Origin of the sequence: Serratia sp. CC22-02, assembly GCF_900182895.1 — a bacterium.
Lineage (GTDB): Bacteria > Pseudomonadota > Gammaproteobacteria > Enterobacterales > Enterobacteriaceae > Serratia > Serratia nevei.
Genome location: NZ_FXUD01000001.1, coordinates 112,745 through 170,415, shown reverse-complemented (window position 1 = coordinate 170,415; position 57,671 = coordinate 112,745). Strand labels below are relative to the sequence as shown.

Genomic DNA, 57,671 nt, shown 5'->3' with positions numbered 1-57,671 from the left:
GCGCAGATCGTCGCCGATGAAATTTGCGTGCCGTTCGAGCAAGTCACGATGATCCTTGGCGATACGCAACGCACGCCGGATCAGGGGCCGACCATCGCCAGCGCCACCCTTCAGGTGACGTCGGTGCCGCTGCGACAGGCGGCGGCGCAGGTGCGGCACCTGCTGACGGCGCTGGCGGCCAAAGCCTTCGAACTGCCGGCCGAACAGCTGACGGCGGCGGCGGGGCAGGTATTTGTGACCGGGAACCCAGGGCGATCGCTGAGCTATGCGCAGCTGGCGAGTGGGCAAAATCTGCACGTGATGCTGGATAAAAACGTGCAGCTGAACAGTGAACGGCAGAACCAGTATGTGGGCCGCGCCGTGCCCCGGGTCGATATTCCGGCCAAGGTCAGTGGTGGGCTGACCTACGTACACGACCTGCGCTTGCCCGGCATGCTGCATGGCCGCGTGGTGCGCCCGCCATACGTAGGCGCCGACAGCAGCGCGCCGTTGGGCAGTGGCCTGCTGTCGGTGGATGAAAGCTCGATCGCGCACCTGCCGGGCATCGTGAAACTGGTGGTGATCAACGATTTCATCGGCATCGTGGCCGAGCGCGAGGAGCAGGCAATCGCCGCCATGCGCCAACTGAAAACCACCTGGCAACCCTGGGCCGGATTGCCGGATCTGTCGCCGGAAGCGCTGCCCGCCGCACTGGAGGCCAATCCGAAGACCGACCGCGTGCTGCGCGACGACGCGGGCACGGATGCCGCGTTGGCATTGCTGCATACCGAAGTGCAGGCCGACTATGTCTGGCCTTACCATCAGCACGCCTCGATCGGCCCTTCCTGCGCGGTGGCGGAGGTCAAAGACGGGCGGGCGCAGGTGTGGTCCGGCACGCAAAACCCACACGATCTGCGCAAAGATATCGCCAGGCTGCTCGAGCTGCCGCCTGGGCAGGTGCACATCACCCGCATGGAGGCTTCCGGCTGCTATGGCCGCAACTGCGCCGACGACGTCTCGGCGGACGCGGCGCTGCTGGCACGGGCCACCGGCCGACCGGTGCGCGTGCAGCTGATGCGCGAACAGGAATCCGGTTGGGAGCCGAAGGGCACCGGCCAGCTGATTCGGGTGCGCGGCGGCCTCGATGCGCAAAACCGGGTGGCGGCCTACGAATTGAAAACCAGCTATCCCTCCAACAATGCCGTGACCTTGCCGCTGGTGTTGACCGGCAAAGTGGCCAACCGGGCCGACGTGCAGCAGATGGGCGATCGCACCGCCATTCCGCAATACGAGTATCCGCACATGCGGGTCGTCTGCCAGGACGCCGCGCCGATCGTGCGGGCTTCGTGGATGCGCGGCGTTTCGGCGCTGCCCAACGTGTTCGCCCATGAGTCCTGGATCGACGAGCTGGCCTGGCGCGCCGGTGAGGATCCGATCGCGTTTCGTTTGCGCTATCTGAACGATCCGCGTGCGGTGGCCTTGATTGAAGCCCTGAAACGGCAGGCGAACTGGCAAGACGGCCCGGCGCACCGGGCGCGCGCCGCCGGCGCCGAAGTGGTGAGCGGCCGAGGCTTCGCCTACGCGCGCTATTTCCACAGCAAGTTCCCTGGCTTCGGCGCCGCCTGGGCGGCCTGGGTGTGCGATCTCAGCGTCAACCGCCGCTCCGGGCAGATCACGCTCGATAAAATCTTCGTGGCGCATGACTGCGGCCGCATGATCAACCCGGCCGGGGTGCGCCATCAGGTGCACGGCAACATTATCCAGTCCGCCAGCCGGGTGCTGAAAGAGTTTGTGACCTTCAACGAGACGGGGGTGACGTCATTGGACTGGGGCGGCTACCCGATCCTGCGCTTCGACGAACTGCCGCAGATCGATATCCAGCTGATCGACCGTCCGGAGGAAGCGCCGATGGGCGCCGGAGAATCCGCCTCGGTGCCGAGTGCCGCGGCGATCGGCAACGCGCTGTTTGACGCGCTCGGCGTGCGGCTGCGCGAGGTGCCGTTTACGCCGGAGCGGGTGCTCGCCGCACTGCGCGCTCAGGCCGGCCATTAACCCCCCGTAACGAACAAGGACAGCAAAGATGAGTAAGATGAAAAAAATCGTCGGGTGGGGTGGCTTCACGGCGATCGCCGTTGTGGTGGCCGGCGTTGTCGCCAGCTGGCAACCGGAAATCGCGCCGCTCGCCGCCGATGCGACGCACAGTTTCAGCGAGGCGCAGATCGCGCGCGGCAAAACGCTGGCCGATCTCGGCGATTGCGCGGTGTGCCACACCCGTTCGGGCGGTGAGCGCAACGCCGGCGGGTTGGCGATGGAGATCCCCTTCGGCACCATTTACACCACCAACATCACGCCGGACGTGGAAACCGGCATCGGCAGCTGGAGCTATGCGGCGTTTGAACGCGCCATGCGCCACGGCGTCGATCGCCAGGGCCGCTACCTTTACCCGGCGTTTCCCTATACCGCCTTTACCCGCACGAGTGACGACGATCTGCAGGCGCTGTACGCCTACCTGATGTCGCAGCCGCCGATCAACTCCCGGCCGCCGGCCACCGATCTGCACTTTCCGTTCAATATCCGCCAGGGCATCTTCGCCTGGAACCTGCTGTTCCTGACGCCGGGCGCGATGCAGGAAGACCCGGCCCAAAGCGCCGCCTGGAACCGCGGCGCTTATCTGGCCGAAGGGCTGGGGCACTGCAGCGCCTGCCACTCGCCGCGCAACGTGCTGTTCGGCGAAAAAACCGGTAGCGACCACCTGGCCGGCGGCGTGGCGGAAGGCTGGACGGCGCCGGCGTTGACCGGCCGCTCGCCTGCGCCGCTCAATTGGACGCAGCAGGATCTGGTCGATTTTATGCGTACCGGCTACTCGGCCAACCACGGCGTGGCCGCCGGCCCGATGGCACCGGTGATCGAAGAAGGGTTGTCCCGCTTGCCGCAGGCCGATCTGCAGGCGATCGCCGTCTATCTGCGCAGCTATCATCCTGAAACGGCGGCGGGCGCGACGGCGGCCGCGTTGAACGCTCAGGCGGAACGGCAGGTGGAGCCCCTGAGCTCGCAAGGCGCGCGGCTGTTTTCCGGCGCCTGCATGGCTTGCCATGCGCAGGAAAAAGGCGCACAGATGGCAGGAGTACGGCCGTCTCTGGCGCTGAACACCAACCTGTTTGCCGAGGCGCCGGACAATGCCATTCGCGTGGTGCTGGATGGCATACAGCGGCCGGCGAACGCCGAGCTGGGCTATATGCCGGGCTTCCGCCATAACCTGGATGACGCGCAGATCGCCATCCTGCTCAACTACCTGCGGCAGCACTACGCCGGTCAGGCGCCGTGGCCCGAGTTGGCGGCGCAGGTCGGCCGCCTGCGCGCCGAAACCGCGCAGAAATAGCCGCCGAGGGCTGGACAGGCGCGCTGCGTTGGCGACAATAGGGCCTTTCACATGGACAGAGGCAGTAAAATGAATACGTTAGACGCAATCCGCCAGCGCCGCGCCACCAAGCAGTTCGATACGCAGCACGTGATGACGCTCGAAGAGAAAAAAGCGTTGCTGACTATCGCGCTGCAGGGCGCGCCCAGCGCTTTTAACCTGCAGCACTGGCGCCCGCTGCTGATCGAAGATCGCGCCCAGCGCGAGAAAATTCGCGAGGCGGCGTGGGGGCAGGCGCAGGTGACCGACGCATCGATGCTGGTCGTGCTGTGCGGCGATCTGTCGAGCTGGGAGTCACAGGTAAAAAACGTTTGGGCCGAGGCGGCGGAGCCGGTACAGCAGTTCATGATCCCGGCCGTCGATCAGTATTATCGCGGTAAGCCGCAGGTGCAGCGCGACGAAGTGATGCGCAGCAGCGGCATCTTCGCCCAGACGCTGATGCTGGCGGCCAAGGCGCAGGGCTACGACTCTTGCCCGATGGACGGGTTTGATTTCGACGCCGTGGGCGAAATCATCAACAGACCGGCGCACTATCAGATCGCGCTGATGGTCGCCATCGGCAAGGCGGCGGGGCAACCTTATCCGCGCATCGGCAAACTGCCGTTCGACGACGTGGTAAAAACCGACCGTTTCTGATCTGAACGGTGAATGACAAAAGGGAAGGCTTGCGCCTTCCCTTATTTTTTTGCGACGCACAGTTCGTTCCAGTAGCTGAAACGGATGCGCCGTTGCAGGCGGTGATGCCACATAGAACACTCCTTCTACCCTACACGGTTTAAATAAATAGCACCGCGCCGGGCGCAAGACGAATGCCTTATTGTGCATAGCTTGCCCGCCGGATGGGATTAGCGGTATTTATTGACGTTGGCCACGGCGGAATCTAAAGACGTTACCTTATATTTCCAATAGGTTATTTTATTGGCCTGCGCTGCGCCCACCGCACCGAAATAGGTTTGCCACGCCGTGGCGCTGGTCAACAAATCGCTAAACATCTGCCCCAGGTCGGTCACGCTCCAGACGGTACGGTAGCCTTTCACCGCAGAAGGCGCCGGCGGCGTATGTTGAACATAGCCGCCAACCGAATACCGGTTCTCGTAGGCCATAAATACGGTGTAAACCCGTCCGTGCGGCGCCGTATGCTGGTACCAGGGGATCACCACAAAATGGTGGACGGGCGGGCCAATCATGAAATGCCAAACGGCGGTTTCCGAGTTCGCCCCAGAGAACCCCAGCGCGATATTGATATTCTTTTGCATGTCACGGTTATTTTCGATCGTGGTTCCGGCCCCGCTATCGTCCTGCGTTTTGCCATAAACGGCCCGGCTCATTTGGGCGGGAACGCCAGGGCAATTATTTATTGCCATCAGAGAATTATTGCTGACGATGGCATTGATTAATGTCTCACCGGTATTGCTCATATTGATATTTCTCCACACGCAAGGTAAATATTCTAATTATTTTCATGCTTAATAATTAGAATAGATTAAATAGGCTGAGTGGCGGCATCGATAATAAGGTTAGACATAAAACGCCTTCGGCATTCGCTTATGCTCATTTATTTTTCTGTCTCACGACGGCAGGCTCGGCTGCTGTTGAGATTGAATGGCGTTTATAAAACATCATGCCCGCCGCGGCGCCCAGGATCGCCAGCGTGCCCAGCAGCTGCAGCAGGCTGAGGCGGTGGCCGAACACCGCCCAGTCCACCACGATCGCCACCGCCGGGTAGATGAACGACAGGGCGCCGACCAGGGCCGTGGGGATCTTCTGAATGGCGCCATATAGCAACGTGGACATCAAACCGGTATGCACCAGGCCGAGGGTCGCCAGCAGCAGCCAGTCGAGGGGGGCCGCAGGCGGCGTAGCCAGGCCGGCGAACGGTGCCAGCGCCAACGCGCCGACGGTCAGCTGAATCAACACGATCAGCTGCGGCGGCAGCGCGGCCAGCTGTTTGACGATCGCCGCCGCAATGGCGTACATCAGGGCTGCGCCCAGCGCCAGCGCCACGCCGAGCAGGTAGCCATCGCCGCTGCCGCCGTTTTGCCGGCCGGCGACGATCAACACCATCCCCGCGAACGCCAGCAGAAGCCAGCCCAGCCGATCGGCCGTCAGTTTTTCGCCGAACAGCAGCGCCCCCAGCGCCACCAACATGAACGGCTGAACGTGGTAGGTGACGGTGGCGACAGCGATCGAAGCATGCTGATAGGCGGCAAACAGCAGCGTCCAGTTGAGCACCAGGGCGATCCCCCCCAGAATGGCGAAGGCCAGCTGGCGGCGGTTGATCGCGCCTTGTTTCAACTGACCGAGTGCGGCGCAGGTCGCCAGCATGGCCAGCGCGCCGAACGCGCAGCGCCAAAACACCACCGTCGCAGGCGGCTGCCCCAAAACGAGCACCGGCCACCCCACGGTGCCGGAGATGGTCATGGCGAGGATCATTTGCACTGCACCGCGCGTTTTCGTTTTCATGTTGTTTCCTTCGTTGCCTGGCCGTACTTGTGGTGAAGCGGCTTAATCATTAAAATGAACAATCGAACATTATGATGAACACGAACACGAGTGTTCGTCAAGCCGAACAAATGGATGGCATAGCGAACAATGAGTGACGATCGGATGCAGAACATCACGCCTATCGGCCTGCTGTCGGCGGCAATCCGCCGCGAGCGGGAGCGGTTGAACCTGTCGGTGACCGAACTGGCGAAGCGTGCGGGCATCGCCAAATCCACGCTGTCGCAGCTGGAAGCCGGCAGCGGCAATCCCAGCCTGGAAACGCTGTGGGCGCTGGCGATGGCGCTGGACGTGCCGGTCAGCCGGCTGATTTCACAGCCGAGCAGGCAGGTGCAAGTGATCCGCGCCCATGAAGGCACGCCGGCGCTGTCGGAGCAGGGCAACTACGCCGCCACGCTGCTGGCCACCAGCCCGCCGGGGGCGCAGCGCGACATTTACCGGCTGCGGGTGCAGCCCGGCGAAGCCAAACTTTCCCGGCCGCATCCCCCCGGCACCGTCGAGCATGTGATCATCAGCAGCGGGCGGGCACGCCTCGGGCCGGCGGACCAGCCGCTGGAGCTGAGCGCCGGCGATTACATCAGCTACTCCGCCGATCGCGAGCACGTTTTCGAGGCGCTGGAGCCGGAGACCACCGCCGTGATGCTGATCGAACAGGGGTAGCCCCGGCGTTGAAGGTCCGTTTATTGAAAATGATTCTCAATTATATTAGTGTGCCCGCCTGTTTTGACGCCGGGACGGGCGCGTAGCCCGGCGTCGCCGTTTATTGCCCTTCAAGGACCGAAGATGAAAATCGCTATTCCTTCCCTGCTGTTATTCGCCGGTTTGACGGCAACGCACCCGGCCACCGTGTTGGCCGTTGCACCGCCCGCCGCGGCGGATCAGGGCCAGAACGACACGGCCAACAACGATTTCAGCTTCGTACGCTATCGCGCGGATTACCGCGTCAACGCCAACGCCACCAACGTGAAAACGGAAAGCTACGAAATGCTGCTGAAGACCAAGGCGGCGGTCGAGAAATTCAGCCAGATCCGCCTGAGCTACAGCGAAAAAATGGAAACGCTGGAGGTGGTCGCCGCCTACACGCTGACCGCCGACGGCCAGCGCCACGACGTGGCGCCCGATCGCATCTATACCCAGGAAAGCTACTCCAGCGCCACGGCGCCGCTGTATGCCGACCGCAAAGTGCGCGTCATCGTGTTCTCCAACCTGGCGCCGGGATCGCGCGTGGTGTATGAGCTGCGCCGCACGCAAAACACCCCGTATTTCCCCGACTATTTCGGCCTGTGGGAGACGTTCAGCGTTTTCGATCAGTTCGACGACGCCGAAGTGACCCTGCAGGCGCCGGCCAGGCTGCCGATGCATATCTTCACGCGCGGCGTGGAAGGCGGGGACCAGCCGCAGATCCGCGACGGGCAGGCGCACTGGCGCTGGCATTATTCGCGCAGCACGCCGATGAAATCACAAAACTGGGCGGCGGACAGCTGGACCTTCAGCCCGACCATCATGGCCAGCACCTACCGCGAGTGGCCGCAGCTGGCCAAGGCCTACCAGCTGAAGGCCGGCGCGGCGGCGCAGGTGACGCCGGGCATTCAGGCGCTGGCGGACAACATCACCGCCGGCATCAGCGATCGGCGCGAGCAGGCGGAGGCCCTCTATCGCTGGGTGGCGCAAAACATTCGCTACGTGGCGGTGTACCTGGGCAACGGTGGGCTGGAGCCGAATTCGGCGCAGAGCATTCTCGACAACCACTACGGCGACTGTAAGGACCACGTGGTGATCCTGGAGGCGCTGCTCGCCGCCAAGGGCATTGCAAGCTCGCCGGTGCTGATCGGCATGGACGAAGGCCCGATACTGCCTAAGGTGCCGCTGCTCAGCCGCTTTAACCACGCCATCACCTACGTGCCGGAATTCAAACTGTACCTGGACTCCACCAATCCGTGGGCGCGGTTCGGGCAACTGCCGGAAGGCGACCTGGGGGCACCGGTGCTGCTGACGCGCGACGCCAAACTGGCGCGCACGCCGGGCAGCGACGAGCAGCCGGTCAAGAGCGCGCTGAGCGTCGATTTCGTGTTCGACAAAGCGGGCAATCTGCACGGGCAAACCGAGCGTCGGCTGAGCGAAGTGGAAGAGATTGACCTGCGGGGCTACTTCTCGCAGATCAACCGGCAGAACCGGGCGCAGGCCGAAGCGTCGATCATGTCCGCCTCCGGCATCGACGGCAGCGGCGAGGTGGCGATGAACAGCGATCCGCTGGATCTCAAAAAACAGTTCGGTTACCGCTTCCGCTTCAAGGCGGACGACTACGTCGATTTCGGCGTGGTGGGCGGCATGACCCTGCCGAATCCGCCCGGCGGCAAATCGTTTCGCACGCTGTATACCACCACGCCGGCGCCGGACAACGAAACGCCGTTCTACTGCAGCGCGCAGCGCTACGACGAAACCTACCGTCTGCAGCTGCCGGCCAACGTGCCGATCATCGCCATTCCGCAAGACAGGCAGTTCCGCAATGCGGCGGGCGACTATCGCGTGGCGTGGCGACGCGACGGGCAGCAGGTGATCGTCAATCATCAGCTGCAGGTGAACGCCATTCGCGGCAAAGAAGCGCTGTGCCAGGCGCAGGATTACCCGGCGTTCCGCGAGCTGTTCCAGCAGGTGCGGCGCGGTTTCCGCGGCCAGGTGGTGTACGGCGAATTGGCCAACGGAAAATAAGCTGCTGCCCCGTCGCGCTAAGCGGCGGGGCGCACGCCTCAGTTGAACTCGCCCGCGACCTCGGACCACAGGCTGACGCGGCAGCCGCGCGCGGCGAAAGAGTCCATCTCGCGCTTGATGCCGCCGCTCTCTTGCCAACCCGGCAAATCGAGCACGATCAACTCATCCATCGCCGCCATGAACAGGGCGTCGATCGGCGCCCACAACTTGCCGATGGCGGTTTTGTCGAGCTCTTGCAAACACAGATTGATCGGATGCGACATGCTGACCTGGCTAAAAACGGCGCTGCCGGCGCGCACGATAGCGGCGGCGACGTCGTTGCACGCCATAAAGCGCTGCTGCACGACGTTGGCGTCGGCGTGGCTGTAGGGGCAGGCCAAAAATATCTTTCTCATTACCGTTTTCTCTCTCAATAACTAGAACGTGGGGGAAAAAAGGGCGCAGCTTCCCCGTGAGGCGGCGCCCCGTTTATTTTTTATGGTGCAGGGATAAATTCAGCGAGCGGCGGCGGCGATGGCCGTCGACTGCCTTTGCGTCTGTTCTTTTTCCAGCAATTCGGCTTCCGGCACCGAGATCTTGATGGCGATCAGCACGGCAATCATGCCGCCGAGAAATTTACCCATCATGATCGGCAGCACCAGCGAAGGTTGGAAGTTAGCGGTAAACGCCAGGTGATCGCCCAACGTCGCCTGCGCACAAATACCGAAGGCGACGCACAGCACCTTATCGCGTGCCCGCATACCTTTGAACAGGTGATAAACCGCGATGATATTGGCCAGCACCATAATAAAGCCCAGCGCACCGGTATCCGACAGGCCGAGTTTTCTGCCGATGAAATGCATCGGCTTACGGCAATAGCGCTGGAACAAATAACAGATGGGGAATGTGCCCGCCAACATAATGCCGATGTAACCGGCAATCTCGATAGCGCGGAATAATTCGTCTTTGTCGGCGAATAACGGATCGAATACCCAGCCGCCGAAGACCTTTTTAAACACGCCGGTAAAATGCTCGATGATGCACAGCGCCAACACCAGTTTGATAAAGGCGTCCGCCGCCTTGCCGAAGATCAGGAACCCTTTCACCATGGCCGCCGGCCGCAGCTTCAGGCCCAGCGCCAGCAGGAAACACAGGGCAAACAGCGGCGACAGCAGCCGCAGCGCCTGCAGGAAATCCAGCTGCAGATAGTGCGCGGCGGGCGAGGTGGTGGAAATGATCTCCCTGACCGGCAGGTTGTTGAAGGTGATGGTCACCAGGGCGATCAGCACGGCGAAAGGAATGCTGATCAGGCCCGCCATCGCGCCCAGCGCCAGATATTTATGGTCGTCGCGGTTCAGCATGATAAGCCCGACGGGGATCAGGTACACGATGCTGGCGCCGGAGGTGTAACCCACCAGCATGGCGACGATCCACATGTCGCGGTTGGCGGCGATGGCGTCGGCCAGCTGATAGCCGCCCATGTCCACGGCGATCACCGCCAGCGCGGCGATCGAGGCGTCGGAGCCCAGCGCCGAGAAGAAGGGGCCGATGCTGTACATGATCAGGTAAGAGATGATCGGGATCGCCGCCATGATGCCCGCCTGGGCGAGAAACACCGGGCCGATGGCGTGAATGCCGTTGACGAACTCGCGCCCCAGTTCACCTTCCGGTTTAACGATCGACGCCAGTGCACCGATCAGGGTGCCGGCCATGATGATATAGATGATGAAATTACCGAACTCAGCCATGGTGTTCCTCCTGCGATGAACGTAAGCCGCGCGAGCGGGCGATGATTTCCTGATAGCGGGCGAACCAGACCGCCATATCGACCTCGGCGGGCTCCGTCACTTCATAGCGGTTGAGCACCTTAAGCGGCTGTTCCACGCCCAGCCCTTTGCGCGCCAACTGCGCCACGCCCTGAGCGGTGATCTCTTTGTTGGCGGGCGTAACGATGCGCTTTTGGATCAGGTTGGCGAGGAACTGCGTGAAATAGCGGTTGGCGGACAGGCCGCCGTCCACCGAAATGCTGTCGCCGATCGGTTTCAACTTATCCATGGCGTTGATCACCTCGGCGGAACGCATGGCGATGCCTTCGAGGATCGACTGCAGCAGATCCTTGCGTTCGGTTTCCAGCGACAGGCCGGCCCACATCCCGGCGGCGGAGCGATCCCAATACGGGCAGGCCAGCCCGGAAAGCGCGGGCACAAAGGCCAGGCCGCGCGCGATGGCAGGCTGGGCCGGGAAATCGCCGAATTCATCGAAGTCGTTGAACAGGCCTATCTTTCTCGCCCAGTTAATGGCGGAGGCCGCGTTATAAACGCCGCCGTCCAGGCCATATACCGGCTCGCTGCCGGGCAGCTTCCAGCACAGCGTGGGTAACAGGCCGGACTCGCCGGCGTCGATCGGGCGCGGCCCGGTGATCGCCTGTAAAAAGGCACCGGTACCGAAGGTGATCTTCATCTGCCCCGGTTGATGGCAGCCGTGGCCGTATGTGCCGGCAAACTGGTCGACGATGCAGGCCGTCAGCGGCACCGGTTTGCCGTTGAGCGCGACGTCGCCGAAGTGGCCGATGTTGTCTCTGACCTCGGGCAGGCTGTCGATCGGCACGCCGAACAAACGGCACAGCTCTTCATCCCACTGCAGGGTATGAATGTTGAACAACGAGGTGCGCGAGGCGGAGTTATAGTCGGTGAGATGCCGGCCGCACAGGTGGAACAGGAAGAAGGCGTCCATGGTGCCGAGCCGCAGGCGGCCGCGTTGCGCCAGCTGCCTGGCCCCCGGCGCGTTGTTCATCAGCCAGCCCATCTTGCTGGCGGAGAAGTAGGTATCGAGCGGCAGACCGGTTTTCGCCATCACCAGCGGCTCGACGCCTTCGCGTTTCAGGCGCTGGATCTCCGGCTCGGTGCGCTGATCTTGCCAAACGATGGCGTTGTACAGCGGCAGGCCGCTGTCGGCGTCCCAGGCCAGCAGGCTTTCGCCCTGATGCCCTAAACCGATGGCGTCCACCATGTCGCACTGGCTGAGACAGCGGCGGATATTCGCCAAAATCTCCAGGGCGTCGTGTTCCACCCAGCCCGGATTGGGGGTGATCTGCTTGTGCGGCATGCTGGCCGGCGAATGGTGCCTGCCGTCTTCGCCGAACACCACGACCCGGGTGCCGGTGGTTCCCTGATCAATCGCGGCATAACGTTGATTCATCATTGCTTCGCTCTCTTATAGGTTTTGTTTTTTATTGTGCCTGGTGTTGTTTGTGTGACTGTTTTAATAATCTATCTTCAATTTCACACATTAAAGCAACATAAATCACAAGATAAAATAACCCCGCGTGATCGACCTCATACTTTTTGCTTATCACCCCATTCTGCGGCTTTTTTTTGGGAGTTATGTTGTTTTTGTCATTTCAAATGCGGTTATTGTGTGGTTTTATTGTGGTTATCACATCAAAACGGGACATCAGCATGATGGAAGAACAAACGGGTTGGGACATTGTCGTGATTGGCGGCGGTGTGGTCGGGTGTGCGGTATTCCGCAAATTCTGCCTGATGGGCGCCCGTACGCTGTTGTTGGAAAAGGGGGGCGATATCCTGTCCGGCGCCAGCAAAGCCAACAGCGCGCTGCTGCATACCGGCTTCGATGCGCCCAGCGGCAGCCTGGAGCTGCGCTGCATGCAGGCCGGCTACCGAGAATTTATCGCCATTCGCGAACGAATGAATCTGCCGCTGCTGCCCACCGGCGCGCTGGTCGTGGCCTGGGACGAGCAGCAGTTGGCGGCGCTGCCCGCGATCGTGCAGCAGGCACATGACAACGGCGTGCCGGACGTGGCGCAGATCGACGCCGCCGAGCTGTATCGCCGTGAACCGCAGCTGGCGCCCGGCGCATTGGCGGCGGTAGAGGTGCCGGGCGAGAGCGTGATCGATCCCTGGAGCACGCCGCTGGCTTACCTGACGCAGGGCGTCAAACACGGCGGCGACTATCGCTTCAATACCGAGGTGACCGGCGCCGAACGCTTGCCGACCGGCTGGCGGCTAACCAGCAACCGGGGCGAGTTTCACGGCAAAATCGTCATCAACTGCGCCGGCAATCAGGGCGACCGGGTAGAAAGTTTCTGCCATCAGCCCGAGTTTGAAATCCGCCCGCGCAAAGGGCAGTTCCTGGTGTTCGACAAGGCCGCCGCCGGGCAGGTCAACGCCATCATCTTGCCGGTGCCGACCGCGATCACCAAAGGGGTGCTGCTGTCGAAAACCATCTTCGGCAATCTGTTGCTGGGGCCGACCGCCGAAGAACAGCAGGATCGCGAGACGGCGACGGTGGACGAAACCAAAATGCGCGAGCTGATCGAACAGGGCACCCGGCTGCTGCCCACGCTGGCAAATTACAGCGTGACCGCCAGCTATGCCGGATTGCGCCCGGCGACCGAACAGAAACACTACCGCATTCAGCCCTATCCCGAGCGGCAGTGGATCTGCGTGGCGGGCATTCGCTCCACCGGCCTGACGGCGGCGCTCGGCATCGCGCAATACGTGGAGCAGCTTTACCGCGACCATTTTACGCCGTGCTTCACGCCGACGGCGCCGCAGACCGTGCATTGGCCGCAGATGCCGATGCTCGCCGACTACGGGCTGCGCGATTACGCGCGCCCGGACAACGGCGGCATCGTTTGCCATTGCGAGCTGGTGACCCAGCGGGAAATCGAGGCAGCGTTCGATTCCGCCGTGCCGCCGGAGTGCATCGGCGGGCTGCGGCGCCGCACGCGCGTGATGATGGGGCGCTGCAACGGTTTTTATTGCAGCAGCCGGGTGGCGGAAATGGTAGGCGATCGTTTTGGCCAGACGCTGGCCGTAGGGAGCATTGATGAAAACTGAGTATCAGGTGGCGATTGTCGGTGCCGGGCCGGCCGGGATCGCGGCGGCGACCGCGCTGCGGCAGGCGGGGATCGAGGATGTGGTGCTCCTGGAACGGGAGCGGGAAGCGGGCGGCGTGCCGAGACACTGTCGGCACCCCACCTTCGGGCTGCAAACGTTTTACCGGCCGATGCTCGGCTCCACCTATGTCGATAAGATACTGGCGCGCGCCGGGCAGGTGGAAATCCGCACCGGCGTGACGGTACTCGCCATCAAGCCGGGCGGCGAGCTGAGCATCACGGATCGCCGCGGCGTCAGCACCTTGAAAGCGCAGCGGGTGATCCTGGCGACCGGCGTGCGAGAAACGCCGCGCCATCCGCGCCTGGTGAGCGGCCTGCGGCCGCAGGGCGTGCTGACCGCCGGCGCGCTGCAGCAGTTCGTCTATCTGCGCGGGCTGCAGCCGGGCAAGGCGCCGGTGGTGGTCGGCACCGAGTTGGTCAGTTTCTCCGCGCTGTGGACGCTGCGCAACGCCGGCGTGCGCGCCGTCGCCATGATTGAAAACGGCGACAGGACCGTCGCCTGGCGTCTGAGCGCGCTCTATGCGCGCCTGATGGGAGTGCCGATCCATTACTCTTCGCGGGTGACCGATATTGCCGGCCGCGATCGGGTCGAATCCATCGAGGTGGAAAACCGCCGCGGGGAGAAACAGCGCATCGCCTGCGACAGCCTGATCTTCACCGGCCGCTTCACCGGGGAGTATACGCTGATCCGCCAGAGCCACCTGGCGCAGCGGCCGGACAGCGGCTGCCCGCTGACCGATCAGTTCGGCCGCTGTTCCGACACCGCCTATTTCGCCGTCGGCAACATGCTGCATCCGGCGGACATGGGCGACCAGTGTTATCAGGAAGGGCTGCGCGTTGGCGAAGCCGTTGCCCGTTCGCTGCAACGTGCGCTGCCGCCGGCGCGGCAAATTCTCCCGGTGCGACACGACGAGCGGATCCGCCTGACCGCGCCTGCCAACGTGGCGCTGATCGGCAAACCCACCCGGGTCACGATCAATATGCGGGTGGAACGGGCGGTGTCCGGTTCGGTGGTGGTGCGGCTGGGCGAGGAAGTGCTGTATCGCAAAACGCATCGCTGCCTGCCGGAACGGCGGATCCTGCTGCGCAACATCGCTTTGCCGGCCGACGGCGAGCGTGACGCGCTGCACATCAGCATCGAATCCGCCGGGTGAACGGCGGCAACGGCTTGCGTCTAACGCCCTGAAACCCGTAGTATTCCGTCAGTTGACGCCGCGAGTCTCGGCGCAAGCAGTCACTCTTACTTAAGGCAGCGAGTGTAATGTGAATGGATATCTCTAATTCCGTGGATAGGCGCAATGAAATACTGGCGCTGATCCAGGCCAACGGCCGGGTTTACGTGAATGAGCTGGCGGATAAATTCCAGGTTTCGCAGGAAACCATTCGGCGCGATCTCAACAAGCTGGAAGATTATCGGCTGATTAAGAAGATCCACGGCGGTGCGGTCAGCAGCCAGTTCAAATTCGAGCATGAATTCAACGAACGGGCCAAAATTGCCGAGGCCGAGAAGCGCGCCATCGCGGAGAAAGCGGTGACGCTGATCCAGCCGGGCGATACGGTGTTCGTGGATTTCGGCTCCACCACGCTGGAGTTCGCCCGCCAGTTGGCGACCGTCGATCAGCTGACGGTCATCACCAATTCGCCGCTGATCGCCAACGTCTGTCTGGAAAATGACTCCATCGACGTGGTGCTGATCGGCGGGCAGTTCATCGGCTCCAAAATGGAGTGCCTGGGGGCGATCGCGCTGAATAACATCGAGGCGTTTTTCGCCGATTACGCCATCATCGGCGCCGGCGCGGTCAATGTGCAGACCGGGGTGATGGATCAAAACGTCAATGAGGCGGCCATCGCGCGCAAAATGATTGCGCAAAGCCGCAAATGCATCGTGTTAGCGGACGAAAACAAGCTGCGTGGGCATGCGATGACGTTGGTGGCCAAATGGCCAGAGATCGATTATCTGGTGACCTCCGACAGCGGCAACGCGTTGGAAGGGCTGGTTTTCCCGGCCAATGTCAATGTGTTGGTCGCACAGGTATAAGCGGCGGCCCGTTTAACCGGAGGCGGGCCGCCGGGGCGTTACTTTTGCACCACCAGGCCCACGCCGCGGCCGCGCGGATCGGACGCGGTTTCCGGCGTGCGGCCATCGATGCGGATAGCCTGAATGTCCCCCATGTTCCAGCCCTGATCTTCGAGGGTGTAGCCCATGGCTTTCAGCTCTTCCGCCGGTTTGCCGGTCAGCGGCGCAAAGCTGTCATAGTACAGGGTGTCCTTCGGCAACAGCTGATGGTGCACGCGCTGGGCGGCCACCGCCTGCGCCAGCGGCAGATGGTAATCGTAGAGGTTGTTGATCACCTGGAAGATCGACGTGAAGATGCGCGATCCGCCCGGCGTGCCGATCACCAGGCTGACCTCGCCGTCGCGGGTGATGATGGTCGGGCTCATCGAGGAGAGCATGCGCTTGCCCGGCTCGATGGCGTTGGCGTCGCTGCCCACCACGCCGAAGGCATTGGCGACGCCGGGTTTGGCGCTGAAATCGTCCATCTCGTCGTTGAGCAGGAAGCCGGCGCCTTTGACCACCACGCCGCTGCCGAAGTCCCAGTTGAGCGTATAGGTGTTGCTGACCGCGTTGCCGGCGGCATCAACGATCGAGAAGTGGGTGGTTTGGTGGGTTTCCAGCCCTGGCCGCACCTGTTCGGTCGGCGAGATCGTCGTCGGGTTGATTTCGGCGGCGCGTTTTTGCAGGTAGTCGGGGGCGATCAGCTGTGCTTCCGGCACCTTAGTGAAATCCGGGTCGCCGAGGTAGTCGGCGCGATCGGCGAACACGCGCTTTTCGATTTCCGCCAGCAGGTGGATATAGCGCGCCGAGTTCAGCGGCACACCCTTGAAGTCGGCGGCGCGATCTTCTTTTATCCCCAGCAGCTGCGCCAGCGCAATGCCGCCGGAGCTGGGCAACGGGGCGGTATATACGGTGTTGCCGCGCCAGCTGATGCGCATCGGCTCACGCCATTTCACCCGATAGTCGGCCAAATCCGCCGCGCCGATCAGCCCGTTGTCGCGCTGCATTTGCGCCACCAGCAGGCGCGCGGTTTCGCCGTGATAAAAATCGTCGGCGCCCGACTTGGCGATGCGCTCGAGGGTGGCGGCCAGCTCCGGCTGTTTGAACACCGTGCCGGGCTTCATGGCGCCGAAATAGTCGCCAAAGTTGGTTTTACCGGCGAACAGCTTGTTGGCGTCTTCACGGTACTGATACTGCTGATCCGCCACGGTGAAACCTTGCCGGGCGTAGCCGATCGCAGGCGTCAGCAGTTCGGCCCACGGCAGCTTGCCGAAGCGCTTGTGGGCTTCCCACAGCCCCAGCACGGTGCCCGGCACGCCGGCGGCGCGGCTGCCCACCAGGCTGAGATTTTCGATCACTTCACCTTTCTCGTTCAGGTATAGGGTTTTGCTGGCGGCCTTGGGGGCCACTTCGCGGTAGTCGAGGAAATAGGGTTTGCCGTCGATATACAGCGTCATAAAGCCGCCGCCGCCGATATTGCCGGCTTCAGGGTAGGTGACCGCCAGGGTAAAGGCGGTGGCGACCGCCGCGTCGACCGCGTTGCCGCCGGCCTGCAGAATGTGCGCGGCGACTTTTGCGCCATACTGATCCGGGGCGGCGACCGCGCCGGCGGTCAGATCGGCGGCAAAGGCGGTGGGAACGGTGCAGGCCAGGGCCACGCTCAGAGCTATCGTTTTCAATAAACCGGCAGACATAGAAGATCCTTTTAGCGATTTTCAGTTATCAGGTGAATTCAACTAATTATTTTGAAACAGCAGGTTAGCGCGTTTTCTTCGGGCTGTTGCGGCGCTTTATTGAAGGTAGCAGCGGTCAGGCGGGGCCGCCTGACCAGAGTAGCGAATCGTGACGTGGCGCGTTATGCGCCGGCGGGCAACGCCGACTGCAGCCATTGGCAGAAGTGCCGGGCGAGCGGGTTGTGTTCGCTGTCGCGGTGCAGCAGCCACGCCCAGTTGGCACCGCGCACGCGTTGCTCGGTTAACGGTTGCAGCAGCCCGGCGTCGCGCGCGTGCTGCGCCAGCAGTTGGCTGACCAACGCGATGCCGAGGCCATTGCAGGCGGCGTCCAGCAGCAGACCGGGATCGGAGAAGTTCAGCCCGCTATCGCGCTGGCCGACGTGCGCACCGCCCGCCACCGTCCAGTGGCTCCAGTCCATCTCCCGTTCGCCGTGCAGGGTCACGCGCTGCTCCGCCGCCAGCGCCAGCAGGCTGGGGTGGCAGGCGGGATAGAGCCGGTCGCTGCAGAGCACGTTAAAGCTGCAGTCCGCCTGCGCGCTGAGATCGTCGCGGATCGCCAGATCGATACTGTCCGTCGCCATATTCGGCGGTTCAAAGCTGGTGAACAGCCACAGGTCGACCTGCGGATGCTGCCGATTGAAGTCGCCCAGCCGCGGCATCAGCCAGTGCCGGGCGAAAGCCGGAGTGGTGTTGACGATCAGCTGATTGGGTTTGCGGTACTGATCCAAACGGCGAATGCCGACCGCCAGCTGTTGCAGCATCACCTGCGCGGTGCTGAACAGATCGTGGCCGGCGTCGGTCAGCGCCACGCTGCGGCCGGTGCGGAAGAACAGCGGCTGCTCCAGAAACGCTTCGAGGCTGCGGATCTGCTGGCTGATGGCCGATTGGGTAAGGTGCAGCTCTTCGGCAGCCTGATGAAAACTGCCCAGGCGCGCTGCCGCTTCGAAGCCGCGTAGCGCGCTCAAGGGGGGCCAGTGTTTTAACATTATCGATAAGCCTGTCTAATCAGATATCCACTAAATATATCGTTTGTCGCGGTGGCAGGGGAAGACTAGCATAAGATTCAACCGCATAATCGTGAATTATTCGGTTAACTTTTTGAATTATAAATGATTATAAGAGGTCTTTAATGTCAACTCGCCGCGTGTTTATTAAACAGCTTTCCGCCGTCGCCGGAGTCGGTCTGACGGCCTCGCTGGGTGTTTCGTTACACGGTCACGCAGAAGCTGCGCTTAATCCGGCCTGGCGGATGCCTGACGAAGGGGAACCGCAGCAGCGGGCATTTCTCGCCTTCGGCGCGCAGCGGGCCATCTGGGGTGAATTCACGGCGGATGTGCAGGCGGCGCAGGGCCGTATCGCCCGCGCCATCGCCGAGTTTCAGCCGGTGACGGTATTTTGCCGCGAGCATGAACGGCAATTGGCCGAGGCCACCTGCGGCAGTCACAACGTCAGCTATGTCGTCACCGAGCTGGATGACATCTGGGTGCGTGATTTCGGCGCCAATTTCGTCGTCAACGGCGCCGGCGAACTCGGGGCGGTGGATTTCAACTTCAACGGCTGGGGCAATAAGCAGCGGCATGCCAAGGATGCGCGCCTGGCGGCGTTTGCCGCCAACCGCTACGGTGCCGCCCAACTGCGCCGCAGCGCACTGATAGGCGAAGGCGGCGGTATCGAAGTGGACGGGCACGGCACCGGCATCATGACCGAAAGCAGCTGGGTGAATGCGAACCGTAATCCAGGCTGGAGCCGGGACCGGGTGGAGCAGGAGCTGAAAGCGATGCTCGGCCTGCGCAAAATTATCTGGCTGCCGGGCATTAAAGGCCGGGACATCACCGACGCCCACGTCGATTTTTACGCCCGATTCGTGCGGCCGGGCGTGGTGGTGGCCAATCTGGATACCGATCCGGCCTCTTATGACCATGCGGTTACCCAGCAACATCTGGCGATCCTCAAGGCGGCGACCGACGCTGACGGCCGCCGGCTGCAGGTGCATACGCTTTCGCCGCCGCTGGCGCCGCGCGACAGCCGATTCAGCCGCAACAATCCGGATTTTGCGGCGGGCTACATCAACTATTTCGTCATCAACGGGGCGGTGATCGCCCCGGAGTTTGGCGACCCGCAGGCGGACCGGGCGGCGCTTGAGCTGCTGACGGCGCTCTATCCGCAGCGCAAGGTGGTGCAGCTGGAGATCGACGCCATCGCGGCCGGCGGCGGCGGCATTCACTGCGCAACCAACCAACTGCCGGTGCATGGCAGGTCACGCTGAATAGGGCGCTTCGCGCCCGGTGGCTAACGCGCCGGGCCGATGCCGTAACGCAGCAGGGCGACGGCGTGGCGGGCGATATCTTCGGCGTTCAGCTGGCCTTTATCCCGTTCGCGCCGCCATTTCGGCGCGGTGGCCAGCGGCAGCAATGTGATGCCGAACAGCGTGAAGAACAGCAGGGAAGGCTCGAGATCGGGGTTGAGTTTACCCTGCGCCTGCCAGCGCGCGATGGATTGTAGCGCGATTTGGCGGCGCTCATCGCCGAACCGTTCATCCATGCGCTGTTTCAGCACGCCGCTTTCACTCATGACCTCCCGCAGCCACAGCGGGGCGAACCAGGGGTGTTCCAACGCGATGTCGATAAAACGTTGCGCCAGCAGGGTGAAGGCGGTGACGGGATCGTCCGCGTTGGCGTCGAACACCTCGCCGGCCATTTTGCGCACCGGCAGAAAGCGCTCCTCGATCAGTACATCCAGCAGCTGATCGCGGTTATGAAAGTAGTAGTGCAGCATGGCCGGGGTGACGTTTGCCTCGCGCGCAATGGCGTTCAACGAGGTGTCTACGATCCCCTGGCGGGCAAACAGGTTCAGTGCGGTATCAAGCAAATGCTCGCGTTTGTCAGCCCCTTTGGCGCCGCCGCTCGGCCGGCCGGGGCGGCGAGGCTTGGCGGGAGTTTGAACGTTTCGTGCTGTCATCGCGGTGAGATCCATTGACCGGAGAAAAGGATGACTCATATATTAATTATGCGATTAATTAATTACAAGTGAACTGACTCCGATGGAGATTGAAAACCCGACAACCCGGCCCGATCACGGCGGGGCACCAGCCAAGGCGCCTTCGCTCACGTTGCTGTTTTCCGCGTTGCTGCTGGTGATGCTGCTGGCGGCGCTGGATCAAACCATTGTCTCCACCGCGCTGCCGACCATCGTCGGCGAGTTTGGTGGGCTTGAGAAACTGTCGTGGGTGGTGACGGCCTATCTGCTGTCTTCCACTATCGTGGTGCCGCTGTACGGCAAATTCGGCGATCTCTTCGGCCGCAAGATTGTGCTGCAAATCGCTATTGTACTGTTTTTGCTTGGGTCGGTACTGTGTGGGCTGGCGCAAAACATGACGCAGCTGATTCTGATGCGCGCGCTGCAAGGGTTGGGCGGCGGCGGGCTGTTGGTGGTCACCCTGGCGGTGGTCGGCGACGTGATCCCGCCGGCGGAACGCGGCCGTTATCAGGGGCTGTTCGGCGGGGTATTCGGCTTGGCCACGGTGGTGGGGCCGCTGATCGGCGGCCTGCTGGTGCAGCATTTTTCCTGGCGCTGGATTTTCTACATCAATCTGCCTCTGGGCCTGTTCGCCCTGCTGGTGATTGGCGCGGTGTTTCAGTCGCAGGTCAATCGAGTGCGGCATGAAATCGACTTCCTCGGCGCCGGTTATCTGGCGATGGCGCTCACCTGCATCATCCTGTTCACCAGCCAGGGCGGCACGGTCATGGCCTGGTCGGACGGCCAGCTGTGGTGCATTCTGGCCTTTGGCCTGGTGTCGCTGGGCGGCTTTATCTATGAGGAACGGCTGGCCGGTGAACCGATCATTCCCCTTGGGCTGTTTCGCAACCGCACCTTTGTGCTGTGCGGCCTGATCGGCTTTATCGTCGGCATGTCGCTGTTCGGCTCCGTGACTTTCCTGCCGCTGTATCTGCAGGTGGTGAAAGGCTCGACGCCATCGCAGGCCGGGATGCAGCTGCTGCCGTTGATGGGCGGCATTATGCTCAGCTCGATCATCAGCGGCCGGATCATCAGCAAACGCGGTAAATACCGGCTGTTTCCGATCGTCGGCACCCTGTGCGCATTAGGGGCGATGACGTTGCTTGGCACCCTGACCAATAACACGCCGGTGCAGCAACTGTACCTGTACATTTGCCTGCTGGGGTTGGGGCTGGGCATGGTGATGCAAGTGATGATCCTGGCGGCGCAAAACAGCGTGGAGCCCCGGCATATGGGGGTCGCGACCTCGAGCGCCACGCTGTTCCGCTCTATCGGCGGTTCGATAGGCGTAGCGGTGTTCGGGGCGATTTTCACGCAGGTGCTGCACACCCGTTTGGCGGCGCTGTTGCCGGAAGGCGCGCAGCTGCCGCGCGCGCTCGGTGCAGAAGCGGTGCACCATCTGCCGGCGGCGCTGCAGCAGGATTACCTGCAGGCCTTCGGCGGGGCGATCCATTCGGTGTATCAAATTGCCGCCGGGGTGATGGCGTTGGCTTTTGCGCTGACCTGGCTCTTGAAAGACGTGCCGCTGCGGCACAAATAATCCCGACGCCGGCCGCTCCGGCCGGTTCTTCCCGACGAACTTTTACCGAATCCTTACGCAACCCTTTCAGAAGCGCATTCCGGCATTCGATATATTGAGAATAGTCATTCTCAACAGGATCGTATTGCAATGCAGAGGAAAACGCTTTTGGTGCTTGGGCTGTCGCTGTTGCTGGCCGCCTGCGATGGGCAAAACGCCGGTGCGCCAGCCGGCGCGGGCGCAGAACAGGAGGTCGGCGTGGTCACGCTGCGCGGCCAGTCAGTGACCCTGAGCAGCGAGCTGACCGGCCGGGTCAACGCCACCATGACCTCCGACGTGCGGCCGCAGGTCGACGGGATTATCAAGCAGCGGCTGTTTACCGAAGGGGCCGAGGTCAAGGCCGGGCAGGTATTGTATCAAATCGACCCTGCCAGCTATCAGGCCAGCTACGATCAGGCCGCCGCCCAGCTGAAAAACGCCCAGGCCACGGTGCAATCCACCCGGCTCAAATCGCAGCGCTATGCGGCGCTGGTGAAAGAGAACGGCGTTTCTCAACAGGATGCGGACGATGCCAAAGCCGCCTATCTGGCGGCCGTGGCGTCGGTGGCCCAGTATCAGGCGGCGCTGGAGACGGCGCGCATTAACCTCGCCTATACCCAGGTGCGGGCGCCGATCGCCGGGCGTATCGGCATCTCATCGGTGACGCCGGGCGCGTTGGTCACCGCCAGCCAGAGCGATGCGTTGGCCACCATCCGCGCGCTCGACCCGATCTATGTCGATCTGACCCAGTCCAGCGCCCAGCTGCTTAAACTGCGGCGCCAGCAGGCGGCGTTACAGCGCGGCGCGGTCACGCCGGTCGCCATCAAGCTGGAGGACGGTACGCCTTATGCCCATGCCGGCAAGCTCGAGCTGACCGAGGTCGCGGTGGACGAAGCCACCGGTTCGGTCACGCTGCGCGCGGTGTTCCCCAACCCCGAACATGAGCTGCTGCCCGGCATGTATGTCCACGCCACGGTGGATAACGGCGTCGATCCCAAAGCGATTCTGGCGCCGCAGCAGGGCATAACCCGCAACGCCAAAGGGGAAGCCACCGCGTTGGTGGTGGACGAACAGAACAAAGTGGCGCAGCGCACCGTCAGCGCCGAACGGGTGGTGGGCAGCAATTGGCTGATCGGCAGCGGCCTGAACGAAGGCGATCGCCTGATCGTCGAAGGCACCAGCAAGGTCACGATCGGCGCCGCGGTGAAGCCGGTTGAGGTTTCGGTCGACAAAACCCAACGCGGGGAGCAGTGATATGGCGCAGTTCTTTATCCGGCGGCCGGTATTCGCCTGGGTGATCGCCATCATCATCATGCTGTGCGGCCTGATGTCGATCAATTCGTTGCCCGTTTCGCAGTACCCGGACGTCTCACCGCCGCAGATTTCCATCTCCGCCACCTACCCGGGCGCAGACGCGGAAACGCTGGAAAACAGCGTCACGCAGGTGATTGAGCAGCAGCTCACCGGCCTGGACGGCCTGCTGTATTTTTCTTCGACCAGCAGCTCCAGCGGCTCGGTCAGTATCAACGTCACCTTTGATCAGGGCACCGATCCGGATATCGCTCAGGTGCAGGTGCAAAACAAGGTGCAGCAGGCGGAAAGCCGTTTGCCGAGCGCGGTTACCGCGCAGGGCGTGACGGTCAAGAAATCCCAGAGCAGCTTCCTGCTGATCGTCGGGCTGTATGACGAAAGCGACAAGGCGACGATGGCCGATATCTCCGACTATCTGGTCAGCAACCTGCAGGATCCGCTGTCGCGCATCGAGGGCGTGGGGGACGTGCAGGTGTTCGGCTCGGAATATGCGATGCGTATCTGGCTGGATCCGACCAAGCTGGCGAGCTATGCGTTGATGCCTTCCGACGTGCAGACGGCGATCGAAGCGCAAAACACCCAGGTGTCCGCCGGCAAGATCGGCGATCTGCCGGCCGCCGCCGATCAGCAGCTGACCGCCACGGTAAAGGCGCAGTCGCGGCTGCAAACGCCGGAACAGTTTCGCAATATCATCCTGAAAAGCGACAGCAGCGGCGCGCTGGTACGGCTGGGCGACGTGGCGCGAATTGAGCTGGGCAACGAGGACTACTCCGCCAGCGCACACCTCAACGGCCACCCGGCGGCGGGGATCGCGGTCAAGCTGGCGGCGGGCGCCAACGCCCTCAACACCGCCAAGCTGGTGAAGGCCAAGGTGGCGGAATACCAAAGTGCGATGCCGCAGGGCTACAAGGTGGCCTACCCGAAAGACAGCACCGACTTTATCAATATCTCGATCGAGGAGGTGGTGAAAACGCTGTTCGAAGCGGTGGCGTTAGTGGTGGTGGTGATGTTCGTGTTCCTGCAAAACCTGCGCACCACGCTGATCCCGACCATCACCGTGCCGGTAGTGTTGCTGGGCACCTTCGGCGTGCTGGCGGCGTTCGGCTATTCAATCAATACCCTGACGCTGTTCGGCATGGTGTTGGCGATCGGGCTGTTGGTGGACGACGCCATCGTGGTGGTGGAAAACGTCGAACGCGTGATGCGGGAGGATAAGCTGCCGCCGCGCGAGGCGACGGAGAAATCGATGCGCGAAATCACCGGCGCATTGGTCGGCATCGCGCTGGTGCTGTCGGCGGTATTTCTGCCGATGGCGTTCTTCGGCGGCTCCACCGGGGTGATCTATCGCCAATTTTCGATCACCGTCGTCTCCTCGATGGTGCTGTCGGTGGTGCTGGCGTTGACGCTGGCGCCGGCATTGTGCGCCACGTTGCTGAAGCCCGCGCACGACGCGCAGACCGACAAGGGCTTGCTGGGCAAATTCAACCGCGGCTATGACCGGCTGCAGGAGAAGTACGCCGACAAGGTCGGTGGGGTAATCCACCGGCCGACGCGCTATCTGCTGCTGTACGGCCTGCTGTTGATCGCCGCGGCCGTGATGTACCTGCGCTTGCCGACCGGCTTTCTGCCCAACGAGGATCAGGGCACGGTGATGGTGCAGTACACCTTGCCGGCAGGCGCCACCAACGCGCGCACCTCGGCGGTGAGCGAGGCGGTGACCGCCTATTTCCTCGACCAGGAAAAGGCCAACGTCAGCACCATTTTCACCATCAACGGTTTCGGCTTCAGCGGCAGCGGGCAAAACGCCGGCATGGCGTTCGTCAGCCTCAAAGACTGGAGCCAGCGCAGCGGCAGCGCGAACACCGCCGACGCCATCGCCAAACGCGCCATGGCGCACTTCGCCTCGCTGCGCGACGCCCAGGTCTTCTCCATGAGCCCACCGGCGATCGACGGTTTCGGCCAGTCCGATGGCTTCACCTTCGAGCTGCAGGCCAAAGGGGCGACCACCCGCGCCGAGCTGCAGGCGATGCGCGACCAGATCGTTGCCGCCGCCGGCAACAACCCGGCACTGCTGGCGGTGCGCGCCAACACCTTGCCGGACACCCCGCAGCTGCAGGTGGAGATCGACAACGGCAAGCTGCAGGCGCTCGGCCTGAGCGCCGCCGACGTCAACAGCACCCTCAGCAGCGCGTTCGGCAGCACCTACGTCAACGACTTTATCGATCGCAACCGGGTGAAAAAAGTCTATATGCAGGGCGATGTGCAGTACCGCGCCAAGCCGGAAGATCTCGACCGCTGGTTTGTGCGCGGCACCAACGCGTCGGGCGCCAGCAGCATGACGCCGTTCTCCGCCTTTGCGTCTTCGCACTGGATCTACGGGCCGGAAAATCTGTCGCGCTATAACGGGCTGTCGTCGTTCGAGATCACCGGGCAGGGCGCCGCTGGCGTCAGCTCCGGAACGGCGATGAGCGAGATGGAGAAACTGGCGGCAACATTCTCCGCCGGCAGCAGCTATTCCTGGAGCGGGCTGTCCTATCAGGAGCGGCTGACCAGCGGCCAGGCGTCGTCGCTGTACGCCATTTCGCTCATCGTGGTGTTCCTGTGCCTGGCGGCGCTGTATGAGAGCTGGTCGATTCCGTTCGCGGTGATGTTGGTGGTGCCGATGGGCGTGGTGGGATCGCTGCTGGCGATCACCCTGCGCGGGCTGGAAAACGACATCTACTTCCAGGTGGCGCTGCTCACCATCATCGGCCTGTCGGCGAAGAACGCCATTCTGATCGTCGAGTTCGCCGAGGAGATGCATCAGCGGGGTGAAACGCTGATTGCCGCGGCGGTCCACGCGGCGCGCATGCGCCTGCGGCCGATCCTGATGACCTCGCTGGCGTTTACCGCCGGGGTGCTGCCGCTGGCGGTATCCAGCGGCGCCGGCGCCAACAGCCGCATCGCCATCGGTACCGGCATCATCGGCGGCACCATCACCGCCACCGCATTGGCCATCTTTTTCGTCCCGCTGTTTTATGTGTTGGTGCGCCGCATGTTTACCCGTCGGCCCGCCAAGGCGCCGTCACAGGCAGGAGAATAACGTGTTGCAACGAGTCATGATGTTAACTTTACCGCTGCTGCTGACCGGCTGTCTGTCGCTGGATCCGCACTACCAGCGCCCGGCGGCGCCGGTGCCCGCCAACCTGCCGCAGGGCGAGGCCGGCGGCAACCAGGCGCTGAGCTACCCGGACGTCGCCTGGCGCGACTATGTCCAGGACGCCCGGCTGCGCCAGGTGGTGGCGCTGGGGCTGAACAGCAGCCGCGATCTGCGGGAGGCGATCGCCAATATCGCGTCGGCGCGCGCCCTGTACGGCGAGCAGCGCTCGGCGCTGTTCCCGACAATCAATGCCACCGCCGACGGCAGCCGCGGGCGGGCGCTGACCGGCAGCGGCAACGCCACCGCGCTGAGCCAAAGCTACGAAGCCGCGGCCGGCGTCAGCGCATTCGAGTGGGATCTGTTCGGCAAGAACGCCAGCCTGTCGCGCGCGGCGTTCGAAACCTATCTGGCGAACTCGGAGGCGGCGAAAAGCACCCGTCTGACGCTGATCGCCGATATCGTCACCGACTGGGTGGCGGTGGCGGCCGAGCGCAGCAATCTGGCGGTGGCGCAGCAGACGATGGCGAGCGCCAAACGGTCGCTGGACGTCACGCGCAACAATCAGCAGCACGGGATTGCGTCGCTGGTTGACGTGGCGTCGGCGGAAACCGTCTATCAGCAGGCGCGATCGGACGCCGCCAGCTACGCCACCAGCGCCGCGCAGGCGAAAAACGCGCTGGATTTGGCGGTAGGGCAAAGCGTGCCGGAAAACCTGCTGCCGAGCGGTATCGAGGCGCTGGGCGGGATCATGCGCGATCTGCCGGCCGGCGTCTCTTCGCAAGTGTTGCTGAAGCGGCCGGACGTGCTGCAGGCCGAGCATAACCTGAAATCCGCCAACGCCAATATCGGCTCAGCGCGGGCGGCGTTCTTCCCGTCGATCAGCCTGACTGCCAGCGGCGGCGTGGGCAGCGGTGAACTCTCCTCGTTGTTCAGCCACGGCGCCGGCGTCTGGTCGTTCGCACCGAGCATCAGCCTGCCGATCTTCAGCGGCGGCTATAACACGGCTCAGCTCAACTACACCCAGGCGCAGAAAGACCTGTATGTCGCCACCTATGAGAAAGCGGTGCAGACGGCATTTCAGGAAACCGCCGACGCGCTGGCGCGCAAAGCCACGCTGCAGGAACAGCTGGCGGCGCAAACCGGCTATGTGGGGGCGGCGCAACAATATTATCGCCTGGCCGAGCTGCGTTACCGCCAGGGCGTGGACAGCTACCTGACGCTGCTGGACGCGCAGCGCACGCTGTACACGGCGCAACAGGCGCTGATCGCCGCGCAGCAGACCGCGTACGACAATCAGGCCACCCTGTATAAAGTGTTGGGCGGCGGCGTTACCGCCGAGCGGCAGGGGGATGGCGTCCTCGCCGACCAGACGACGCTCAGCCGCTAACCGTCGACCGCGCGCGCCAGGCATTTGGCTGCGCGCGGTTTTTTTATGGAAAGTGTAAAGAAACAGAAAACCCGGCCGGCGGCCAGAACTCGCCGCGGTGAGCAGAGTCAGACAGAGAACCGCATTCATCTTTTATTCATACCGGCTCGAGGTCGTCATGGCAGAAGACATTCAGCAACAGGTCATCGCGCTTATCGCCGCCTTCAACGCATCAGGGCGGCTGAAGAAGGGCGTGGCCATCACCCCGGAAACCGAGATCAACACCGCGCTCAACCTGTCGTTCAGCGATTCCAATACGCTGATGCGCCGCTACTTCGATACCTTCGGCGTCGACAGCGGCAACTACAACCACGAACTGTATTTCCAGCCGCCGACCAACACCGGACGCTGGTTTTCCCCCTCCGCGTGCAAAGAGCATCCCCGGCCGCTGTGCGTGTCGATGCTGGTGCGTTCCGCGCGCGCCAAGCGCTGGCTGTACGACATTCACTTCCTGATCGAACAGCTCCGCTAGCGCTGCGTTACTGCTCCAACACCTCGGCGAACTTCGCCAGCCACTGCGGATGCGCCGGCCAGGCCGGGGCGGTGACCAGATTGCCGTCGACGTGCGCCTGATCGATGCCGATCTCCGCATAATGGCCGCCGCCCAGCCGCACTTCCGGCGCGCAGGCCGGGTAGGCGCTGCAGGTGCGGCCTTTCAACACCCCGGCCGCCGCCAGCAGCTGCGGGCCGTGGCAAACGGCGGCGATCGGTTTTTTCGCGGCGTCAAACGCCTGCACCAGCGCGATCACGTCGGGGTTCAGACGCAGGTATTCCGGCGCCCGGCCACCGGGGATCAAGAGCGCATCGTAGTGCTCTTCTTTGGCGGCGGCGAAGTCGGCATTTAAGGTAAAACGGTGGCCGGGTTTCTCGCTGTAGGTCTGCGCCCCGTCAAAGTCGTGGATTGCGGTCTGGATATAATCGCCGACGGCTTTGCCGGGGCACACGGCGTCCACCCAATGGCCGATCATCTGCAATGCCTGAAACGGCACCATGGTTTCGTAATCTTCGGCGTAGTCGCCGACCAGCATCAGGATCTTTTTCTTGCTCATGATCACAACTCCTGCGGGATAGGGATTGCCTAAGGTATAGCCCAGCGCCCCTGGGAATGCGAACCGCAAAGCGCCTATCTATACTCGTGATACTGCGGCGCTTTTCTCGCCGCTCAACCCCAGGGAGGATCCCCGATGCTGAATCTGGCTACCTTGCTTGAAGAGAGTGCGCGCACCTGGCCGGAGCGGCCGGCGGTGATACAGGACGACAACCCGCTCAGCTATCGGGCGCTTAACGACATGGCCAATCGGGTGGCGAATTTGTTGGCCGCGCGCGGCGTGCGGCCCGGTGAACGGGTGGCGCTGGCCTGCCCGAACCGGCCGGAGTTTCCGGCTATCTATTACGGCATTCTTAAAAGCGGCGCGGTGGTGGTGCCGCTGAATATTCTGCTTAAAAGCGCAGAGTTCGACTATTACCTGGCGGATTCGGCGGCGGTGGCGCTGTTTTGTTTCGAGGGCAGCAGCGGCCTGCCGCTGGGGGAGGAAGCGCTGCGGGCGGCGGCGAAAGCGGAGCAGTGCCGTGAGGTGTTTATCATCGGCGATCGGTTGCCGCTCGAGGGGGAACGTTTCAGCGCGGCGATAGCCGAGCAGGCTACCGAATTCGCTTCGGCGACGACGATCGAAAGCGACACCGCGGTGGTGCTGTATACCAGCGGCACCACCGGCCGCGCCAAAGGGGCGGAGTTGACTCACGCCAATCTGGTGCTCAACGCCTTGGGATCGGTGCGGCTGTTCGACGGTTCGGAGACGGCCCCCGATCGTCACCTGGTGACCTTGCCGCTGTTTCACACTTTTGGTTCGACGGTGCAGATGAACGCCGGGTTCGCTTCCGCCGCCACTCTGGTGCTGGTCGAACGCTTCGACGCCGCGCAGGCCATCGCGCTGATGCAACGGCACGGCATCACCTTTTTCGCCGGGGTGCCGACCATGTATTGGGCGCTGTTGAATGCGTTGGATGAGCATACGGATATCAAAAGCTTGCGCAGCACGCTGCGTATGGCGGTGTCCGGCGGCGCCAGCCTGCCGGTACAGATCCTGGAGGATTTCTCGCGCCGCTTCGGCGTCAACATTCTCGAAGGGTATGGGCTGTCGGAGACCAGCCCGGTCGCCACCTTTAACCATCCCCATCGGGTAACCAAACCCGGCTCCATCGGCCAACCGATCTGGGGCGTGGAGGTGCGCCTGCTCGACGCCACCGGGCAGCCGGTCGACGGCATCGACCAGGTCGGGGAGATCGCGGTGCGCGGTTACAACATCATGAAAGGCTATCTGAACCGCCCTGAGGCGACGGCGGAGGTGCTGGAAAACGGCTGGTTCCGCACCGGTGACCTGGCGCGTCGCGACGCCGACGGCTTCTATTTCATCGTCGATCGGGCCAAGGACATGATCATCCGCGGCGGGTTCAACGTCTATCCGCGCGAGATTGAAGAGGCGCTGATTCGCCATCCGGCGGTGTCGTTGGTGGCGGTGATCGGCGTCGAGCATCCGTCGCTAGGCGAAGAGATCAAAGCGGTGGTGGTGTTGAAAGAGACGGAAGAGACGGAAGAGCCGATCGAGGAGGAAACGCTGATCGCCTGGAGCCGGGAGCGGCTGGCGGCGTACAAGTATCCGCGCATCGTCGAGTTCGTCGAGCGTTTGCCGATGACCAGTACCGGTAAGGTGTTGAAGCGCTGTTTGCGCTGAGGAAAATCCGGCCTGCCGGGGCAGGCCGGGATACGGGCATCAACCTGGGTAGATGCCGCGCTCTTTACGTGCGGTCAGGATGCGCTCACAGGCCACGATGTAAGCCGCGGTGCGCAGGCTGCACTCTTTCTCGGCCGCCTTGTTCCAGACGTGGACCATGGCGTCGGTCATGATCTTGTCCATACGCTCGTTGATCTCGGACTCGCTCCAGAAGTAGCTCGCCATGTCCTGCACCCACTCGAAGTAACTGACCGTTACGCCGCCGGCGTTACAGATAACGTCCGGGACCACGGTGATGTTACGGGAACGCAGAATGTCGTCCGCTTCTGGGAAGGTTGGGCCGTTAGCGCCTTCCAGCACCAGCTTGGCGCTGAGGATTTCGGCGCGCTGACGGGTGATTTGGCCTTCCAGCGCCGCAGGGATCAGGATGTCCATGTCGACCGACCAGAACGCTTCGCTTTCGATCTCGCTGGCGCCAGGGAAGCCGGCGATCTGCTTGTGCTTGGCCTGGTATTCGGTCAGCGCGGTCAGGTCGATGCCGTTGGCGTTGAACAGGGTGGCGGAGTGGTCCTGGATGGTGACGACGCGCGCGCCGACGCCAACGAACAGGCGAGCCGCTTCGCTGCCCACGTTACCGAAGCCTTGTACCGCCACTTTGGCGCCTTCGATCTGCACGCCCAGACGCTTGGCCACTTCGCTGCCGGTGACGAACACGCCGCGGCCGGTCGCTTTCTCACGGCCCAGGGAGCCGCCGAGGTGGATTGGCTTGCCGGTGACCACGCCGGTGATGGTGGTGCCGTGGTTCATGGAGTAGGTGTCCATCATCCAGGCCATTACTTTGGCGTTGGTGCCGACGTCCGGCGCAGGAATGTCTTTCTGTGGCCCGATGATGAAGCCGATTTCGCTGGTGTAGCGGCGGGTCAGTCGCTCCAGTTCACCTTCAGACAGTTTGAACGGGTCGACGCGGATGCCGCCCTTGGCGCCGCCGTACGGCAGGTTGACCGCGGCACACTTGATGGTCATCCAGGCGGACAGGGCCATCACTTCGTTCAGATCGACGTCAGGGTGGAAGCGGATACCGCCTTTGCCCGGCCCACGCGACAGGTTGTGCTGTACGCGGAAACCTTCGAAGTGACGGATGGTGCCATCGTCCATCTGCAGCGGGATATCGACAATCAAAGCGCGCTTAGGGTGACGCAGCGTATCAACCCAGCGTGACAGCTCGCCGAGGTAAGGGGCGACGCGATCGATTTGTTGCAGATATGTAGCCCAAGCGGTGGTGCTGCTGTCTGAAGCGTAGGATAGCTTTTCCATAACCAACCTTTATATATTAGAGGTATTTATTTCGTTTAACCGTGGATTAGCAAGCGCATAACACTTTGCGACGCTAAATTTACCACTAATTATGCCGGTTGTTAGCCCCCCTCTCATCGGGCCAGCGGACGGTTTTTCGCCGCCTGCAGGGCGGCAAATGAATAGTTAATTACTTTTCATCGACGCTGAGCGTGTGCATGCATACTTTATGCATATAAAGCGCATAAAAACCCTTTTTATCTATTTTTCAGAAGCTTGAATGTGATCAAAAAGTTTCATTTTATTTAACTGCCATGTTGACAATGGCGTTTCCCCCCGGCAGCGTTAAAATCCTGTTAAAACGCCGTCTGCCGCCACGTTTTGCGTGGGCGAAGAGGAGCCGGATTCGGGATTGTTTTAATGTGTTACGGCAGCGGAGAGGGTCTGAAACTGTGCTCACCTGAAACGGACGGGTGACCGCGAGCGGCCGGCCACCCGTTCAGGTTTTGCCAATCAGCGTTAAAGAAGACCGCGCCGCCGTGGCGTGGTCATCCGGCACGCATTACGCGCCGGTATGCTGATAGCGTTTTAATTCCACCGGCTCAGCGCCGATACTCGCCAGATATTCTTTTACGGACGCCGGCGCGGAAGCCCGCGTAAATTGGTAGATGTTTTCATCCGCATCCAACAGCGTCTCCCATCTTACAATGTTCACCCAGCGAGGTTCATTGTCTACGCTGATGCCTGAGTCACGCGAAATGAACCCGTTTTGGTTTGAGATAAATTCCTCTTCTACACGCTTGTCCAATATGGCAAACGCTTCAGGGCTGAGTGAGGCTGGCAGTTTAAAACTTGAAACTTCAATAATGTAGCCGTTGGCGGAACAGTCCGCCCTGGATTCATGGTTCATAGTAAAAGTCCTTTAAATTAAATTGCTTATACAACTCAAATTAAGCTGCATCCTTATTGCAGTACTGCAAGTTAAATTTATTCTCGATGCCAGAAGGAAATAGTTAGGAATAGTCCGAATTGGCGTTTTTCTTTATGTAAAAGATGATGATTTTTATGGGATTTTTCTTGGATAAAGGAGTCCGCTAATCAATTCGCGATCGGCATGAAGTGAATAATTCAATAAAGGGGGCGGGGATTAATGTCATTGGCAAAGGTGCGGCTTTTAAATAACAAAACGGCATGTGAATAAAGTGACTTTAAATATTTCCCTTTCCTCTTTCGCCTGGCGGGGGTATTTTTCCGACGAGCGGCAATGGCCAATTCTGATCGCGGGCGTGAACACTAAGGGCGTTTGCAGCGCCGCCGTCGGCGCAGGGGGCGCAAACGCCATCCGCTCGGCAAGCGGCGGCAACTGCGGTATGCTAAGCGGCTGAACAGCAAACCAAACCGGGCTATACGGAGACACCCCAGCGTGCCGAACTCTTCTTCTCAACTCGAACTTTTACGCTCGGTCGCCGACGGCATCGCGGCGCTGTTTTTCCCGAATGCGGAAGTGGTGATCCACGATCTGGCCACCAACAAGATTGCTTATCTGGCGAACAACCTGTCGAAGCGCAAACCGGGTGACGACGCCGGGCTGGACGACTTCGAGCTCGCCGGCGGCGCCGGCGTGACCGGCCCCTATGAGAAGCTGAACTGGGACGGCAAAAAGATGCGCTCGGTGAGCATCGCCGCGCGCGACGAGCAGGGCAAGCCCAGCTATCTGCTGTGCATCAACCTGAGCACCGCGATGTTCGAGGATGCCCGCAACGCGCTGGACATGTTCCTGTCGGTCACCCGGCTGCAGCCGCAGCCGCAAGCGCTGTTCAAAGATGACTGGCAGGAGAAGATCAACACCTTCCTGCACGACTGGCTGCGGCGCGAAAACGCCGCGCTCGGTGCGCTGAGCCGCGAACAGAAACGGCGGCTGGTCAGCGATCTCTATCATCAGGGGGCGTTCAAGGCCAAAAGCGCCGCCGACTACATCGCCAACGTGCTGTCGATGGGGCGCGCCACGGTGTACAAGCATTTGCGGGAACTGAAGCAGGAGTAAAGGCGGCGGGAAAGGCGGAAGAAATGGGCGGCGCTGGCCGCCCATTTTTGTTACCAGCGGTAGTTGACCGAAGCGATGATGCTTCGGCCGCTGCCGTAGAAGCAGGCGTACTCGCCGCTGCAGGATGAAACGTATTTCTTGTCCGTCAGGTTCTGTACGTTGAGCTGAAGCGCTGCACCGCGCAGCGCCGACGAAGCCTGGCCGAGGTCATATTTCACCATGGCGTCGTACAGCGTGTAGTGCGGCACATCGTACTGGCCGATGGCGTCGGCCGGCGCATCGCCGATGTAACGCACGCCGCTGCCGACGGTCAGGCCGTTCAGCGCGCCGTTCAGGAAGCTGTAGCTGCCCCAGGCGGACGCCGCGTGGCGCGGGATGCCCGCCGGGCTGTGGCCGATTTCGTCCGCCGAGTTGGAGTCTTTGGTCACTACGTCGGTGTAGGTATAGGCGGCGGTCAGCTTGATCTCCGGCGTCGGCTGAGCGTGCACTTCCGCCTCAATCCCTTTGGATTTCACCTCGCCGATCTGCTCGTAGGCGGAGGTGAGGCGGTTATAGGACGCCACATTGCGCTGGGTAATGTCGAACCAAGAGAGGGTCAGCAGGGTGTTGCCGCCCGGGATCTGGTACTTCACGCCCACCTCGGTTTGTTTGCCGGTGGTCGGCTTGAGCGGATCGGCGCCCGGCGCGCTCGGGTACAGGTTAGGATCGAACGAGGTGCTGTAGCTGACATACGGTGAAATGCCGTTGTCGAAGGCGTAAAGCAGGCCCGCGCGGCCGGTAAACTGGGCATCGTTGTAGGTCTGCTCTTTACCGCCGCTGGTGCGATCGCGGGTGTTGACCTGCGACCAGTCCTGACGGCCGGACAGCAGCAGGTTCCAGTTATTCCACTCCAGCTGGTCCTGCAGATACACCCCGACCTGATTCAGCGTCTTCAAGTCGCTGGAAGCCAGCGCCAGCGTGCTGCCATCGATGCTGGGGCGAACCGGGTTGGCCCAGTCGATCGGGTAGTCGTTGCCGCGATCGCGATACATCTTCGAATCGATATGGCTGTAGCGGTAATCCAGCCCGCCCAGCACCGTGTGCTTCACCTCGCCGGTGTCGAACAACCCCTTAAGCTGGTTATCCACGCCAAACTCGTTGGTCATCTGCGTTTCATGCTGCGCCATGCGGGTGACGGTATGGTCGTTGACCTTCGAGTTTACGTTATAAACCAGATAGTTATAGTCTTCATCGCGGTGGGTGAAGCGCAGGTTCTGGGTGAACGACAGCGCATCGCTGAAGTTATGCTCGAGGCTGTAGCCGATCGACGCCTGCTCGCGCCGCGACTTGTTGAAGCTGGGTTCGCTGATGTTGAAGTCGTAGGGCACATAGCCCGCGCTGGTCGGGAACAGCGTGCCGGCGCGCGGCAGGAAGTTGCGCGATCCGGCTTTCGGATCGTTCTGGTAGCTGGTCAGCAGCGTAAAGCTGGTGTCTTCGTTCGGCAGCCAGGTGAAGGCCGGCGCGATGGCCACCCGTTGCTGCTTGCTGTCTTTGACAAACTCATGTTCGGTTCTGGCGATGCCGTTCAGGCGGTAGAACAGGGTATTGTCGTCGTTGAGCTTGCCGCCGAAATCGAACGCCGTTTCCGCCAGATGGCGGTTGCCGGTGCTGAATTTGACTTCGTGAATGCTCTGGGCGGTAGGGCGCTTGCTGGTCATCACCACTACGCCGCCGGGGCTGACCTGGCCGTACAGCACGCCGGCCGGGCCGTGCACCATCTCCACGCGCTCCAGCAGCCAGGGATCGATCTGCCCGGCGCCGCCGTTTTGGCTCGAAAGGCCAAAGTGCAGGCCGTCGAGCAGCTTGGGCGCATAGCGGAAGCCGCGGCTGATCACTTCGTCATTGCGGTTGGAGTTGCCGCGGTAGGTGGTGATTACCCCGCTGGTGTAGTTCAGCGCGTCGGCGACCGACGCCGGCTCCTGGTCGTTCATCTGCTCGCGCGTGACCACCGAGATGGACTGCGGCGTTTTACGCAGAGAGGCGGCGGTCTTGGTGCCGGCGACGCTCTCTTTGGCGACGATCCCCTTGACCGGGGCGGTCACGCTGTTTTGCGCGTCGGCGGTCACCAGAATCGTCTCGTCCGCGGCGGCGGACGCGTGTGGCGCGAAGGGCAGTAAGGCCAGCGCCGATCCCAGCAACAGACGCTTGGCGGACATCGCCTCCGCGTTCGCGTTTTCTATCCCTTTGTTTTTAATCTTCATTATCTCTCCTGCATACCTGCTTTCGTGTGTCATGCCACCCTGATAAACCCCGAAATGCCGACAAGCGTTCTTCACCCGTCGACGCGGAAACGCCGTGTGTGCACGACGGTAAAAATCCGACAAATAGTATTGAAAATGATAATGAGTATCAATACGATTGTCAGGTTTTGTAAAAATCACTCATGTTATGTAAGGGGCGCTATGGAGTTTTTGCCGGAAAAGAGGCCAGAAAACGGTCATGAGGGATTGGCGGCGCAGTGGCTGCGTGAAGAGGCGGCAGGGCAGCCCGCGTGGTGGCAGAAGGTCGCCTCACACGGCACGCCCATCGTCGAGCCGCACGATGACCGCCACGTCAAAATGACCTGGCTGTGGCGCGATCCCGCCGGCGATGAACGGCACTCGCCGATATGCCGCGTTTACGCCGATATCAACGGCATTACCGATCATCACAGCACGTCCCCCAGCAGCCTGACTAGGCTCCCCGGCACCGACGTTTGGTACGGCGCCGCCGTTATCGATCGGCGCTGGCGCGGCAGCTACAGCCTGATCCCCATCACAGAGCGAGATCTTCCCCCCGTCTTCAGCGGCGACGACACGTTGCGCGATCGCCAGCAGCGCGCCTGGTGGGTATCGCTGTTCCCGCTGGCGATCGCCGATCCGCTGAATCGCCTTTCGCTGGGGCCTTCGCATCGCCCGCGCCCGGTTTCCCTGGCGCAAGGGCCGGATGCCGACGACCAAAGCGCCTGGCAGGCCGCCGATCGGCCATTGGATGAGGCGCGGCTACAGCTTTTTCAGTGGCGCAGCGAACGTCTGGATAACCAGCGGCGCGTTTGGCTGTATGCCAGCGGCGACGCGGCGGTGAAAGCGAACCGCCCGTTGGTGCTATTGCTCGATGGCCAAAACTGGATCGAAAGGCACGCGCTGTTGCCGGTGATCGAGCATGAAACCGCAAAAGGGCGGCTGCCGCCCGCGTGCTGGCTGCTGATCGATGCGATCGACGGTGAACACCGGGAAAACGAGCTGCCCTGCAACGCCGCCTTCTGGCAGGCAATCATCGAAGAGCTGCTGCCGCAGGCGCAGAAGCGCGAAGCGTTCAGCGAGGAAGGGGCGCGCACCGTCGTCGCCGGCCAAAGCTACGGCGGGCTGGCGGCGTTATATGCCGGTGTGCACTGGCCGGAACGTTTCGGCTACGTGCTGAGCCAGTCCGGCTCCTTCTGGTGGCCCACGGTGCAATTCGTTACCCAGTTCGAAAAACGCCACGAACTGGAGGAAGGCTGGCTGATACGCCAGGTTCGGCAACGCGACGCGGCGGCGCCCACGCTCACCGTGATTCAGCAAGCCGGCGATCGGGAGGCGGACATCGAATTCGTTAATCGCCAGATGCACCAGGCGCTGACGGCGGCGGGGCACCGCGCCGAATACCGCGTATTTTCCGGCGGGCACGATGCGCTCTGCTGGCGCGGCGGCCTGGTGGACGGCGTGCGCCAGCTGCTTTCCGCGATGGAATAACCCACACATTTTGACAGACAGGTAATGCAAATGACTCAGGAACAACAAAACCCGTTCGATGACGAAAGCCTCCGTTTCACCGTTTTGGTCAACGCGCAGCAGCAGTATTCGCTGTGGCCGCAGTTTGCCGAGACGCCGCAGGGGTGGCGCGTGCTGATGGGGCCGGCGTCGCGCGGCGAATGCATCGACTACATCGAAACGCACTGGCAGGACATGCGGCCGGCGGCGCTGAAAGCGGCGGATGCGGCGCGTTAAGCGCCAGGCAGCCACATCGATACATTCCGTTTGAGGAAAAGGACAGACACCATGTCAGAAACGCTTTCTTTGCCGGATACTCAGGTCGAGTATCGGGAGTATCCGCTGGTTGCAGCGCAACCGGGGATCTGGATCGCCGACCAAATCGCGCTGCGCCGCAACGGCTTCGCCGTGGCGCACTACACCGAACTGCACGGCGCTATCGATCGTTCGGCGCTGGAGCGCGCCATCCGTCAAGGGCTGGCCGAAGCGGATACGGTTCAGGCGCGATTCTTTGAGGCGCAGGACGGCCAGCCGGTGCAGCGTTTGCCGCTGATAGCCGACCCCGCACGCGTGCAGGCGCCGGAGTGGCTCGATTTCAGCGCACGGCCGGACGCCGAACAGGCGGCGCTGGCGCTGATGAACGACGATCTGGCGCAGGATCTGCCGGCAGACGGCGAGCGGCCGCTTTATCGCCATGTGGTGATCCGCGTCAGCGCCGATCGCTGGTTCTGGTACCAGCGCTTTCATCATCTGACCCTGGACGGCTTCAGCTTCGAAGCCATCACCCGCCGGATCGCCGATCTCTACCGCGCGCTGCGCCACGGGCTGGCGCCGGCGGCCTCGCCGTTTACCCCGTTCGGCAAGGTGGTGGAAGAGTTTCAGCAATGGCAAACGTCGCCCGCACGTGAGCGGGCGGCCGAATTCTGGCGCCAGCATCTGCGCGATTTGCCGTCGCCGCTGTCGTTATCGACGGAAAACCGGGAGGTTGAACCGGGCGCCCGGCCGCTCAAACAGGCGCTGGTGCTGCCTGAATCGCTGTTTGACGAAGCGCGGCGCGATGATGCGCTGCAGTCGCTGCAACCGGCCGATATCGTCACGGCGGCGCTGGCGATGTATCTGGCGCGCATGAGCGGCGAAACCCGCTTCTCAATCGGTTTTCCTTTCATGCGCCGGATGGGGTCGCAGGCGCTGGCGGCGGTCGGCCCGGTGGTCAACGTGCTGCCGCTGCTGCTGAACGTGACGCCGGATCTGTCGCTGGCGGACGTCTGCCAGGCCACCGTGGCGGAGATCAAGCAGGCGCGTCGCCATCAACGCTATGAGGCGGAGCAGATCAAACGCGATCTCGGTCTGGTCGGCGGCCATCAGGAACTGTATGGCCCGGTGGTCAACGTCAAGGTTTACCACGGCGCCTTGTCGTTCGACGGTCAGGCGGCCGTCACCCATACGCTGGCGATGGGGCCGGTCGACGATCTGGAGTTTGAGATCGGTTTTCGAAGCGGCGTGCTGACGCTGTCTTTGGTCGCCAACCCGGCCAAATACTCGCCGCGCACCTTGCATCATCACGCGGAGCGCATCGGCCATTGGCTGCAGCAGCTGGCGCGGCAGCCGCATCAGCCGCACGGTCAACTGGCGTTGATCGGCGAAGGGGAACTCAGACAACTCGCGGCCTGGGGGCGCGGCGCAGAGCTGGCGCCGCCGGCGGGCATGGTCTCGATCATGGATGCGTTCCAACGCCAGGTTGAGCGCCAGCCCGAGGCGTTGGCGGTGGCCTGCGGCGACGTGCGCCTCAGCTACCGGCAGCTCTCCGAACGGGTGATGCAGCTGGGGCGAGTGCTGATCGAAAGCGGCATCGGCGCCGAAGACGTGGTTGCCATCGGCATTCCGCGCTCGGTGGACACGCTGGTCGCGCTGTTCGGCGTGTTGGCCAGCGGCGCAGCCTATATGCCGCTCGATCTGGACTATCCGCGTGAACGTTTGGCGCTGATGTGCGACGACGCGCGGCCGGTGATGTTGCTGACCCACCGCGCCACGCGGGCCAACATGCCGGATCTGCCGCAGGTATTGTGCCTGGACGACGCCCCGTGCCTGGCGCGCTGCGCGGCCGCCGAGAGCACGCCGATAACGGATGCAGAGCGGCGCGTGCCGCTGAGCGAGGCGCATCTCGCCTATATGATTTACACCTCCGGCTCGACCGGCAAACCCAAGGGCGTCATGTCCACCCACCGCGGGCTGCTGAACCTGTTCCTGTCGCATCAGGCCTCTCTGTTCGGCCCGGCGATCGAAAAATTCCAGGCTCGCCACGCGCGCCGCTTGCGCGCCGGCCATACCGCCTCGTTTTCTTTCGACTCCTCCTGGGAACCGCTGTTCTGCATGATGATGGGCAGCGAACTGGTTATCTTCGATGAGGAGCTGCGCCGCGACCCCTGGGCGCTGCTGGAACAAACCCAACAGACGCCGATCGATCTGCTGGACATCACGCCGTCGTTCTTCTCGCAACTGGTGGACTGCGGCCTGCTGAAGGGGCAGTTTCCGCTGCCGTCGTTCGTGATGATCGGCGGCGAGGCGGCGACGCCGACGCTGTGGAACCTGATGCAGCAGCATCCGGAGGTGGAGATCCACAACTATTACGGCCCGTCCGAATACACCGTCGATACCCTCGGCGCGCCGGTGACGGCCGCAGACCAGCCGGTGATCGGCCGTCCCCTCGCCAATACCTCAGTTTGGCTGCTCGACAGCCGCCTGCAGCCGGTGCCGATCGGCGCGGCGGGCGAGCTGTACATTTCCGGCAAAGGCATTGCACGCGGTTACCTGCGGCGTCCGGATCTGACGGCGGCGCGCTTTGTCGCCAACCCGTTCGCCGAAGGCGAGGTGATGTACCGCAGCGGCGATCTGATGCGCTGGAGCGCGGAGGGCCAGCTGGTGTTCATTGGCCGGACCGATCACCAAATCAAGGTGCGCGGCTTCCGCGTCGAGCTGGGTGAGGTGGAAAGCGCCTTGGCCGCCTTGCCGGACGTGGGGCGAGCGGTGGTGATCGCCGAGCCGATCGGCGCCACCTATCGCCTGATCGGCTACTGCTCGGTGCAGGATGACGCGCGCCGCGCCTCGCCGGCGCTGCAAAACGAGCTGCTGGAGCAGCTGGCGCAGCGTCTGCCGGATTATATGGTGCCGGCGATCCTGGTGGTGATGCCGGAGCTGCCGCTCAACGTCAACGGCAAGATTGACCGCCAGGCGCTACCCAAACCGCAGGAGACGCTGGCGCAAAGCATTCGCGAACCGGCCACCGAGCAGGAAAGGCTGATTTGCTGCGCGATGGCCCACCTGTTGGGGATGGATCGCGTCGGCGCCGACGACGATTTCTTTGCGCTCGGTGGCGACAGCATCTCGGCGATGGGGTTGGGCACCGCCCTGCGGCGCAACGGTTATCTGCTGCGACCGCGCGAGATCTTCGCGCTGCACACCCCCGCGCGCATGGCGCAGGCGATGCAGCCGCTGGCCGTAGACTCTCAGGCCGCACGCAGCGTGCAGCAAGGCCCGATCGACGGGCTGCCGATCCTGCACTGGTTCGCCGAGACGGGCGATATGCATCGCCGCTTCGCGCACGGCGTTTTCCTGCGCGTGCCTGCCGAGCTGCAACCGGAACAGCTGCGTGATGCGTTGGACCAGCTGCGCGCGGCGCACCCGGCGCTGGGCGCCAGGATCCGCGATGGCCGGTTGGTGGTTGAAGAAGCCGCTACCGCTGAGCTCATGCAGGTTCAGACCGTATCCGGCGAACTGGAGCCGGCGGCGGAACAGGCTTTCGACGCCGCACTCGAGCATCTCGATCCGGCGGCCGGCGCCATGATGCAGGCGATCCTGTTGCAGCGCGACGGGCAGAGCCTGGGGCTGGTGCTGGCGATCCACCACCTGGTGGTCGACGGCGTTTCCTGGCGCATCCTGCTCGAGGAGCTGCGGCAAGTGGCCGACAGCGCCATGCAGGGGCGGCCGATCACGCTGCCGCCGGAAGAAACCTCGCTCTATGAGTGGTCCGCGCGTTTACGCGCCGACGTGGAACGCCGGGAAGCCGAGCTGCCGTTCTGGCGGCAAATGCTGGCGGACGGCGTGCCGCGTTTGGGCCGGCGCGCGCTGGAACCGCAGACCGATCGCATCGCCTCGGTGAGCGAGCGGCGCACGCTGCTCGACAGCCGGTTGACCGCCGCGCTGCTCGGCACATTGCCGCAGGATTATCGCGCCCAGGTTGAAGAGATCATGCTGTGCGCACTGGCTCAGGCATGCCGCCGCCGTTTCCAGGCCGCTTCGCTGCGTTTCTCTCTGGAGTCGCACGGCCGCGCCGAACTGGATGACGGCCTCGATCTGGCCCGCACCGTGGGCTGGTTGACGGCGGAGTATCCGCTGCGCATCGAACTGCATGACGCCGAGCACAATGAGGCCGTGCGCGCGGTGAAACGGGCGACGCGAGCGGTGGCCGATCGCGGCGTCGGTTACGGCCAGCTGCGTTATCTGCATCCGCAGCGTGACGATCTGGCGGCGCTGGCGCAGCGCAACGCCCCGGAGATTTTATTCAACTACCTCGGGCGCTTCAGCCAGGATGAGGGGCACTGGACGCCGCAGCGCAGCCAAAACCGCTTCCGCGACGCCTTCGCCGTGGCGCAGGATGCGCAGCAGGCGCCGTCTTACGGGCTGGAAGTGAACATCTTTGTCGAGGAACGGCGCGACGGCGCCTGCCTGGCGATCAACTGGAGCTGGCTGGAGGGAGTTTTCAGCGAGAGCGACATTGCGCAGCTGCACAGCGGCATCGAGCAAGCGGTGCGTTCACTGTGCGAATTTGCCGAACGGCATCCCGAACGCGCGGCGGCGACGTTGGTGGCGGCCGAGATCGCCCAGCCGGGCGCCGATGATGAGGCGGTGCGCGCCTGGGAGCGGGAGTGCGGGCCGTTAGCCGCGGCGCTGCCGCTGTTGCCGCTGCAACACGGCCTGCTGTTCCATGCGCAGACGGCGCAGCAGGGCGGCAGCTATAACTCGCTGACGCGCCTGAGCCTCTGCGGCGAACTGGACGCGCATCAACTCCAGCAGGCGCTGGATGCGGTGATCCGCCGCCATCCGCAATTGGCCGCCCGATTTAACCGCGAGGGCGAGCCGCTGCAGCTGATACCGCAGCAAAGCCATTGGCCGCTGGACAACCACGCGCTGCCGCCGCTGACGGAAGAACAAGAAGCGCAGGCACTGCACCGGCTGGAGCAGCAGGAACTGCAGCGCGATCTTTTCAACCAGCCGGGCGCGATGCTGCACGCGCTGTGGGTCAAACACGGCGATAGCGAACGCTACACGCTGTTCCTTAACGCGCACCACCTGATCGTCGACGGCTGGTCGACGCCGGTGGTGCTCAACGATCTGATGCTGGCCCTGCGTGAAGGCGAGCAGGCGTTGCCGCCGCTGCGTTCGAACTATGCCGATATCGTGCGCCGCCTGACCGCGCGGGATGCCGAAGCCTCGCGCCGCCTGTGGCGCGAGACGCTGCAGGACGTGCGCCCGACGTTGCTGTTCGGTGAAACGCAGGACGAACGCGTGCATGAGCTGGAAATGACGCTGCCGCCGGCCGAGGAAAGACGCTTGCTGACCCTGTGCCGCGAACGCGGGTTGACGCTCAATACCGTAATGCAGGGCATTTGGGCATTGCAGCTGGCCAGCTGTTGCGGCCAGCAGGACGTGGTGTTCGGCTCGCCGGTTTCCGGCCGTTTTGGTCAGATAGAAGGGATCGAGGAACACGTCGGCCTGTTCAGCAACACGCTGCCGGTGCGGGTTCGTCTGCAGCACGACCGTCCGTTGACGGAACAGCTAATCGACCTGCAGCACCGGCAGATTGAACTGCTGGAGCACGACGATTTGGGGTTAGGGGAAATTCAGCACCTGGCCGGGGCGGGCACGCTGTTCGATACGCTGTTGGTGGTGGAGAACTACCCGGACAACGACGCTCTGCTGGGCGGCGCCGGATCGCTGCGCTGCGACGCCATCCGCAACAAAGGCTATACCCACTATCCGCTGACGCTGCTGGTGCTGCCGGGCGAACGTCTGCGCCTGCTGATGGAGTACCGCGCCTCGGTGCCGCAGCCTGAGCGCTTCGCCGCGCGGCTGATGGCGCTGCTGCAACAGTGGATCGCCCAGCCGGATCTGCCGCTGCCGCGCTGGCAGTTGCAAACCCCACAGGAGCAGGCGCTGATCGCGGCGATCAACCGCACCGGGCAGGCGGTGGCGGACACCACCTTGCATCAGGCGATCGCCGATCAAGCGCGGCGCACGCCGGAACGCATCGCGCTGCAGGATGCCGGGCACAGCCTCAGCTACCGTGACATGCAGCGCCAGGCCGCGCTGCTGGCCGAGCGGCTGACGGCGGCCGGCATTCAGCCGGGGGATATCGTCGCGGTGGCGTTGCCGCGCTCCGTGCGTCTCAGCCTGGCGCTGACGGCGATTGTGCAGACCGGCGCCGCCTGGTTGCCGCTGGACACCGGCTACCCGAACGAGCGGCTGGCCTACATGGTGGAGGACGCCAAGCCGCGGCTGATTATCACCGAAAGCGCGTTGGATACCCGCTTCGCCGCGCTGGCGCCGACGCTGCTGTTCGATGCGCTGGACGAGAGCGGGCGCGAACCGGCGCCGCGCCAACCGGCGGGGAACGGCGATTATCCCGCCTACGTGCTGTATACCTCCGGCTCTACCGGGCGGCCGAAAGGCGTGGTGGTGAACCACCGGGCGATCGTCAACCGCCTGTTCTGGATGCAGCACGAGTATGCGCTCGATGCGCAGGACGTGGTATTACAGAAAACGCCGTGCAGCTTCGACGTTTCCGTCTGGGAATTCTTCTGGCCGCTGATGGTCGGCGCACGCCTGGTGATGGCGCCGCCGGAGGCGCACCGCGATCCGCAGGCGCTGACGACATTGATCGACGACTATGGCGTGACCACGCTGCATTTCGTTCCGTCCATGTTGGCTATCTGGGTGGAGGCGCTGAACGAACGGGCGCCACAGCGCGCCGCCGCCAGCCTGAAACGCGTGTTCTGCAGCGGTGAGGCGCTGTCGTGTGAACTGGCTTCCCGTTATCAGGCGTTGGTTACCGCGCCGCTGCACAACCTGTACGGCCCGACGGAGGCGGCGGTCGATGTCACCTACCAACCGGCGTCCGGCGCGGCATTGGCGGCGGTAAACGGCGCCGGCGTGCCGATCGGCAAACCGGTCTGGAACACCCAGCTGAGCATTCTTGACGCCATGCTGCGGCCGGTGCCCGTCGGCTGCGCCGGCGATCTTTACCTGCGCGGCATTCAGCTGGCCGATGGCTATCTGCATCGGCCGGGGCTGACGGCGCAGCGGTTTGTCGCCGATCCCGCCGGCAATGGCGCGCGCATGTATCGCACCGGCGATATCGCCCGCTGGCTGGAAGACGGCAGCGTCGAGTATTTGGGACGCAGCGACGATCAGCTGAAGATCCGCGGCCAGCGCATCGAGCTGGGCGAAATCGAGCAGGCTCTGCTGGCACAGCCGGGGGTAGCGCAAGCGGCAGTGCACGCCATCGAGCTGGGCGAGGGCGCGACGGGGCTTGGCGGCGCCGATATGCGCCAGCTGGTCGCCTGGCTGATCGCCCAACCGAGCGTGACGCTGGATACCGCCGAGCTGCATCAGGCGCTGGAGCAGCGTTTGCCGGCGCACATGATGCCGGTCAGCTATGTCATGACCGACCGCTTCCCGCTCAGCGCCAGCGGCAAGCTGGATCGCAAGGCGTTGCCACGGCCGCAGCTGGCCCTGCAAGCCGGGCGTGCGCCGCAGGGCGACAGCGAACGCCTGCTGGCGGCGCTGTTCGGGGAACTGCTGGGGCGCGAGACGGTGTATGCCGACGACGACTTCTTCGCGCTGGGCGGCCATTCGCTGCTGGCGATGCGTCTGGCGGCTGAGCTGCGTCGGCGCGTCCCGCGGCCATTGAGCGTCGGGCAGATCATGTTCGCCCGCAGCCTGGAGAAGATGGCGCACCTGCTCGATGACGCGCAGGCGGCCAACTCGGCCGAGAGCCGCGGCGTCGGCGAATGCCTGCAGCTGCGGGCCGGCCAAGGCCCGGCGCTGTTCTGCCTGCATCCGGCTTCCGGTTTCGCCTGGCAGTACTCGGGGCTGAGCCGTTATCTGCCGGGGAGCTACCCCATCATCGGGCTGCAGTCGCCAAGACCGGATGGCGCCATCGCCACCTGCGAGGATATCGAGCAGATGGTCGATCGTCATCTCGCTAATCTGCGCCGCCTGCAGCCACAGGGGCCTTACTACCTGCTGGGCTATTCGCTCGGCGGCACGCTGGCGCATTCGATGGCCGCGCGCCTGCAGCAGCAGGGCGAAGAGGTGGCGTTCCTTGGGATGCTGGATACCTATCCGCCGGAAGGCCAGGATTGGACCGGCCCCAGCGAGGAGGAGGCGCAGAAAGAGGTGGCGCAGGAGCAGGCCGAGTTTATGGCGGAAGATCATGGCGATCCGGCGCTGATGGCTGAGAAGGCGGCGATGTTCGACAGCATCGTCGCCAACTACCGCGACGCGGTGCGCATTCTGTCCCAGGCGCGCAGCCGGCGTTTCCACGGCACGGCAACGCTGTTTGTCGCCGACCAGACGCTGCCGCCGGAGATGGATATCGACGCCGTGTGGGCGCCGTATCTGGATGGGCTGATCTGCCATCACCAGCGCTGCGAACACGCGGACATTCTGTCGCCGGCTTCGCTGGAGACGCTCGGCCCGCTATTGCACCAGCTGCTGACGCGGCAATACGGGTTGGTATAACGCAACCGGGCCGGGGGGCGTGCGTCCCGGCCCGTACTAAAACATGATATGCAGGACACTATGGCCAGACCTTCTTTTTTTCTTGATTTCAGCTTGCTGAGAAGCAATGCGCATTTCCGCGCGATTTTCTGCGCCCGCATGCTGTCGGTGTTTTCCCTCGGCATGTTGGCGGTGGGGGTGCCGATCCAGATCCAGGCGATGACCGGCTCCACGTTGCAGGTGGGCGTGGCGGTGGCGCTGGACGGGGTGGGCATGTTTATCGGCCTGATGCTGGGCGGCGTGCTCGCCGATCGCTACGATCGCCGCAAGCTGATCCTGTTTGCGCGCGGCACCTGCGGGCTGGGCTTTGTCGCCCTGAGTCTGAACGCCTTCGCCCCGGCGCCGTCGCTGTGGGCGCTTTACCTGCTGGCGGCCTGGGACGGGTTCTTCGGCGCGCTGGGCATGACGGCGCTAATGGCGGTGATCCCGCTGCTGGTCGGGCGTGAAAACCTGGCGGCGGCGGGGGCCTTGAGTATGGTAACGGTGCGCATCGGCGCGATCCTGGCGCCGGCGCTGGGCGGGATCATCATCGTGTTCGGCGGCGTGGGGCTGGCGTTCGCCGTGGCCGCCGCCGGGACGCTGGGCACCCTGATCCCGCTGGTGCGCCTGCCGACGCTGTTGCCGCAGCAGCAGGAGCCGGAACACCCGCTGCGCGCGCTCGCCAGCGGCTTCCAGTTTGTCTGGCGCAATAAGGTGGTGGGGTCGGTGGTGCTGCTGGGAATGCTGATGAGCATCGTCGGCGCCGTCAGGGTGCTGTTCCCGGCGTTGGCGCAGGGCGCTTACCACGTCGGTGCGTCCTCTATTGGCCTGATGTATTCCGCGGTGCCGCTCGGCGCGATGCTGGGCGCGCTGACCAGCGGCTGGGTGGGGCGATACGCTCGTCCCGGCGTGCTGATCCTGGTCGCCGCCATCGTCGCATTTACCGCTATCGCTTCGCTGGGGCTGTTCAACCACCTGGCGCCGGCGCTGCTGGCGCTGGTGTGCTACGGCTACGCCAACGCCATCGCCTCGCTCCTGCAATTCATGCTGATCCAGAGCAACACGCCGGATCATCTGCTGGGGCGGGTGAACAGCCTCGGCACCGCGCAGGACGTAACCGGCGATTCGATCGGCGCGCTGGGACTCGGCGTACTGGGCAGGGTGTTTACTCCATTGATGAGCGTGCTGTCGTTTGGCGCATTCGCCGCCGTGCTCGGCGTGCTGGTGGCCTTCAGCGTGCGCACGCTGCGCCAGTGCCGGCCGGCGGACGCGTTGGTCGAGCACGATGAGCCCGCTGCGGCAACCTCAGCGGCGGCAGACAACTAACCCGTCACGGCACCGGCTGTTCCGGCCGGTGCTGCTCCCCCCAGTTGCACATCATGTCGATCACCGGGATCAGCGAACGCCCGCGCTCGGACAGACTGTACTCCACCTTGGGCGGGATCTGCGGATACTCCTTTCTCACCACCAGGCGATCTTTTTCCAGCTCTTTGAGCGTCGAACTCAGCGTTTTGTACGAAATGGTGCCGATGCAGCGCTGCAGCTCGTTGAACCGCAATACCGGCTTATACAACGCCAGCCAGTAGAGAATAATCATTTTATATTTGCCGTTGATCACCGACAGCGTATAGCCATAGCCGGTGTCTTCGAGGCTGATGCCCGTTGGGCTGCAGTGGGATTCGGCGGTCATTAGGTACTTTATCCAGGGTAAGTATGTGTCGTGAGTGTGCGTATTTTACATTGTTCCAGCATAACCTATGATGCGCCGGTAGACACCTGACTGGAGAAATCGATATGAAAACCTTGGTGGTGGTGACCCATCCCGATATGGCGAGCTCGGTGGTCAATAAACGCTGGCTGGAGGAGCTGCGGCGCTATCCGGAGCGGTATACCGTGCACGAACTGCATCAGGCCTATCCGGATTGGCAGATCGACGTCGCCCAAGAGCAGCGGCTGATTGAAGCCCATGACAACATCGTACTGCAGTTCCCGATTTTCTGGTTCAGCAGCCCGCCGTTGCTGAAAAAATGGCTGGACGACGTGCTCACCTACGGCTGGGCCTACGGTTCCCGCAGCGGCTACAAGATGCAAAACAAGAAGCTGGCGTTGGCGGTCACGGCGGGGGTGCGTGCAGAGGATTACGCGCGCGACGGGCGCTATCGTTATTCGCTGGAGGAAATCTTCCGGCCGTTTGAAGTCACCGCCGGCTACGTGCGGGCCGACTATGCCTCGTTCTTCGCCTTTTACGGCAAGGAGGCCGCGTCGGACGGGACGGTGGAACCGCTGCAATCCCACGAGTTGGATCGCAGCGCGCAAGGCTACCAGGCATTTCTCGCTGCCCTGAATTAACGCCGCGCCCCGGATGCGCCAGAGCGTGCGCATCCGGCTACTCGATGTGAACGCCGAAACCGTCTTGCCCCGGCGCGAGATGCGCTTTCAGCGTCAGCTGCGGGATCAGATAGTCACCGGCGTTCTGCCGCCGAAAGCGGATTGGCTCGGCGTTCCACAGATTATCCAGCCGCTGCCCGAGCTGTTCGCACAGGGCGGCAAAGCGTGCCTCATCGGTTTTGCCGGCGCGGTAGGTGACGAACGGCGGCAGCACCTCGAAGCCTGGGTAGTGCAGCATGCCGTGCTGGATCGGGAACAGGATATCGTCGATCGGCCCGTTGATGCCGCGCGGGGCGTAATGGGACTCCCAGCCGCCGGCGGTGACGATCAGCATCGCCCGTTTGCCAGCCAGCGTCCCCTCGCCGTAACGGTCACCCCAATGGGTGTCGGAATGCTCACCCACGCCGTAGGCAAAACCATAGGCATAGACACGCTCGAACCAGCCTTTCAGAATCGCCGGCATCGAGAACCACCACAGCGGAAACTGCAGCAGCACCGCATCCGCCCAACGCAATTTTTGCTGCTCCCGTGCGATATCGGCGCTCTGCATGCCGTTGGCGAACGCGCGCTGCGAATCCAGCGAAGGATCGAAACGAGCCGTTGCCGGGCCTTCCAGACTGTCGTCAGCGTCGAGCGCCGCTTTCCACTTCATGGCGTACAGATCGGACACTTGTACCTGATGGCCGGCCTGCGTCAGGCGTTCAACGGCGAAATTTTTCAGTGAGCCGGTCAGCGACAGCGGCTCCGGGTGGGCGTAAACAATCAGCACATTCATAACAGCTCTCCTTGGTGTGAGAGCTGCAGGTTAGGGCGTTAGTCGGTATATTAGAAATGAATTACCCTTATTCCAGGTATAACTATGAATAATTTAAGGCGGCTGGATCTCAACCTGCTGGTGACGCTCGACGCGCTGCTGGCGGAGCACAACGTCACGCGCGCGGCGCAGCGGCTCAATTTCTCCCAGCCGGCGGTCAGCGTGCATCTCGCCAAACTGCGGGCGATCTTTGACGATCCGCTGCTGTTGCCCGGCCCGCGCGGCATGCGTCCGACCGCCAGAGCGGAACAGCTGCGGGAACCGTTACGTCAGGCATTGGCGGCGCTCGAGTTGGCGGTGACGCCGGCGACGCCGTTCGATCCCGCCGTGGCGACCGATACCTGGCGCGTGGCTGCCTTTGACTACGGCGAATCCACCATCGTGCTGCCGGCGCTGAACGGTTTACGCACGGCGGCGCCCGGCACCCGGCTGGCGGTGTTGGAGATCGCCCCAGCGCGCCTCGCCAAACGGGCGGAGCAAGGGGAAATCGACCTGGCGTTTCATACCCGAGAAGGTGCGCCATCCGGCCTGCGGCAGCGCACGCTGTTTAGCGAACGCTATGTGCTGGTGGGCCGGGTCGGCCACCCCAAGCTGCATGCCAGGCTGACGCCGGCGCAATTTTGCCAATTGGAGCAGGTGATGGTCTCGCCGGACGGCGGCGGGTTCTATGGTATGACCGACAGGGCGTTGGCGGACGTGGGGCTGACGCGGCGGGTGGTGCTTTCCGTGCCACATTTTCTGTTCGTTATCTCGGTGCTGACGCAGTCCGATTTGGTGGCGATGCTGCCGGAGCGGCTGGTGCGCAACCAGCCTTTATTACAACGGCTCGAGCCGCCGCTGGCGGTGCCGGGCTTTGAAATGACCATGCTGTGGCACGAACGATCGCACCGGGATCCCGCTCACCGGTGGCTGCGCGAACATATCGTGCGTTCAGTGTGAGCGGGTTGGCGGGTTAAAGGGAGAAGCGTTTTTTGATTCTGTCGATCGGCGTGCCATCGCTGAGCGGCACCTGCGGCAAACGGTCGTAATCGCGAAAGCCCATTTTGTGATAGTAGGCGAGGCCACCGACGTTATCCGCCCGAATGGTGGCGTTGATGTGCTTGAAACCGTGCGACTTCGCCGCCGCTAATGTGGCAGGGAACAACGCACTGCCGACGCCGCGCACCTTCGGCGACAGGCGGGAAAAGGTGGCAATATCTGCGGTATCGGGCGGCAGGGCATCATCTGCGCTCAGCGACTGGAAGCCCACCAACAGCCCATCCACCTCCGCGACCTGGCAGCTCAGCGCATTGCTGCCGCTGATGAACCATTCGCTGAATTCGGCGGGGGTGAGGGGCGTTTCTATCGCCGTCGTGCCGCCGGCGCCGATCACGTCATTCAATAACTGCGTCAGGGCTTCAGCGTCTTGCAGGGTTACCGTTCTGATCTTCATTGCGTTGCTATCTCCTATGATGAATCGGCTGGAACCATCGAAAGAAGATAGACGCAGACGTCCGATAATGAAATATCGGAACGTGCCGGACCAAAAGACAGTGAAGGGAATTACATGAACAGGAAGCGGTCGGCCAGCGGAACCCCACGTTCGAGGCGCGGCGGCAACGCGTCGTCACGATCGTCAGGCTGAGCAGCCTGCGGCGCGACGTCTTCGGCTTTTTCAATCATCAGCTCGCCGAGCAGGGCCAGAAAACGAGTGAGCTTTTGCATATTCCCTCCGGATCCTTGATTACATTGAGAGTGATACTAATCGCCGCTCAACCGAATGGGAAAAACTTAAAACTCATATCCTAAGAACCGGATCGCATATCGCCTGACCGGGCGACGGTTGCCCATCGCCCGGTGTACGGTTTAGAAGGTGACGTTAACCTTGGCCCACAGGGTGCGGCCCGGCTCATTCACCGCGCTGTTGGCCGAATACCCGAAGGCGCTGTTGCCCGCCAGGTTGAGGTGTTCGCTGTAGGTCTTGTTCAGGATGTTATCCAGACCGGCGCTCAGCTTGACGTTTTTATTCACCTTGTAGGCGGCGTTGGCGGAAAGCACGCCGAAGCCGGCGCTTTCGGCAAAGTCTTTGCCTACCACGTTGCCTTCGTTGATCGCCACGCGGTGTTGGCTGCTGACCAAACGCCACAGGCCGGTGCCGCTCCAGTCGCCGTACTCATAGGTGAGCCCCAGACGCGCCTCCAGCGGCGGGATCTGCGGCAGCGGCCGGCCGTCGCTGGTGTTTTTGCCCCAGGAGTAGGCCAGGCTGGCGTCGGTTTTCCAGTGCTCGCTCAGCTGGTAACCCATGCCCATTTCGCCGCCCATGATGTTGGCGTTGACGTTATCGGCCTGGCTGAGACGCGCGTTGTGCGGATCGTATTTGAACAGGATGAAGTCATCGACGCGGCCCACGTAAGCGGAGACCCAGCCGTTGAAGCGTTTGCCGTTGTACTGCGCGCCGATGTCGAGCTGCGTGGTTTTTTCGCTCTTGACGCTGGAGAACGGATCCTTGCTGCCGTTCGGGCCGAGCTTCGGCGAGAACAGCTCCCAATAATCCGGGAAGCGCTCGGTATAACCGACGCCGGCATACAGCATCAGCGGCAGGTCGGCCAACGTATGCTCAAGACGCATAAAACCGCTCGGCAGGGTGTCCGAACGTTCCCCGTCGCTGCCGCTGCGGAAATTCTCCACCAGGGTGCGGTCAAGACGCGCGCCGCCGATCAGTTTATCCTGTTCGCTGGTGGACCAGGTCAGTTCACTGAAGGCGCCGTAGCTGTTGAACTGGGCGTCTTTTTCCCAGCTGCCGCGGCTCATGCTGCGGTGGGTGTTGGTTTGGGTGTCCAGGCCGCTTTCAAGCTTCACGTCCTGCCACTGCCAGGTGCCCATCACGCGGCCGCCGACGGTGCGGCGATCGAGCTGCATCGTCATGCCTGAGGACATCATGTGCCCGCCGTGGCCGCCCATGCTCATAGCGCCATGGCCCCCGTGGCCACCCATGCCGCCGCTGCCCGGCGAGCGCAGGGTAACGTTGTCCATCACGTGGTTGGCGTAGTTGTAGTAGACCTGCGCTTCCAGCTTATCCAGCACCTCGCCGATGTTGGATTTTTCCACCCGCATGCCCAGGCTTTCGCGCTTGAACTGCGAACCGTCCATGCTGCGGCCGGCATAGCGCGCTTCGCCGTTGCCGCGGCCCATGGTCACTTCCAGCAGCGTGTCGTTGTCCGGCGTCCAGCCGAGCGCCAGATCGCCATTCCACTTGTCCCAGCGTGACGGCACGCGCGTATTCGTTCCGTCCTGATAGTCGTTGGAGCGGGATTTGTTGGCCATCACCCGCAGGTAGCCTTGTTCGGCACCGAGGCTGGCGTCTATATTCTCGTCCCAGCGGCCGTTGGAGCCGGTCAGCACGCTGGCGTTGCCCTTGATGCCCGGTTTGTCGAAGCGCGGGCGTTCACGCTCGAAACGCACCGTGCCCGCCGACGATCCCGGCCCCCACAGCACCGTCTGCGGCCCCTTGGTGATGGTCAACAGATCGAAGCTTTCCGGCGAGATGTAAGAGGTCGGCGCATCCATCCGCGCTGGGCAGGCGCCCAGCATTTCCGAACCGTCGGTGAGGATCTTCAACCGCGAACCGAACATGCCGCGGAACACCGGATCGCCGTTGGTGCCGCCGTTGCGGATCTGCGAAAAGCCGGGGATGGTTTTCAGGTAGTCCGAACCGTCGCTGGCCGGCACCGGCTGGCGCGGGGTTTTCGGCGAGGTGACGATGGTCAACGGGGAGTAGAGCGGCGCGGTGACGGTGATCACGTCGCCATCATTAACCTGTGCGTCGGTAGGGTGCTGATGCGCCTGCGCCGCGTGGCCGGCCAGCAGGAACAGCGGCATGGTGGTGGTGATGGCGCGGGTAACGGCGTTCTTTTTATAAGTCGGTTTAAACATCATCTTTCCTTAAGCTAACTCTTTTCCGTTCTTGGCCGTGGGATTATTCAGGCGTGGGGCGGCCTGGCGAAAATCACCATCGGAAAATACGGGGGTTAATTCCATCAACGTGGAAATAACCGGATTAATAATGTCGTCTCGATGATTAACCGTTGGGCGAATTAATTCCGCCGGGTTGAAGCGATCAACGGCAATACAGAGAGCGGCAATGGGCTTATTGTTAAATCAGAGGAAAGAGACGGGGGGCGCGCGCGGCTGTAATTCGGTGTGAACGACGTGGGCAAACAGGGGAACGAGATAGTGAATCGGCGGCGGGCGCGAAGCCAGCAACTGGGACCAGAACAGCGGGGCGTGGCTCACGTCCAGCAGCGGCGCGTGCAGCAACAGCACGCAGTAGCCGCAGGCGCTGTCGTCCATCATCATCGCCATGTTGTGATGGCCGCCGCCGTGCTGCATCAGCGGCTGTGAGGCTTTTTCAGGCTCAGGCGGCGGCGAGTGCATCCCGTGATGCATCGGCATCTCCATGCCGCAATCCGCCATGACGGTCGTTCCAGCACTTCCGGCGCGTACATGCTCCAGGGATCGCGAGACCACCGGCGCAATGAACAACATCAGAATGGCAAACATCCCTAACCAGGCGGCGGCCCGATGTCGCGATGCAGAGCGCTGAATTAACGACACAATCAACCTAAAAAAAGGGTTAACACAGGGTAGGGAATTGTACTGGTTTATGTCGAAATGTTAAAACCTTTTATTTCTGGTCAACGGTCTGTTGATGAATATATTATCGAATAAGCGCTTTAATTCTGACCAAAGGCTATTTTTTTGGCACCAATAACGTGATGGGGACAATATTAATGACGGAAAAACTGGCGAGCACCATTATCCCACTTTATGACGAACATGCTGCCGCCTGGGAACGCCTCAGACCCACCACGCTGTTTGAACGGCCGTGGCTCGATCGCTTTTTGCAGCTCACCCCGGCCAATGCGCGGCTGCTGGATCTCGGCTGCGGCAATGGCGCGCCGATCGCCGCCTATTTTATCGAACAGGGGTATCGGGTCACCGGCGTCGATGGTGCTCAGGCGATGATCGCGCGCTGCCGGCAGCGTTTTCCTCAGCAGGAGTGGCGACAAATGGATATGCGCCAGCTGGATTTGGCGACGAAGTTCGACGGCCTGCTGGCCTGGGACAGCTTCTTTCATCTGGCGCGCGACGATCAGCGCCGCATGTTTCCGCTGTTCAGACGGCATGCCGGGCCGCATGCCGCACTGATGTTCACCAGCGGCCCTGCCGACGGCGTGGCGATCGGCAGCTTCGAAGGCCAGCCGCTGTTTCACGCCAGCCTGGCGCCGGAGGAGTACAGACGTTTATTGCAGGAGAACGGCTTCCGCGTGGTCGACCATGTGGTGGAAGATCCCGCCTGCGGGGGAAGAACGGTCTGGTTGGCGCAGGGTGTTGAGTGACAATGTCACGGGCAGATCCCCCAAGAACCTGCCCGTTAACGTTATTTAGCGCTGACGCGCCAAACGGTGTTGCCCACGTCATCCGCAATCAGCAGGGCGCCGGCCTTGTCGACCGTTAATCCTACCGGTGCGCCATAGAGTTCCTTCTCGTCGTCGGAGACAAAGCCGGTGACCACCGCTTTGAGTTTGCCGACCGGTTTGCCTTGCTCAAACGCCACGTAGCTGACCCGGTAGCCGTTCAGCGGCGAGCGATCCCAGCTGCCGTGCTCACTGACAAAGGCGCCGCCGCGATACTCGGCCGGCAGTGCGTTCGCGGTATAGAACAGCAGCCCCAGCGGCGCGACGTGCGAGCTGAGGGCGTAGTCCGGCTTGATGGCTTTCGCCACCCGATCCGGCCGCGCCGGCTGCACCCGCCGATCGACGTGCTGGCCGAAATAGCTGTAAGGCCAGCCGTAGAAGCCGCCGTCCTGCACCGAGGTCAGGTAGTCCGGCACCAGATCGGCGCCGATCTCGTCACGCTCGTTGACGATCGCCCACAGCTTGCCGCTGTGCGGTTCCCACTGCAGCCCGGTTGGGTTGCGCAGGCCGCTGGCGAAGACACGGCTGGCGCCAGAGGCGGTGTCCACTTCCAGCACGGCGGCGCGCCGGTACTCTACGGCCAGGCCGTTTTCGGTGATGTTGCTGTTGGAACCGACGCCGACATACAGCTTTTTACCGTCCGGGCTGGCCAGCAGGGCCTTGGTCCAGTGGTGGTTGATGGTGTCCGGCAGATCGGCCAGCTCTTTACCCGCATCGCTGATGCGCGTTTCGCCCGGCTGATAGGCGTACTGCATGATGTTGCCGGTGTTGGCCACGTACAGGGTGTTGCCAATCAGCTGGACGCCGAACGGGGAATCGAGCCCCTCGAGGAAAACATGCTTTTCCCAGCCGCCGTCGGCAGTTGGGCGCAGCAGGGTGATGCGGTTGCCGCCTTTGCCGCCTTTACCGGACTGGCCTTTCACCAGCCCGGCGATCAGCTGCTTGGGCGTACTCACCGCCTCCGTGCCCGGCCCGTTGGCTTCCACCACCAGGACATCGCCGTTGGGCAGGGTAAGCAGCTGGCGCGGATGCAGCAAACCGTCCGCCACCTTATCGATTTTCAAACCCTCGGCCACTTTCGGCATCTGGTTTTGCTGCCAGCCGACGCCCTTTGGCACCTGCATCGGCGGCATCAGGAAGTTTTGCGCCGCCGGCAACACCGGATCCGGCCCCATTTGTTGTTCCGGCGAAATGACGGCGCTGTTGTCGCAGCCGGCCAGCGCCAGCACGGCGGAAAGCGCAATCGCGGTGGATGATAGCTTCATGAAAACCTCCTTATTTTGCGCGGGCGCCCACGGCCAGCAGAATGTTGGCGAGGCTCAGCAGCGCGACCACGATCGCAGACAGCACCAGGCCTTGCGGCACCACGGCATACGCATCCCGGCTATGCACGAAAGCGTTGATAATGGCGAGAACGATGGCGATCAGATTCAGCCAGAAATGGAGCTTGACCGGAGAACCCAGCAGCCGGCCGCTGCCGAACCACACCTGAACCAGGTTAATCAGCCGGGGAATAATGGCAAAAACCAGGCCAATGGCGATCAGCCAGCTGGCACCATTGACCCACTGAATATTCGCCGTGCAGGCATAGATGATGTCGAAAATCAGCGCCGCGGTGAAAAATCCGTAGGGGAGCGGATTGAGCCATTCATAGACGGCCACCGCGGCCGCTGAAGGCCTTGCTGTGGTTTGCGTGGTCATGCAGATATCTCCATGAAAAATGATAGGTAAAAAGGCGTAGGCCCCTTAAAGCTTTGTTCAGATTCACCGATTTGAACAATTTTGATTCTCATTTTTAGCATGCGATGTTAAAACCTGAACCCTCACTGCGGCATTATCAATGGTTTAGCAACATCGGGAGGAAGGGCATGAGTATAGAGCGCGTTCAGCGATTTCTGGCCGAGCACGCCCCGGAAACGGCGGTGACGGTGCTGACAAAGAATACCGCCACGGTGGCGCTGGCGGCGGAAGCCTTTGGCGTGGAGAGCGGGCAGATCGCCAAGACGCTGTCGTTTCGCGTGAACGATGGCGTGGTGCTGTTGGTGATGGCGGGAACCGCCCGAATCGACAACAAGAAGTACAAACAATTCTTCGGCGTAAAGGCGCGCATGCTGCCGGCGGAGGAGGTGGAGGCGCTGACCGGCTATCCGCCCGGTGGCGTTTGCCCCTTTGCCGCCCCGGCAGCGGTGAGAATTTACTGCGATCGCAGCCTGTGCAGCTACGGTGAAGTGCTTCCGGCAGGTGGCAGCGATAACTCCGGCGTGAGAATTGCGCCACAACGCCTGGCCAGCATCACCGGAGCAGAGTGGATTGACGTGACGGGGTAACGTTAAGTGACGATGTCACCATTATTTATGTTAAATACAGTGCATTTAATCGTGATTAATATACTGTTTTAACAGGAAAAATTACTAGCTCATCGGGTTATGGCAAACCGCTTCGATATTGTGACCATCCGGGGCGATCACAAATGCCGCATAGTAGTGGGCATGGTAATTGGGCCGTAAACCGGGTGCGCCATTGTCTATGCCGCCGGCATTTAGCGCAGCGTGGTAGAACGCATCGACCTGTTCACGGGTGCTTGCGGCAAATGCCAGGTGCAGGTGTGCCGGCT

45 protein-coding genes (2 of these 45 running past the window's edge) are annotated in these 57,671 nt (G+C 62.6%); 24 read left to right on the top strand and 21 right to left on the bottom strand.

Annotated elements, in window-relative coordinates:
• The 3 genes from QOL81_RS00790 to QOL81_RS00780 all read left to right on the top strand — a co-directional run.
• Positions 1-2,031 carry the 3' portion of a xanthine dehydrogenase family protein molybdopterin-binding subunit gene (locus QOL81_RS00790; protein ID WP_060418805.1) on the top strand. The gene continues 228 nt to the left of window position 1, outside the view, so only the last 2,031 of its 2,259 coding nucleotides appear in the window; its start codon lies beyond the left edge, outside the window; its stop codon occupies positions 2,029-2,031.
• Positions 2,032-2,059: 28 nt separating this feature from the next.
• A complete protein-coding gene (locus tag QOL81_RS00785) occupies positions 2,060-3,358 on the top strand; it encodes a c-type cytochrome (RefSeq protein WP_060418807.1) in 1,299 nt (432 codons plus the stop codon).
• Between the two features lie 69 nt (positions 3,359-3,427).
• On the top strand, positions 3,428-4,033 hold the full coding sequence (locus QOL81_RS00780) for a nitroreductase family protein (protein ID WP_197756926.1): 606 nt from the start codon (positions 3,428-3,430) through the stop codon (positions 4,031-4,033).
• A gap of 209 nt (positions 4,034-4,242) precedes the next feature.
• Here QOL81_RS00780 and QOL81_RS00775 read toward each other — a convergent pair whose 3' ends face one another.
• Both QOL81_RS00775 and QOL81_RS00770 read right to left on the bottom strand, forming a co-directional pair.
• Positions 4,243-4,815: a hypothetical protein gene (locus tag QOL81_RS00775; RefSeq protein WP_060418809.1), complete on the bottom strand. Its 573-nt coding sequence runs from the start codon at positions 4,813-4,815 to the stop codon at positions 4,243-4,245.
• 133 nt (positions 4,816-4,948) lie between these two features.
• Complete coding sequence (locus QOL81_RS00770; protein WP_060418811.1) at positions 4,949-5,860, bottom strand: DMT family transporter; 912 nt, start codon at positions 5,858-5,860, stop codon at positions 4,949-4,951.
• 129 nt (positions 5,861-5,989) lie between these two features.
• Between QOL81_RS00770 and QOL81_RS00765 the strand changes: the two genes are divergently transcribed.
• Together QOL81_RS00765 and QOL81_RS00760 are read left to right on the top strand one after the other, a co-directional pair.
• Positions 5,990-6,559: a helix-turn-helix domain-containing protein gene (locus QOL81_RS00765; protein WP_060418814.1), complete on the top strand. Its 570-nt coding sequence runs from the start codon at positions 5,990-5,992 to the stop codon at positions 6,557-6,559.
• 123 nt (positions 6,560-6,682) lie between these two features.
• The gene (locus QOL81_RS00760) at positions 6,683-8,608 is read left to right on the top strand and encodes a DUF3857 domain-containing protein (RefSeq protein WP_169318442.1); all 1,926 of its coding nucleotides are present in this window, start codon (positions 6,683-6,685) and stop codon (positions 8,606-8,608) included.
• Between the two features lie 38 nt (positions 8,609-8,646).
• On the opposite strand, the gene QOL81_RS00755 is transcribed toward QOL81_RS00760, so the two are convergent.
• The 3 genes from QOL81_RS00755 to QOL81_RS00745 all read right to left on the bottom strand — a co-directional run bounded on the left by QOL81_RS00755 (position 8,647) and on the right by QOL81_RS00745 (position 11,788).
• Complete coding sequence (locus tag QOL81_RS00755; RefSeq protein WP_047567396.1) at positions 8,647-9,003, bottom strand: DUF1937 family protein; 357 nt, start codon at positions 9,001-9,003, stop codon at positions 8,647-8,649.
• Positions 9,004-9,102: 99 nt separating this feature from the next.
• Positions 9,103-10,335 (bottom strand): ethanolamine utilization protein EutH, encoded by a 1,233-nt coding sequence (eutH, locus tag QOL81_RS00750; protein WP_033640245.1) that lies wholly within the window; start codon positions 10,333-10,335, stop codon positions 9,103-9,105.
• A complete protein-coding gene (locus tag QOL81_RS00745) occupies positions 10,328-11,788 on the bottom strand; it encodes an FGGY-family carbohydrate kinase (protein WP_064291344.1) in 1,461 nt (486 codons plus the stop codon). Before QOL81_RS00745 ends, eutH begins: the two co-directional genes overlap by 8 nt.
• A gap of 257 nt (positions 11,789-12,045) precedes the next feature.
• Here QOL81_RS00745 and QOL81_RS00740 point away from each other — a divergent pair, with 257 nt between their 5' ends.
• The 3 genes from QOL81_RS00740 to QOL81_RS00730 all read left to right on the top strand — a co-directional run bounded on the left by QOL81_RS00740 (position 12,046) and on the right by QOL81_RS00730 (position 15,546).
• The gene (locus QOL81_RS00740) at positions 12,046-13,449 is read left to right on the top strand and encodes an NAD(P)/FAD-dependent oxidoreductase (RefSeq protein ID WP_064291345.1); all 1,404 of its coding nucleotides are present in this window, start codon (positions 12,046-12,048) and stop codon (positions 13,447-13,449) included.
• Positions 13,439-14,662 carry an FAD-dependent oxidoreductase gene (locus QOL81_RS00735; RefSeq protein ID WP_102984654.1) on the top strand — a complete coding sequence of 408 codons (1,224 nt, stop codon included), beginning with the start codon at positions 13,439-13,441 and terminating at the stop codon, positions 14,660-14,662. Before QOL81_RS00740 ends, QOL81_RS00735 begins: the two co-directional genes overlap by 11 nt.
• Positions 14,663-14,775: 113 nt before the next feature.
• On the top strand, positions 14,776-15,546 hold the full coding sequence (locus QOL81_RS00730) for a DeoR/GlpR family DNA-binding transcription regulator (protein ID WP_039566063.1): 771 nt from the start codon (positions 14,776-14,778) through the stop codon (positions 15,544-15,546).
• A gap of 38 nt (positions 15,547-15,584) precedes the next feature.
• Here QOL81_RS00730 and ggt read toward each other — a convergent pair whose 3' ends face one another.
• Together ggt and QOL81_RS00720 are read right to left on the bottom strand one after the other, a co-directional pair.
• Positions 15,585-17,258 carry a gamma-glutamyltransferase gene (ggt, locus tag QOL81_RS00725; protein ID WP_070915194.1) on the bottom strand — a complete coding sequence of 558 codons (1,674 nt, stop codon included), beginning with the start codon at positions 17,256-17,258 and terminating at the stop codon, positions 15,585-15,587.
• Positions 17,259-17,419: 161 nt separating this feature from the next.
• Positions 17,420-18,283, bottom strand: coding sequence for a LysR substrate-binding domain-containing protein (locus QOL81_RS00720; protein ID WP_060439911.1), 864 nt, complete (start codon positions 18,281-18,283; stop codon positions 17,420-17,422).
• Positions 18,284-18,426: 143 nt separating this feature from the next.
• On the opposite strand from QOL81_RS00720, the gene QOL81_RS00715 reads away from it, so the two are divergent.
• Positions 18,427-19,563 (top strand): agmatine deiminase family protein, encoded by a 1,137-nt coding sequence (locus QOL81_RS00715; protein WP_060439912.1) that lies wholly within the window; start codon positions 18,427-18,429, stop codon positions 19,561-19,563.
• Positions 19,564-19,586: 23 nt separating this feature from the next.
• On the opposite strand, the gene QOL81_RS00710 is transcribed toward QOL81_RS00715, so the two are convergent.
• Complete coding sequence (locus QOL81_RS00710; RefSeq protein WP_204275783.1) at positions 19,587-20,255, bottom strand: TetR/AcrR family transcriptional regulator; 669 nt, start codon at positions 20,253-20,255, stop codon at positions 19,587-19,589.
• 82 nt (positions 20,256-20,337) lie between these two features.
• Between QOL81_RS00710 and QOL81_RS00705 the strand changes: the two genes are divergently transcribed.
• The 5 genes from QOL81_RS00705 (at position 20,338) to QOL81_RS00685 (ending at position 28,218) form a co-directional block, all read left to right on the top strand.
• Entirely contained in the window at positions 20,338-21,852 is a 1,515-nt protein-coding gene (locus tag QOL81_RS00705; RefSeq protein ID WP_070915196.1) for an MDR family MFS transporter, read from the top strand.
• Positions 21,853-21,981: 129 nt separating this feature from the next.
• Complete coding sequence (locus QOL81_RS00700) at positions 21,982-23,124, top strand: efflux RND transporter periplasmic adaptor subunit (protein WP_060418836.1); 1,143 nt, start codon at positions 21,982-21,984, stop codon at positions 23,122-23,124.
• Between the two features lies 1 nt (position 23,125).
• The gene (locus tag QOL81_RS00695; protein WP_070915197.1) at positions 23,126-26,263 is read left to right on the top strand and encodes an efflux RND transporter permease subunit; all 3,138 of its coding nucleotides are present in this window, start codon (positions 23,126-23,128) and stop codon (positions 26,261-26,263) included.
• A gap of 1 nt (position 26,264) precedes the next feature.
• Positions 26,265-27,707, top strand: coding sequence for an efflux transporter outer membrane subunit (locus QOL81_RS00690; protein ID WP_070915199.1), 1,443 nt, complete (start codon positions 26,265-26,267; stop codon positions 27,705-27,707).
• A gap of 157 nt (positions 27,708-27,864) precedes the next feature.
• A complete protein-coding gene (locus QOL81_RS00685; RefSeq protein ID WP_049200624.1) occupies positions 27,865-28,218 on the top strand; it encodes a DUF1493 family protein in 354 nt (117 codons plus the stop codon).
• Between the two features lie 7 nt (positions 28,219-28,225).
• On the opposite strand, the gene QOL81_RS00680 is transcribed toward QOL81_RS00685, so the two are convergent.
• Positions 28,226-28,795 carry a DJ-1/PfpI family protein gene (locus QOL81_RS00680; RefSeq protein ID WP_004937978.1) on the bottom strand — a complete coding sequence of 190 codons (570 nt, stop codon included), beginning with the start codon at positions 28,793-28,795 and terminating at the stop codon, positions 28,226-28,228.
• Between the two features lie 135 nt (positions 28,796-28,930).
• Between QOL81_RS00680 and QOL81_RS00675 the strand changes: the two genes are divergently transcribed.
• A complete protein-coding gene (locus QOL81_RS00675; protein WP_070915201.1) occupies positions 28,931-30,478 on the top strand; it encodes a long-chain-fatty-acid--CoA ligase in 1,548 nt (515 codons plus the stop codon).
• A gap of 39 nt (positions 30,479-30,517) precedes the next feature.
• On the opposite strand, the gene QOL81_RS00670 is transcribed toward QOL81_RS00675, so the two are convergent.
• On the bottom strand, positions 30,518-31,792 hold the full coding sequence (locus QOL81_RS00670) for a Glu/Leu/Phe/Val family dehydrogenase (protein ID WP_060418845.1): 1,275 nt from the start codon (positions 31,790-31,792) through the stop codon (positions 30,518-30,520).
• A 541-nt stretch (positions 31,793-32,333) separates the two neighbouring features.
• Positions 32,334-32,681: an antibiotic biosynthesis monooxygenase family protein gene (locus QOL81_RS00665; RefSeq protein WP_070915203.1), complete on the bottom strand. Its 348-nt coding sequence runs from the start codon at positions 32,679-32,681 to the stop codon at positions 32,334-32,336.
• A gap of 513 nt (positions 32,682-33,194) precedes the next feature.
• Between QOL81_RS00665 and QOL81_RS00660 the strand changes: the two genes are divergently transcribed.
• Positions 33,195-33,815, top strand: a complete 621-nt coding sequence (locus QOL81_RS00660) for a helix-turn-helix transcriptional regulator (protein WP_060418849.1) — start codon at positions 33,195-33,197, stop codon at positions 33,813-33,815.
• Between the two features lie 50 nt (positions 33,816-33,865).
• On the opposite strand, the gene QOL81_RS00655 is transcribed toward QOL81_RS00660, so the two are convergent.
• Complete coding sequence (locus QOL81_RS00655) at positions 33,866-36,055, bottom strand: TonB-dependent siderophore receptor (RefSeq protein WP_283439570.1); 2,190 nt, start codon at positions 36,053-36,055, stop codon at positions 33,866-33,868.
• 201 nt (positions 36,056-36,256) lie between these two features.
• Between QOL81_RS00655 and fes the strand changes: the two genes are divergently transcribed.
• The 4 genes from fes to entS are packed head-to-tail and all read left to right on the top strand — an operon-like array spanning position 36,257 to position 47,725.
• Entirely contained in the window at positions 36,257-37,564 is a 1,308-nt protein-coding gene (fes, locus tag QOL81_RS00650; RefSeq protein ID WP_283439569.1) for an enterochelin esterase, read from the top strand.
• Positions 37,565-37,594: 30 nt separating this feature from the next.
• Positions 37,595-37,819: an MbtH family protein gene (locus QOL81_RS00645; protein ID WP_060419694.1), complete on the top strand. Its 225-nt coding sequence runs from the start codon at positions 37,595-37,597 to the stop codon at positions 37,817-37,819.
• A 51-nt stretch (positions 37,820-37,870) separates the two neighbouring features.
• Positions 37,871-46,381, top strand: coding sequence for a non-ribosomal peptide synthetase (locus tag QOL81_RS00640; RefSeq protein ID WP_283439568.1), 8,511 nt, complete (start codon positions 37,871-37,873; stop codon positions 46,379-46,381).
• A 60-nt stretch (positions 46,382-46,441) separates the two neighbouring features.
• Positions 46,442-47,725: an enterobactin transporter EntS gene (entS, locus tag QOL81_RS00635; RefSeq protein ID WP_060418855.1), complete on the top strand. Its 1,284-nt coding sequence runs from the start codon at positions 46,442-46,444 to the stop codon at positions 47,723-47,725.
• 4 nt (positions 47,726-47,729) lie between these two features.
• Here the strand turns inward: entS and QOL81_RS00630 are convergent, their stop codons facing one another.
• Positions 47,730-48,089 carry a winged helix-turn-helix transcriptional regulator gene (locus QOL81_RS00630; protein WP_025302868.1) on the bottom strand — a complete coding sequence of 120 codons (360 nt, stop codon included), beginning with the start codon at positions 48,087-48,089 and terminating at the stop codon, positions 47,730-47,732.
• 104 nt (positions 48,090-48,193) lie between these two features.
• On the opposite strand from QOL81_RS00630, the gene QOL81_RS00625 reads away from it, so the two are divergent.
• Entirely contained in the window at positions 48,194-48,748 is a 555-nt protein-coding gene (locus tag QOL81_RS00625) for an NAD(P)H-dependent oxidoreductase (protein WP_060418857.1), read from the top strand.
• Positions 48,749-48,785: 37 nt separating this feature from the next.
• Here the strand turns inward: QOL81_RS00625 and QOL81_RS00620 are convergent, their stop codons facing one another.
• The gene (locus QOL81_RS00620) at positions 48,786-49,562 is read right to left on the bottom strand and encodes an NAD(P)H-dependent oxidoreductase (protein WP_070915213.1); all 777 of its coding nucleotides are present in this window, start codon (positions 49,560-49,562) and stop codon (positions 48,786-48,788) included.
• An 84-nt stretch (positions 49,563-49,646) separates the two neighbouring features.
• Here QOL81_RS00620 and QOL81_RS00615 point away from each other — a divergent pair, with 84 nt between their 5' ends.
• Positions 49,647-50,540: a LysR family transcriptional regulator gene (locus QOL81_RS00615; protein ID WP_060418861.1), complete on the top strand. Its 894-nt coding sequence runs from the start codon at positions 49,647-49,649 to the stop codon at positions 50,538-50,540.
• Positions 50,541-50,553: 13 nt separating this feature from the next.
• On the opposite strand, the gene QOL81_RS00610 is transcribed toward QOL81_RS00615, so the two are convergent.
• From QOL81_RS00610 to QOL81_RS00595, 4 genes are all read right to left on the bottom strand, one after another.
• The gene (locus tag QOL81_RS00610) at positions 50,554-51,033 is read right to left on the bottom strand and encodes a GNAT family N-acetyltransferase (RefSeq protein WP_070915215.1); all 480 of its coding nucleotides are present in this window, start codon (positions 51,031-51,033) and stop codon (positions 50,554-50,556) included.
• A 110-nt stretch (positions 51,034-51,143) separates the two neighbouring features.
• Positions 51,144-51,305, bottom strand: a complete 162-nt coding sequence (locus tag QOL81_RS00605) for a hypothetical protein (protein WP_019455371.1) — start codon at positions 51,303-51,305, stop codon at positions 51,144-51,146.
• 141 nt (positions 51,306-51,446) lie between these two features.
• The gene (locus QOL81_RS00600) at positions 51,447-53,513 is read right to left on the bottom strand and encodes a TonB-dependent copper receptor (protein WP_283439567.1); all 2,067 of its coding nucleotides are present in this window, start codon (positions 53,511-53,513) and stop codon (positions 51,447-51,449) included.
• 225 nt (positions 53,514-53,738) lie between these two features.
• On the bottom strand, positions 53,739-54,125 hold the full coding sequence (locus tag QOL81_RS00595; RefSeq protein WP_230200973.1) for a DUF2946 domain-containing protein: 387 nt from the start codon (positions 54,123-54,125) through the stop codon (positions 53,739-53,741).
• 245 nt (positions 54,126-54,370) lie between these two features.
• On the opposite strand from QOL81_RS00595, the gene QOL81_RS00590 reads away from it, so the two are divergent.
• Positions 54,371-54,979: a class I SAM-dependent DNA methyltransferase gene (locus QOL81_RS00590; RefSeq protein WP_142109905.1), complete on the top strand. Its 609-nt coding sequence runs from the start codon at positions 54,371-54,373 to the stop codon at positions 54,977-54,979.
• Between the two features lie 41 nt (positions 54,980-55,020).
• Here the strand turns inward: QOL81_RS00590 and QOL81_RS00585 are convergent, their stop codons facing one another.
• Positions 55,021-56,322, bottom strand: coding sequence for a PQQ-dependent sugar dehydrogenase (locus tag QOL81_RS00585; protein WP_060418871.1), 1,302 nt, complete (start codon positions 56,320-56,322; stop codon positions 55,021-55,023).
• A 10-nt stretch (positions 56,323-56,332) separates the two neighbouring features.
• Positions 56,333-56,758, bottom strand: coding sequence for a DUF2231 domain-containing protein (locus QOL81_RS00580; RefSeq protein ID WP_149572445.1), 426 nt, complete (start codon positions 56,756-56,758; stop codon positions 56,333-56,335).
• A 167-nt stretch (positions 56,759-56,925) separates the two neighbouring features.
• On the opposite strand from QOL81_RS00580, the gene QOL81_RS00575 reads away from it, so the two are divergent.
• Positions 56,926-57,384: a YbaK/EbsC family protein gene (locus tag QOL81_RS00575; RefSeq protein WP_048233970.1), complete on the top strand. Its 459-nt coding sequence runs from the start codon at positions 56,926-56,928 to the stop codon at positions 57,382-57,384.
• Positions 57,385-57,468: 84 nt separating this feature from the next.
• Here the strand turns inward: QOL81_RS00575 and QOL81_RS00570 are convergent, their stop codons facing one another.
• Positions 57,469-57,671, bottom strand: partial view of a VOC family protein gene (locus QOL81_RS00570; protein ID WP_070915219.1) — the 3' portion only. The gene runs 175 nt beyond the window's last position; the window shows 203 of its 378 coding nt (coding positions 176-378); its start codon lies beyond the right edge, outside the window; the stop codon is at positions 57,469-57,471.

Bases quoted from the DNA above. Each gene is read 5' to 3' on its own strand.
- QOL81_RS00710 (WP_204275783.1), bottom strand. From the start codon at position 20,255: ATGACAGCACGAAACGTTCAAACTCCCGCCAAGCCTCGCCGCCCCGGC.
- QOL81_RS00715 (WP_060439912.1), top strand. From the start codon at position 18,427: ATGTCAACTCGCCGCGTGTTTATTAAACAGCTTTCCGCCGTCGCCGGA.
- QOL81_RS00590 (WP_142109905.1), top strand. From the start codon at position 54,371: ATGACGGAAAAACTGGCGAGCACCATTATCCCACTTTATGACGAACAT.
- QOL81_RS00630 (WP_025302868.1), bottom strand. From the start codon at position 48,089: ATGACCGCCGAATCCCACTGCAGCCCAACGGGCATCAGCCTCGAAGAC.
- QOL81_RS00680 (WP_004937978.1), bottom strand. From the start codon at position 28,795: ATGAGCAAGAAAAAGATCCTGATGCTGGTCGGCGACTACGCCGAAGAT.
- QOL81_RS00760 (WP_169318442.1), top strand. From the start codon at position 6,683: ATGAAAATCGCTATTCCTTCCCTGCTGTTATTCGCCGGTTTGACGGCA.
- QOL81_RS00745 (WP_064291344.1), bottom strand. From the start codon at position 11,788: ATGATGAATCAACGTTATGCCGCGATTGATCAGGGAACCACCGGCACC.
- QOL81_RS00620 (WP_070915213.1), bottom strand. From the start codon at position 49,562: ATGAATGTGCTGATTGTTTACGCCCACCCGGAGCCGCTGTCGCTGACC.
- QOL81_RS00600 (WP_283439567.1), bottom strand. From the start codon at position 53,513: ATGTTTAAACCGACTTATAAAAAGAACGCCGTTACCCGCGCCATCACC.
- ggt (WP_070915194.1), bottom strand. From the start codon at position 17,258: ATGTCTGCCGGTTTATTGAAAACGATAGCTCTGAGCGTGGCCCTGGCC.
- QOL81_RS00785 (WP_060418807.1), top strand. From the start codon at position 2,060: ATGAGTAAGATGAAAAAAATCGTCGGGTGGGGTGGCTTCACGGCGATC.
- QOL81_RS00775 (WP_060418809.1), bottom strand. From the start codon at position 4,815: ATGAGCAATACCGGTGAGACATTAATCAATGCCATCGTCAGCAATAAT.
- QOL81_RS00575 (WP_048233970.1), top strand. From the start codon at position 56,926: ATGAGTATAGAGCGCGTTCAGCGATTTCTGGCCGAGCACGCCCCGGAA.
- QOL81_RS00580 (WP_149572445.1), bottom strand. From the start codon at position 56,758: ATGACCACGCAAACCACAGCAAGGCCTTCAGCGGCCGCGGTGGCCGTC.
- fes (WP_283439569.1), top strand. From the start codon at position 36,257: ATGGAGTTTTTGCCGGAAAAGAGGCCAGAAAACGGTCATGAGGGATTG.
- QOL81_RS00780 (WP_197756926.1), top strand. From the start codon at position 3,428: ATGAATACGTTAGACGCAATCCGCCAGCGCCGCGCCACCAAGCAGTTC.
- QOL81_RS00730 (WP_039566063.1), top strand. From the start codon at position 14,776: ATGGATATCTCTAATTCCGTGGATAGGCGCAATGAAATACTGGCGCTG.
- QOL81_RS00615 (WP_060418861.1), top strand. From the start codon at position 49,647: ATGAATAATTTAAGGCGGCTGGATCTCAACCTGCTGGTGACGCTCGAC.
- QOL81_RS00610 (WP_070915215.1), bottom strand. From the start codon at position 51,033: ATGAAGATCAGAACGGTAACCCTGCAAGACGCTGAAGCCCTGACGCAG.
- QOL81_RS00625 (WP_060418857.1), top strand. From the start codon at position 48,194: ATGAAAACCTTGGTGGTGGTGACCCATCCCGATATGGCGAGCTCGGTG.
- QOL81_RS00595 (WP_230200973.1), bottom strand. From the start codon at position 54,125: ATGTTGTTCATTGCGCCGGTGGTCTCGCGATCCCTGGAGCATGTACGC.
- QOL81_RS00670 (WP_060418845.1), bottom strand. From the start codon at position 31,792: ATGGAAAAGCTATCCTACGCTTCAGACAGCAGCACCACCGCTTGGGCT.
- entS (WP_060418855.1), top strand. From the start codon at position 46,442: ATGGCCAGACCTTCTTTTTTTCTTGATTTCAGCTTGCTGAGAAGCAAT.
- QOL81_RS00665 (WP_070915203.1), bottom strand. From the start codon at position 32,681: ATGAACCATGAATCCAGGGCGGACTGTTCCGCCAACGGCTACATTATT.
- QOL81_RS00720 (WP_060439911.1), bottom strand. From the start codon at position 18,283: ATGTTAAAACACTGGCCCCCCTTGAGCGCGCTACGCGGCTTCGAAGCG.
- QOL81_RS00585 (WP_060418871.1), bottom strand. From the start codon at position 56,322: ATGAAGCTATCATCCACCGCGATTGCGCTTTCCGCCGTGCTGGCGCTG.
- QOL81_RS00685 (WP_049200624.1), top strand. From the start codon at position 27,865: ATGGCAGAAGACATTCAGCAACAGGTCATCGCGCTTATCGCCGCCTTC.
- QOL81_RS00640 (WP_283439568.1), top strand. From the start codon at position 37,871: ATGTCAGAAACGCTTTCTTTGCCGGATACTCAGGTCGAGTATCGGGAG.
- QOL81_RS00655 (WP_283439570.1), bottom strand. From the start codon at position 36,055: ATGAAGATTAAAAACAAAGGGATAGAAAACGCGAACGCGGAGGCGATG.
- QOL81_RS00770 (WP_060418811.1), bottom strand. From the start codon at position 5,860: ATGAAAACGAAAACGCGCGGTGCAGTGCAAATGATCCTCGCCATGACC.
- QOL81_RS00675 (WP_070915201.1), top strand. From the start codon at position 28,931: ATGCTGAATCTGGCTACCTTGCTTGAAGAGAGTGCGCGCACCTGGCCG.
- QOL81_RS00765 (WP_060418814.1), top strand. From the start codon at position 5,990: ATGAGTGACGATCGGATGCAGAACATCACGCCTATCGGCCTGCTGTCG.
- QOL81_RS00735 (WP_102984654.1), top strand. From the start codon at position 13,439: ATGAAAACTGAGTATCAGGTGGCGATTGTCGGTGCCGGGCCGGCCGGG.
- QOL81_RS00695 (WP_070915197.1), top strand. From the start codon at position 23,126: ATGGCGCAGTTCTTTATCCGGCGGCCGGTATTCGCCTGGGTGATCGCC.
- QOL81_RS00705 (WP_070915196.1), top strand. From the start codon at position 20,338: ATGGAGATTGAAAACCCGACAACCCGGCCCGATCACGGCGGGGCACCA.
- eutH (WP_033640245.1), bottom strand. From the start codon at position 10,335: ATGGCTGAGTTCGGTAATTTCATCATCTATATCATCATGGCCGGCACC.
- QOL81_RS00755 (WP_047567396.1), bottom strand. From the start codon at position 9,003: ATGAGAAAGATATTTTTGGCCTGCCCCTACAGCCACGCCGACGCCAAC.
- QOL81_RS00605 (WP_019455371.1), bottom strand. From the start codon at position 51,305: ATGCAAAAGCTCACTCGTTTTCTGGCCCTGCTCGGCGAGCTGATGATT.
- QOL81_RS00740 (WP_064291345.1), top strand. From the start codon at position 12,046: ATGATGGAAGAACAAACGGGTTGGGACATTGTCGTGATTGGCGGCGGT.
- QOL81_RS00700 (WP_060418836.1), top strand. From the start codon at position 21,982: ATGCAGAGGAAAACGCTTTTGGTGCTTGGGCTGTCGCTGTTGCTGGCC.
- QOL81_RS00645 (WP_060419694.1), top strand. From the start codon at position 37,595: ATGACTCAGGAACAACAAAACCCGTTCGATGACGAAAGCCTCCGTTTC.